Raw genomic sequence first — 56,914 nt, forward strand, 5'->3', positions numbered from 1 at the left:
TCCCCCTCCGACGGTCAGCTTTTCGTTCACATGCGAAATCGTGCCGCTGGCATTCAGTACCAGCTCGCCATCGCTGGTCAGGGTGCCGTTGCTCAGGGCAATGTCGCTCTGGCTGCTCAGTGAAAGATTACCGTTGGCCTTGTGAGCGCCCGTCAGCGCAAGTTCTTCACCTTTTGCCGATAACGTCCCGCTGGCAAGGCTGTTGTGAACGGTGAGTTTGCCGTTGGCGTCCAGGGTGATGTCGCCCTGGCGGGCATTCAGATCGCCGAGGTTCACCCCAACCCCTTTCTCGCTGGACACCAGGTGAATGCGATTGGCGTACATTCCGCCCAGCGCGCCGGTATCCACCGCCACCGTAGGCGCAGGGCCTTCACCCTGCTGCGCCTGCACGCTGCCATCACTGCCAACGCGGTTGGCCCCGGCAATGACCTTTAAATCCTTAGCATGAATGGCGGCGTTCACTTCGGTTGCACGGGAAATGATCGACAACGCATCGCTGCCGCTGGCGTCAATCCCCTGGCCCTCAATGGTGATACTGCCTTTTTTCACGTCCAGCGCCTGTAAATTGCCGCTGGCGTCAAAAACAGGTTTCCCGGTCGTCAGGGTAGCCTGTGGCGTGTTGATAAACCCGCAACCGTTACAGGTAATGCCGTACGGGTTGGCGACCATCACGTTTGCCGCCTTGCCCGCCACTTCCGTATAGCCCTGCAGCTGTGAACGGTTGCCGCCGATCACTTCGTTAATGATGCCTTTCGCTTCCTTGCCCGCTTTCAGGTTGGCGTTGCCGTTAATCAATCCGCCGAGCTGTGTTTGAGCAAGTTTGTCCGCGGCGTTATTGAGGATCAGCCCCTCTTTGCCCACGTTGTAATCCGTAAACTGGTTGTGTGAAATCCCGGCCTCGTTCGGCGTGGCAATATTGACTATCGGCACACCGTTCGCTGCATTATCCGTGGCGGTATTGCCCGTTGGCGTCAGCGTGGCGGCAACGGCGGGCAGCAACGGCTGCGTGGCGAGCAGGCCGCTCACCAGGTAGCTGAGCAGACGGTAGGTGAAGCGAACGGGAGGCTGATTCATGACGGTAATCCCTTAAAACGCGACGGCAACGCGGTAGTAAATACTGACGTGATCCGGCTCAAGCCAGTGCGGATAATCAAGTGGCAGCCCAACGGTGAACGAGGTCGATACCCAGCGGTTAGTGGTACTCAGCCCTGCGGCAGTGCCCCAGAGCGTGCCTGCGGCATAGGCATCAAGCCTGTTGGAATGCAGCCAGCCACCGTCGACGGCGGCTAATGCGCTGACCTGGCCGATGACCGGCAGCGTGAACAGCGTGTAGCTGAGTTCGTTTCGCCAGTACGCGCCATTGTCACCGGAAATGCTTTGCTCTTTGAACCCGCGCACCGAACTTTCGCCGCCGAGGGTCATGCGCTCGCTGCCATACAGGCGATCCGGCGACCACTGCCCATAGACGCTTGCCAGCCACCACAGGTTGTCGGCCACCGGGCGCTGAAAGCTGGCGTTCAGGCTCCATTTGCGGAACTGCGCTTTCGGTAAGTCACCGTTTTTACTGCCGTCGCGTTCGGCATCCAGCCACGGCATGCCGCGACTGAAGGTCGGGTTAAACGTCCCGACGCCCCCCCACATTTTCTGAGTGTGATTCAGGCCGAACAGCAGGCTGGTGAGTTTACGACTGCTGCTTTGCAGCAGGATATCGTCGAGGTAGTTATGGTTGATACGATGGCTTAATCCGAGGGAGACGCCCGTTTTGATATCCCCGTTGCGGAACAGTACCCGCGACAAATTCACGCGGTGTGTTTCGGTATCGCCACTCGAACGCCATAAGTAGCCGTTATGCTCGATGGTACTGAGATAGTTGTTCCAGCTGTAGCTGTAATCCAGCAGGCTGTAGCCATAAGGCACGCTGACGCCCGCCGCAAAATTTTGTGCATCTTTTGCGTTCGAAAACGCGCTGCTACGGCCGCCGTAAATAAACCATCTATCGGCAAGGCCCAACAGGTTATTGCCATTCAGCCCGGCGTTAATTTGCCCGACGCCCGTACTTTTCTGGCCGCTGTTGTCAACGCTGACGGAGCCCGACAGCGGGAATTCAGGGGCCGCCGTCAAATGCACTATCGACCATCCCTGCTTATCGCCCGGCAGTATTTCAATCTGAACCGGCGTGGTACGGGCGCGATTAATTTGCTCCATACCTTGTTCAATATCACGCAGGTTAAGGATCTTGCCTTCGAGCCCTGGAAACGTCATGTTCAGCTCGCGCCCGGACGCACCGTCCATGCGGATTTTCTCCAGCCGGCCTTCCAGAATCGCCAGATGCAGCTCACCCGAGCGTAAATCCTGCTCGGTCAGAAAAGCGCGGCTGGTGATATATCCCTGGCTGATATACCAGTCAGAAACCTGATTGGTGAGTTGATTGATGCGGGCGATATCCAGGCACTGATTCAGCCAGGGGGAGAGTAATTTCTGCTGCCTGCGGGCATCCATCAAAGTGGCGCCATCAAGGACGATGCGATTGACGGTAAAACACGGCCCGGATGACGATACAGGTTGTTCAGGCTGAGAGGAGCGAAGTGGCACTGCGCGCTCCAGTGATTCGCGCTGCTGCTGGTTCTGAAGGAGCAACTGCTGTTGCTGCTGTTCGATGCTGTTACGATCGGCAGGTGACAGCGGGGCTGCCCAAATGGGTTGACTAACTGCCAGTATGATCCCTGCCTGATATAACGCTTTCATCCCTTATCCTGTATATCGTTGTTATTATCGAAACAAATATGTTTAGTAATATTTATTTGCAATTTTGATTACTTTACAAGCGGAATAGAAATCTTTAAACAGCAACACTATGAATATGGGTAACTTTTTGCCTTTTACGTGACGTGAGTCTCGTTGATAAATTCACCGGGATCGCGTTTTTCAACGTCGCCAGAGGTGGACGAAGGCTTCAGCAGTCTGCACTGCGTCATCCGGCCGTAGCGTACTATTTCGACGCGGTGCATCGACAATCAATAGCGCCCCGAACGATGAAAACTTTACCGCTTGTGTCAATTATTCCATCACCCGCGAGAAAGCGCCTGGCCAGGCATTGATGACGGCTCCCTCACGACATCCGCGGCCAAAAGTCTCACAACCCTACCTCACGTATTGAATTTACGTGATATTCTAGCGACCGCTTTTTCGCATAACCGACCAAGCGAATCAGTTCGTTCGCCAACCCACAGCCTAGTGCCACAATGAATACGTATAATAAAAAAGTTCATGCTTACCGCTTTCCCGCCTTCCGCCGCCTTTTCACTGCCCGTTTGCTCACCGTTCTGGGCAACAGCATTGCGCCCATCGCGCTGGCGTTTGCCGTCCTCGATATGGGCGGTACCGTCTCGGAACTGGGGATTGTGGTGGCCTCGAGGTCTATCTTTAACGTTGTCTTTCTGCTGCTGGGCGGCGTGCTGGCTGACCGCTATTCGCGCAGTCGCGTGCTGGTTTACTCCTCGCTGACCGCCGCCGTGTCGCAGGCCATCGTGGCGTGGTCAGTGCTGGACGGCTCGGCTTCGGTGCTAAGCCTGGCGCTGCTCGGCGCGCTGAACGGCGCGGCGGCGGGTATCGCATTGCCCGCTTCATCCGCGCTGATCCCCCAGACGGTACCGGCACAAAACTTACGCGAGGCAAACGGTTTAATTCAGTTGGGTATCTACGGCGGTACGGTGATCGGAGCCTCGCTGGGCGGGATTCTGGCCAGCGCGATTGGCCCTGGATGGGGGCTGGCCGTTGATGCGCTGGGCTTTGCCGCTTCTGCGCCGCTCTATTTTTTGATTCGCGCCAGCGCGATTAAAACGAGCGAGGCGCAAAGCCATATTCTGCAGGACTTAAAAGAGGGCTGGAAAGAGTTCGCCAGCCGCCCGTGGGTGTGGGCTATCGTGGTTCAGTTTACGATAATCAATGCGGCATTCAGCGGGGTGGTGATGGTGCTGGGCCCGGCCATCGCTGACGCCTCGTTTGGGCGCACCCGCTGGGGGATTATCATTGCCGCCCAGAGCGTCGGCCTGATAGCGGGGACCAGCCTCGCCCTGCGCTGGCGCCCGCGTCGCGATCTGTTTATTGGCATGATACTGGTCGGGCTTTGTGCCGTACCCATTATGCTGCTCAGCCAGCAGGCCTCCGCATCGTGGCTGACCGGCGCCTTCTTCATCACCGGCGTGGCCTTCGGCCTGTTCGGCGTATCCTGGGCGCATTCGCTGCAAACGCATATCCCGGCGGAAAAACTCGCCCGAGTTTATGCCTACGACGCCGTCGGCTCCTTCGTGGCCATTCCGTTTGGTGAACTGGTTGCCGGGCCGCTGGCCATGCAGTATGGCAGCAGCCGGGTGCTGATGGTCGCCGCCGTTGCGGTGGTTGTCGCCACCGCAGCCGCCAGCCTGGTACCGGCTATCAGGCGGCTTGAGAACGCCGTGCGGGTGCAGCCACGCTGAGCTGATAAAACGGCACCCGCCGGGTGGTGGTGGTCAGCGTGTCGAACACGTCCGTTTCGCCGGTGGTAATGCGCATGCCGGTTTTGCGCAACCGCTGAATATCGGCAGCCATACGCTGGATCCCGAACCAGAACAGGCCGTCCAGCGCGGTCACGGTCAGCCCCTGCTCCAGCGCCAGGCGCAGACGCTCGCGCGGCTGTTTTATTTGCTGGGCGATTTCGCGATACGGCAGCTCACCGTGCCCCTGGGCATCGCTGCGGCGAATGCGGGTAGAGAGATGATACTGAAACGTATCCGGCACGTCGTTCAGCGCGCTTTTCAGGCTGTATACGCAGCCGAAACGCTTGCCGTTAAACACCGCGCTTTTCTGGCTCAGCGGCAACGCCTCGCGTACGCTGGCAATCAGTTGGGGGGCGCGAATCAGTAACAGGCGGAAAGGCAGCTCGAAGCTGGTGACATAATCGACGTTAAGCAGCGCAATACGCAGGCGCTCTTCGGCCCCCGCGCCGGTGGTACGGCATTCCTCCATCACATCGGCCCACTGCTGCGTCAGGCGCGCACTCTCTCTGGCTTCCGTAAAGCGGTATTTCTCAATCTGGTAGTCAATGCGCCCGCTCACCGTCGATACCCTTCTGGTTATGTGATTCAACGTTGCTCACTTTACCAGCGCGGCACGATCATCGGAAGCCCGTTCGGGGGGAATGATCAATCATTTCAATCGCCAGGCGGCGCGAAGACACGCGTCGCGCCCCGGAAAGCAGGCGCGACGGTTCAGACAGGCTTAACGGGATTCAGCATCCTGCTGTGCGGCGTTTTCCGCGTCTTCAATCTGGCGATACCAGCGCGGATGGTGTTTGCGCGCCCAGCGGCGGCTCACCTTCCCTTCGATCATCCCTTTAATCGATCCTTTCACCCAGAACGCCATATACATATGGATGAGGATCGCATGGATCAGAATAATCGCCGCCGTCGCGTGGATCAGCAGACTATAGCGCACAACCGGAATCGGGAAGTACGCGGCAAGATACGGCCGCCAGATAATCAGACCGGTCGTCAGCAGCACAAAAATCATGCTCATAATGGTCCAGAACATCATTTTCTGCCCGGCGTTGTACTTGCCGACGTAGGCAACCTTGTGTTCGTTACCTTTGAGGACTTCAACAATCCCTTTGACCCACGGAATGTCCTGCTTATCCAGGATGTTGTGATGGACGAAGCGCACAAACATAAACATCAGCGCCACAAAGATCGCCACGCCGAAGAAGGGGTGCAGAATACGCCCCATCTGCGGTGTCCCGAAGGTTTCCGTCAACCATTGCAGGGTCGGGAAAAACAACGCAATGCCTGAAAGCGACACCAGGAAAAAGCAGATCACCACGGTCCAGTGACAGGCACGATCGATAAATTTCGTACGCAGGATCATTTTGCTCTTATTCATGAGAGTCCTCCTCTTCGTCGTCATCGCTCTCTTTGTTCGGCCCTATGCCCACGTAGTGGTAGATAAGCCCGGCAAAGGTGGCGATAAACCCGGCGGCGGAAAGCGGCTTCAGAATGCCTTTCCACAGATTGACCGAGGTATCAATTTTCGGCTCCGTGGGCAGGTTGTGGTACAGCCCAGGCTGGTCGGCGTGATGCAGCACGTACATCACGTGCGTTCCACCAACGCCCTGAGGGTTGTACAGCCCGGCGTTGGCATAACCGCGCGATTTCAGCTCTTCAATGCGCGCGTCGGCCAGCGTCAACATTTCCGCCTTGGTGCCAAAGTGAATCGCACCGGTCGGGCAGGTTTTCACGCAGGCCGGCTCCTGGCCGACGCTGATGCGATCGACGCACAGCGTGCATTTATAGACGCGATTATCTTCCGGGTTAAGGCGCGGAATATTGAACGGGCAGCCGGCAATACAGTAGCCGCAGCCGATACAGTGTTCTGACTGAAAATCGACGATCCCGTTGGCGTACTGAATAATCGCGCCCGCCGATGGGCAGGCCTTCAGACAGCCGGGATCCGCGCAGTGCATACAGCCGTCTTTACGAATCAGCCACTCCAGCCGTCCGTTAACGGCGGTTTCGCTAAAACGCATCACCGTCCATGACTTGGCGCTCAGATCGGTAGGGTTATCGTACACCCCGACGCATTCTCCCACGCTATCGCGAATGTCGTTCCACTCGGCGCAGGCCACCTGGCACCCTTTGCAACCGATGCAGGTGGTGACGTCAATGAGCTTCGCCACCTCCTGTTTATAGTTGCGCGCCTGCGGCGGCGGCGTCATACCGTTGGTCGCCGAACGTTTGATAATATCCTGTGATTCCATAGACATAATTCGCCTCCTTACGCCTTCTCAACGTTAACTAAAAACGCCTTAAATTCCGGCGTCTGTGAGTTGGCGTCGCCGACCGACGGCGTCAGCGTATTGGCCAGGAACCCTTTGCGGGTCGTCCCCTCAAAGCCCCAGTGGCAGGGAATACCGATGGTCGGTACCGCTTTCCCGGCAACGGTCAGGGTTTGCAGGCGCGCGGTCACCACCGCTTTGGCTTTGATAAAGCCGCGCTGCGAAGAGACTTTGACCCAATCACCGGCCTTGATGCCCTTTTCCTGCGCCAGCTGTTCGCCAATCTCAACGAACTGCTGCGGCTGCGCGATGGCGTTCAAACGCGCGTGTTTGGTCCAGTGACGGAACAATTCGGTGATGGAATACGTGGTGCCAACGTACGGAAACGCCTGCGCGTTACCGAGCGTTTTTTTATCGCTTTCAAACAGACGCACCACCGGGCTATGCACCACATTCGGATGCAGCGGATTGGTACCAATCGGCGTTTCCATCGGCTCGTAGTGCTCCGGGAACGGTCCGTCTGCCAGCTTGTTGAGTGCAAACAGGTGCCCCATGCCATCCGGCAGCATAATGAATGGCCCGACCTTTTCTTCCGGCGCCGACGTCGGCGGGAAGTCCGGGACGTCCAGCCCCTGCCATTTTTTACCGTTCCACTGCATCAGCGGACGTTTTGCATCCCACGGTTTACCCTGCGCGTCGGCGGAGGCACGGTTATAGAGAATGCGACGATTGAGCGGCCAGGCCCATGACCAGTTGTTCACCGCACCGAGCCCCGATGGATCGGCGTTATCGCGGTTCGCCATCTGGTTGCCCTGCTCCGTCCAGCTCCCGGCGTAGATCCAGCACAGGCTGCTGGTCGAGCCGTCATCACGCAGATGGGCAAAGGTACTCAACTGCTGCCCGGCTTTCGCCAGCAGGTTGCCCTCTTTATCGTAGATATCTTTCAGCGCGCGACCGTTGCTTTCGCGGGCGATCTCTTCCGGCAGCGGATCGTGCGGATTAGCATAACGCCAGTCAATGGCCATCAGCGGCTCCGGCGCCACGCCGCCCTCTTCGCGATACAGCTCGCGCAGGCGCAGGAACAGATGCGCGAGAATTTTGCTATCGTGCAGCGCTTCGCCCGGCGGATTGGCGGCCGTGTAGTGCCATTGAAGCCAGCGTGATGAGTTAGCCACCGAGCCATTTTCTTCGGCAAAGCAGGCGGTCGGCAGACGGAACACTTCGGTCTGGATTTTACTGCTATCCACGTCGTTCATTTCGTCGTGGTTCTGCCAGAAGCTGGCGGTCTCGGTGGCAAGCGGGTCCATGACCACCATAAATTTCAACTTCGAGAATGCCTCGACGGCTTTGTTTTTATTCGGGAAAGATGCCAGCGCGTTGAAACCCTGTACCAGCAGCCCGTTAAACTGGCCGCCGACCATCATGTCGACCTGGCTGAGCACGTCGTACTTTTTATCCCACTTCGGCAGGTAGTCGTAGCCCCACTGGTTTTCCGCCGTGGCGGCATCACCGTAAAAGCCCTTCAGCAGGCTGACCATAAATGCCGGGGTGTTCTGCCAGAAGTTAACCTGGCCAGGCAGCGTCGTTTTCGGCGTAGCCTGCGCCAGCAACGCATCAAGGGTGGTCTGTTTTTCACTCGGCAGCGGCAGGTAGCCCGGCAGCGAGCCATCCAGCAGGCCAAGATCGGTGTAGCCCTGAACGTTTGAGTGGCCGCGCAGCGCGTTAATCCCGCCGCCCATCATGCCGATATTGCCCAACAGCAGTTGCACAATCGCCGCGGTGCGGATGATCTGCGCGCCGTTGGTGTGATGCGTCCAGCCCAGCGCGTAAAGAATTGACGCCGTTTTATTGACGGCTGCGGTTTCGGCCAGCGTCTGCGCCACGCGCAGAAATTCTTCGCGCGGCGTGCCGCAGACGGTTTCCACCATTTCCGGGGTGTAGCGACTGACGTGCGCTTTGAGCAAATTAAACACGCAGCGCGGATGGCTTAGCGTATCATCACGCTGTACCTGACCGTCGGCGTCGAGCGCATAGGCCCAACTGCTGCGATCGTACTGGCGGGTCGCTTCGTCATAACCGCTGAACAAACCATCATCAAAACGGTAGTCCTCGCGGACAATCAGGCTGGCGTTGGTGAATTCACGCACGTACTGATGCTGAATTTTATCGTGGCTTAACAGATAATTGACGATGCCGGACAGGAAAGCCACGTCGCTGCCTGGGCGCAGCGGCGCATACAGGTCGGCGACGGCCGCCGAGCGGTTAAAGCGCGGGTCAACCACCATCAGCTTCGCGCCGCGGCTTTTCTTCGCCTCAATGACCCACTTGAACCCCACCGGGTGCGCTTCTGCGGCGTTGCCGCCCATAATCAGAATCACATCGGCGTTGCGAATATCAATCCAGTTGTTGGTCATCGCACCGCGACCAAAGCTCGGCGCCAACGCGGAGACGGTCGGGCCATGGCACAGACGCGCCTGGTTCTCAACCGCCACCATGCCCAGGCCGCGCGCAAATTTATTGTCGATAATCCCGGTTTCGTTACTGGCCGCTGAGGAACACAGCATACTGGTTGTCGCCCAGCGGTTTACCGTCACGCCCGCCGCGTTTTTGACGACAAAGTTGGCGTCACGATCGTCTTTGAGTAAACGCGCGATGCGCGTAAACGCGTCGTCCCAGCTTATCCGCTGCCATTTATCGCTGCCCGGTGCACGGTACTCCGGATAGAGCAGCCGGTTGTCGCTGTTGATAAAATCGACCACGCCTGCGCCTTTGGGGCACAGCGAACCGCGGCTGACCGGATGATCCGCATCGCCTTCAACGTGGTAGATACTTTCGCTCACATTTTTAGCGTTATCGCCGAGGCTATACATAAGCATGCCGCAGCCAACGGAGCAGTAGGTACAGTTGTTACGCGTCTCTTTTGCTTTTAAGAGTTTGTATTGACGGGTTTCCGCCTGAACGGAAAATGAGGATAGAAAACCAAGAGAGGCGACAGTTGTCCCTGCCAGACCGCCCGCACACATTCGGAAGAATTGCCTCCGATTAAGCTCCATATAACCTCCAGCTTAAACTTAAGACTAGAAAAGGGGGCTCATTATCGGCCTATCCCGGCAAGATAACCACCAATCTATTGTGGTTATCTGTCAACTACCTACTAGCGGTTAGGCGCCACACGGTTTTCCCGATAAGCGAACGCCTGTTAAAAACAGCGTAAATCTGGGTTAAAACATAATATTTTCAATTCAATTAGCGCCTGAGCAGAAGGATCTCACATTTTTCCAGGGCTTGCCCTATCGCTGTTCCTCATCACGTACAATCCGCGCAATACATCAGACACTCACCTGACGTTATTCGAATACGATGCGTCAAATAGCGTTTCTTAGAAAGCTTAAAGGACATAATATGCTGGCAGGTGCCCCTTTCTCTGTTCTCGTGACTATTATTATCACCGGTATTCTACTCGCGCCGATCATGCTTTTTGCGACCTCCTGTCTCTATTTCCTTTGCCGACACTACAAGGGCAGCGCGCTCTATATTCTGAAAACCCTCGCAATAGGTCTATTGACCCTACCGGTCGCCCTGCTCATTTTAATGCTTGCCGTCGGTTACTTATTCCTGACTATCTACTTCAACGCTAAACAATGGGCCAAACGGCTTTATCGCCGCGTAACGCCAGCGCGCGCTGATAAAATCCCTGACGGCACAATCAGCGATGAGGACATCGGCGCCAGCACGATTATCATCCATCTTGTACACGGCACCTTCGAAACGGAAGCATCATGGACAAAGCCGGGATCCGCCATGAGACAGGCTATCGCAGACAAACTTCCGACGGCCAAATTCATGCGCTTTTGCTGGAGCGGCGCGAATACGCCGAAGGCCAGAACCCTGGCCGCGAAGGAGCTCGCGGCGAAAATTGAACGTTCTCCCAGCCAGCATCATTATATTATTGCTCACAGCCACGGCGGCAATATCGTTCGCGAAATGTCGCATACTTACCCGAATATCGCGGGTAAAGTCCGCGGCGCGTGTTTACTTTCCACCCCGTTCCTGTACAGAAAAACATTATCGCGCTCGGCAGGGAAACTACTGAGTACCAACGTCTTTGGCTTCACCTTTGCCGTCATGCTGCCAATCGCCGTCATCGCAGAAATAATAGGCATTACCGATTATATTTTTCTTGCGTTAGCGGTGCCGTTGGCTGCACTACTTGAAATAGGGCTGACCACTCGTTGCAGAAAGTCATATGCAAATGAGGCGGAAAGTGAAGCGGAAAATGACTCCGTGAATTATCGCCGGGTCGCTATATTTCACGCCATCGGCGATGAGGCCGATTCTGCATTAAGATTTGCCAGTTTTGCACACGAATCCTGCTTTGGCGTGCTAGCCCAATTAAACGCCGCCTCCAGGGAGGCGCATAAAAATCGCCATACGCCTTTTATTCTCAGCTACCTGATTTTCATTTTACTCAGCCTCTATAATGCTGCGGTTGGCCAGTTTGACTGGCTTGCCGTCTTTCTCATTGGCGCAATCAGCGTGGGGCTCACGCACCTCTATACGGTCATCAAGAAAAAGCAGGAGATGGCTAACATCCTTATAACGGCCGCACTGCCCATCAACATTTTTTCATTCTGGCTCGCGGCGGCCAAAGCGTTGGCCTACGGGGATTGGCGATTGATATTTTGCCCGGAAATGTTTGTCTCTTCCTCGGAAACACCGACGGGATCGCACGTAATAGAAAAACTGGCGCCCGCCAGCGACGCGGAGATGGTGCATTCCACGCATTCACATCCCGAAGCCGTATTAAATGTTGCGCATTGGCTGGCGGATTGCGTTACCCCTGTCCGCTGTCAGCATGAGATTGACTGCGATCGGTGTGGCGAAACGCTGCGTCATTCACGGTAATTGATCCGGGCACGGCGGGGTTCAGCGCAGAGTCGCCGCCGCGCCACCGTGCGCCTTTTAACAACAAATGCTATGATATCCCAACGTTTTTCGCAGCCCGACCGCCATGTTCAACATGCAAAACGACAAGGAATCCCGGCATGAAACCGAAGTCTGTCACGCTTTATGATGTCGCCGAGCGCGCCAACGTCTCTTATCAGACGGTCTCACGGGTCATCAATCAGGCCGCTCATGTCTCAGAGAGAACGCGGCTCAAGGTGGAAGCGGCGATGGATGCGCTGAACTATATTCCGAACCGTATGGCGCAGCAGCTGGCGGGCAAGCTGAGCCATACGCTGGGCTTTGCCACCAGCAACCTCGCGCTGCATGCGCCGTCGCAGATTGTCGCCGCCGCTAAATCGCGCGCCGGGGAACGGCAGTTTAACGTCGTGATTTCCATGACCGAACAGTCAGGAGCGGAAGCCAGCAAGGCCGCTGTCAGTCAACTGCTGTCACAGCGCGTTGATGGCATCCTGATCAATATTCCCATGGAAGACGATCGGGCACAGGAGATCGTGCGTCTGTGCGGCGCAATACCGGTGCTGTTTCTGGATATCTCGCCGTCCACCGACATGCATCACATCGTTTTCGACCCGCAGATGGGGGCGCGTCTTGGCGTTGAGCACCTGGTCGCATTAGGGCATCAGCATATTGCCCTGCTCACCGGCCCACTCAGCTCGGTATCAGCACGTCTTCGTTTTGAGGGCTGGCAGGCGTGTCTTGCCGCACACCAGCTTGCCCCAGCGGCGATCGTGCACGGTGACTGGAGCTCGCTGTCGGGTTATCAGCACGTGACCCGATTGCTTCACGACGGAATTGTCCCCAGCGCCATACTGGTCGGTAACGATCAGATGGCGCTAGGCGCGCTGCGGGCGCTGCATGAGTTCGGTCTGCCGGTACCGGGCGCCGTCTCGGTGGTGGGCTATGACGATACGGAGGATAGCGCCTGCTTTACGCCGCCGCTCACCACCATCAAGCAGGATTTTAAAACGTTGGGCAATATCGCCGTTGAGCGTTTGCTGGCGTTGATCGAAGGCCAGGACGCCGTCTCTGAACTGCTGCCGGTTAGCCTTATCGAACGGAAAACCACCGCGGCGCCGCAGACTGAGTCCCCCTCAGCGCAGCAGCTTGCTGACGCGTTATCCCGCCTCGCCCGCCAGGTCGCACGACTGAAATAGCCCGCTGCGCCATGGCGGAGCGCCGTGGCGAATATTTGTGAGTTTTATCACCCTCTCTCGCGCTCGGGCTGTACAAGTGCTGGCGCGCCTCGCATAGTAATCCTGATTGTGAGCGAATCACAAAAATACTCAAGGATACTGCAAAATGCGCCAGCAACCTCTCTCGTTAGCCGCCATCCTCGCCCGCCGCGACTGGGAAAACCCCGCCGTCACCCAGCTTAACGCGCTGGCCGCCCATCCACCGTTTGCCAGCTGGCGCCGCGCCGATGCGGCGCTGCACGATACCGCCTCGACGTCACAGCAAAGTCTGAACGGGCGCTGGCAATTCAGCTATTTTACGCGGCCAGAGTCGGTACCCGAGAGTTGGACTGAGTGCGAACTGCCTGAATCCGATGAGATTGTGGTTCCCTCCAACTGGCAAATGGCAGGCTACGATGCGCCGATTTACACCAACGTGACCTACCCGATCCCGGTCAATCCGCCCTTCGTGCCACAGGATAATCCCACCGGATGTTACTCGCTCACATTTCACGTCAATCCTGACTGGCTGAACAGCGGTCAAACGCGGGTCATTTTTGATGGCGTCAATTCCGCCTTCCATCTGTGGTGTAACGGCCAGTGGGTGGGCTATGCGCAGGACAGCCGACTGCCGTCTGAGTTTGACTTGAGCCGCCTGCTGGTTGCCGGTGAAAACCGCCTGGCGGTGATGGTGCTGCGCTGGAGCGATGGCAGCTATCTGGAAGACCAGGATATGTGGCGCATGAGCGGCATTTTCCGTGACGTCACGCTGCTGCATAAGCCGGATATGCGCCTGTGCGACGTCCAGCTGCTTCCCCATCTTAACGCCGATTTCAACCGCGCCACGCTGGAGGCGCAGGTCGTCGTCGAAGGCGATATCACCGACGATACGCGCATTGCCGTTCAGCTCTGGCAGGAAGGCCGCCTGGTGGCCGAATGCGAACAGGCGCTGGGGAGCGAGATTATTGACGAGCGCGGGTGCTACAACGATCGCACCACGCTGCGCCTGACGGTAGACAACCCGGCGTTGTGGAGTGCGGAAGTGCCGACGCTGTACCGGACCGTGGTCCTGCTCAAGCGCGGCACAACGCTGGTGGAAGCAGAGGCCTATGATACCGGCTTCAGAAAGGTTGAAATCAGCAACGGTCTGCTCAAGGTTAACGGCCAGCCGCTGCTGATTCGCGGCGTTAACCGTCACGAACATCATCCGGATAACGGCCAGGTTATGGATATGGAAACCATGCGCCGCGATATCCTGCTGATGAAGCAAAATAACTTTAACGCCGTGCGCTGCTCCCACTACCCTAACCACCCACAGTGGTATCGTTTGTGCGATATCTACGGGCTGTACGTGGTGGATGAGGCCAACATTGAAACGCACGGTATGGTGCCAATGAACCGGCTGACCGACGATCCGCGCTGGTTGCCGGCCATGAGCGAACGCGTCACGCGGATGGTGCAGCGCGATCGCAATCACCCCTCGATTATCATCTGGTCGCTGGGCAACGAATCCGGGCACGGCGCCAACCACGACGCGCTCTATCGCTGGATAAAATCCAACGACCCTAGCCGCCCGGTGCAGTACGAAGGCGGCGGCGCCAACAGCGCGGCGACCGATATTATCTGCCCGATGTACGCTCGCGTTGACCAGGATCAGCCCTTCCCGCAGGTGCCGAAATGGTCGATTAAAAAATGGATCGGTATGCCGGATGAAACCCGGCCGCTCATCCTTTGCGAATACGCTCATGCGATGGGCAACAGCCTCGGCGGTTTCCATAAATACTGGCAAGCTTTCCGCCAGTATCCACGCCTGCAGGGCGGGTTTATCTGGGATTGGGTCGATCAGTCGCTCAACAAGCGCGATGCCAATGGCCAGTGCTTCTCAGCCTACGGCGGGGATTTTGGCGATACGCCAAACGACCGCCAGTTTTGCATGAACGGCCTCGTGTTTGCCGATCGTACGCCACATCCGGCGCTGTACGAGGCGCGTCATGCGCAGCAGTTCTTCCAGTTCCAGTGGCTTGCTGATAACCAACTGACGATCGCCAGCGAGTATCTGTTCCGCGCGACCGATAACGAACGGCTGTTCTGGGCGCTAAAACAGGAGGGCGAAACCCTGGCTAGCGGCAGCGTCGCGCTGAATATTGCACCGCGTGGCCAGCAGACAATCACGCTGGCGCTGCCGGAAATCAGCCGCAGCGGCCCGCTCTGGCTGAACGTCGAGGTGCGCCAGACTGCCGCAACGCCATGGAGCGACGCGGGCCACGTTTGTGCCCATGCGCAGTGGCAGCTGCCGGGCCAATTGGAATACACGCCAGCCGCTGAACGCGGTAGCGTGCCGGTGCTGGCGCAAAGCGACAGCCACTACACCATCACGCATGGCGCTCAGCGTTGGCGCTTCGATCGCACCAGCGGTTTGCTGAGCCAGTGGGTCTGCGACGGTGAAAATGTGCTGTTATCGCCCTTACAGGATCAGTTCACCCGCGCGCCGCTGGACAACGATATTGGCGTCAGCGAAGTCACGCGTATCGATCCCAACGCCTGGGTCGAGCGCTGGAAAGCAGCCGGTCACTACGACATGACCTGCCGCCTGGCCCGGCTCCACGCCGATACGCTGGCGCGAGGCGTATTACTGCAGTCAGAGCATCACTGGCTGGCCCACGGCAGGCTGCTGTTTATCAGCCGCAAAAGCTATCTCATCGATGACCAGGGTGAGCTCCAGATAAACGTCGAGGTTGACGTGTCTCGCAGCACGCCTCCGCCCGCGCGGATTGGCCTGACCTGCCAGCTCGCGGAGATCGCAGCAGAAGTGAGCTGGCAGGGGCTGGGCCCGCACGAGAACTACCCTGACCGCTGCGCCAGCGCGCGCTACGATCTCTGGCAGCTTCCGCTGGCGGCGATGTATACCCCGTACGTTTTCCCCAGCGAAAACGGCCTGCGCTGCGGCACCACGCGTCTGACGTACGGTGCGAACAGTTGGCGCGGCGATTTCCAGTTTAACCTCAGCCGTTACGGCCAGGCGCAGCTGCGGGAGACCTCGCATCGCCACCTGCTGGTCGAAGAGGCCGGAAGCTGGCTGAACATCGACGGTTTCCATATGGGCGTCGGCGGCGATGACTCCTGGAGTCCAAGCGTGTCGGAGGAGTATTTGCTCCAGCGGCCGCACTATCAGTACAGCCTGCGCTGGGCCCGGCGCTAAACCACACCGCGGCGGCCCGTTGTGCCGCCGCATTTCCCCTCGCCAACGTCGATTTTCCGCGTGCGCCCGCTTCCGTCATATGATAATCGTATGTGTACGAACACATATAATTATCGCGCTTTATATCACGGGAATCATTAATGCTGATGAAAACAGCGGCGTCGTCCAATCACGAGGCCAGAGTACAGTTTCGCGCCGGGGTAGTGGCCTGCTTCCCTACCATTCCCGGCTACTGGAGTATTGGCTTTGCCGCTGGCGCCATCGGCACGCTGGCGGGCTTTACCACCCTGCAAACGGCGCTGCTGGCCAGTCTGTTGTACGCAGGTTCGGCGCAGTTTCTGTTCTATTCCCTGTGGGCCGCTGGCGCGGAGGTCGCCTCGGTGGTGGTCAGCGTCCTGCTGGTCAACTTACGCTATTTGCTGATGAGCTCGGCCATGAGCGTCTTCTTTCGCGAACACAGCACGCTGCAAAAAGTGGCCAGCGGCCTGCTGTTGACCGATGAAACCTTCGGCGTCGCCGTTCAGTACGGCGGCACGCACGGCAAAGTGCCGTTTGCATGGATGCTGGGGATTAACGTGGCCGCCTGGCTGAACTGGATCCTCGCCTGCATCGTCGGTGCCGGGCTTGCCTCGGCGCTGCCGCCTGCGCTGATGGAAGGGCTGAGCTTCAGTCTCGTGTCGATGTTTATCGGGCTGGTGCTCATGCTCTGGTTCGCCAGCCGCCGTCGGGGGCTGGAAACTGCCGCCATTGCGATTTCAGTGCTGATTACGCTGATGCTGTCAGGCCACGTCGATACCAGCGTGGTGGTGATCGTCGCGGCCTCGGTTTCCGCAACCCTCGCAACGCTGGGGCTACGCCTGTTCAGCAAAGGGGAGCACTAAGATGCAGCGTTCAATTCTGTTTGCCATTATCGCCTCCGCCGTGGTTACCGCACTCATGCGCACCGTCCCCATTCTGCTGCTCTCGCGATTCCGCATGCCGCCCGCGCTACAGCAGTGGCTCAGCTTTATCCCCGCCGCCATTATGTCGGCGATTATTGCCGCCGAGCTGGTGGGTAAACCCGCGTTGACCGCTGGCGGTATCAGCATCTCACTGCTGGCCGCAGCGGCAGCAACGCTGGTCGGTATCCTCAGCCGTAGCCTGTTCGCCACGGTCATTGCGGGCATGGTGGCCTTTACCGGGCTGAGCTATCTGCTCGCCTGATAGCCCCCAAACGGTGGCCGGTTTACTCGGCCACCGCGCCTTTCCCCCGCACGCCAGCCAACACGACCATCATCGCCGCCACCAGCAGTACGCCGCTGGCGGTGAAAACGCCGCTCGCGCCGTTCAGATCGAACACCAGCCCGCCGCCTGCCGCACCGGCGCTGATGGCCAACTGGATGGAGGCGACCAGCAGGCCCCCAGCGCTTTCCGCTTCATCCGGAACGGTGGTGGCAAGCCAGGTCGACCAGCCCACCGGGACCAGGCCAAACGCAAACCCCCACAGCGTCACCAGCAGGCCATCCAGCAGCGCCAGATGCCCGAAGGCCACCATCAGCAGCGCCAGCACCCCCATTGCAAACGGCACCAGCGCAAGCGTCAGGCGCAAGTTACGCGCCAGCAGGTGCCCGGCAATCGAGGTGCCAATCACGTTCGCCACGCCAAAACCGAGCAAGATCAGCGAAATGGTTTCTACGCTCACCCGGCCAACCGTTTCGAGGAACGGGCGCAGATAGGTGAAGAAAGCAAAATGGCCGCTGAAAATAAAGATGGTCGCCAGCAGCCCCCCGATCATCCCCGGTCGGCGCAGCACGGTAAGCAGCGTGCCGAGACTACCGCCGCTTTCCGGGCGCATGGACGGCAACACCCACAGCTGCCACAGCAGCGCCAGCACGCCGGGCACTACGCTGAGGATAAAGACATTACGCCAGCCAATCAGACTGCCGAGGTAGCTGCCGAGCGGAGCCGCGACGACGGTGGCAATCGACACGCCGGCGAAGATAATCGACAGCGCTTTCGGCACGTCGCTGGACGGGACCAGACGCAGGGTTGTGGCGGTCGACATCGCCCAGAAGCCGCCTATCGCTACCCCCAGCAGCAGCCGTCCGGCCAGCAGCACGTGCAGCGAAGGGGCAAACGCCACCAGCAGACTGGAGATAATCTGTAGCAGCGTGAAGAACATCAGCACCCAGCGGCGATCGATACTTTTTGTGGCACTGGTAATCAGCAGCCCGGTCACCAGTGCGACCAGCGCGGTAGCGGTCACCGTTTGCCCGGCAATGCCTTCACTTACGCCGAGGCTCGCCGCCATTGGCGTGAGCAGGCTCGCCGGTAAAAACTCCGCGGTAATCAAACCAAACACCCCCAGGGCGAGTGACCACACGGCACGCCAGGCGGGTTTTGCGGGGGCCAGGGTCCCGCTTTCTGCGACGCACGAATTCATCGGTTAATCTCCCGTTATAAAAATGTGATGGCTGTCGCAAAGCATAGAAAGTTCCGCCGGGACGATCTATGATGGATAATCTTCATTTTTTGATAATTCGTCCGGAGTTGCGACAATGTCACTGAATACCCCTGATATGATTAGCGAACTGCTGCGCGGTATGCGTCTCTCCGGCGTCAACTATCGTCGTTTTGAGGCCAGCGCGCCGTTTGGCGTCTCTTTCGGCGACGTTGCCGGCAAAGCCCAGTTCCATTTTGTCAGTCGGGGGCCCGCGATTCTGCAAATGCAGAGCGGTTCACGCTTTACCTTAAACAGCGGCGATGCGGTGTTTATTCCCAACGGCGAAGGCCATGCCCTGCTTTCTGACGATGCTGCCACCGTTACGCCCATCACCGATTACCCCAGTGAGCCGATCTGCAGCCAGGTCCACGATATCCACTGTCCGCATTGCCCTGAGGGTGAGAATGTCGTCATTTTTACCGGGTGTATGAATTTCGAACTCGGCGGCATGCAGCCGCTGGTGAAAGCCATGCCGGAAGTGATGATGGTCAGCAGCCTGATGTCTTCCCGGCCGGAAATACAGGCGCTGTTGTCCGCGATGGAGCGGGAATCGTTGAGTCGCCAGGTTGGGTTTGCCGGGATACTCGCCCGGCTAGCCGACGTCGTGGCCGCATTGATTGTGCGTGGGTGGGTCGAAGCCGGGTGCGGTAAAGCCAGCGGCTGGGTGCAGGTGCTGCGCGATCCGCGCCTGAGCCGGGCTATCTATGCCATGCATCAACAGCCCGGCCTCAACTGGAGCGTAGCCGATCTGGCGAAAGAGGCAGGCACTTCGCGTTCGGTATTCGCCGAGCGCTTTCTGTCCGCCACCGGCACGACGCCGGCAAAGTACCTTGGCGAACTGCGAATGCGACTGGCCGTTCAGTATATTGGCCAGGAACAGCAGGCGATCGAAACCGTCGCCCTGAAGCTCGGCTACGGCTCGGTGGCCGCGTTCAGCCGGGCATTTAAACGAGTGGTCGGCCATTCGCCGGGCGCGCTGCGCGAAGCTGAGCACGCGCCGCCGCAATAGCCATTATAAAGAGCGCTTACAGATACTGAATAACCACTTCTTGTAACTGCGGGTCACCCGGCAGCGTGCGATGGCTAACGGTACCGACGCTGCGCATCAACGGTGTATCTACCGAGGCGGTCAGCGCCACCTGCTGCACCCGATGTTCGCCGCTGCGATAACAAGCGATCTCCAGCCCCTCGCGTGCGGCCGTCACGCCGCAGCCGCCTTCAACAATCTGGCCGACAAAGTGAATTCTTCCCGACGATGCGCCCTTTTCCGCCTGCGCGATCCCCGCAAACGTCAGGCCTGCCAGCGCCAGGCAAAGCATACGTGCTGTTTTCATCTTCTAACCCCACATCCTGTGAGAAATCTTCGATATCGCGCGGTCACTCACGTCGATACCGCCGTCACCCCTTCCCCTCACCGTCCGCGGCGTTCAGGGGAATGATGTTCTCGACTATATCGCTGATAAATAGCGTCCGATATCCGTCATTCCTCGTATTCACCGCTCTATAGCGCACGCTTTCAGCCTTTATTTTCAGATTATCCTTAGCTCCAGAATAAGCGTATCCGCACTATTACGGCTTGCCTACCCAACGCATTATGTTAGTGTTAAATAATTGTTATAAATATCAGGAGGACGTATTCGTCAGACCTCTCTTTATTTCCGTTGTCGTGCTCGCGGAAATAATCTGCCGCCTCTGGCTTAACACACCAAAATAACAAGGTCACTATGATGCAAACACCCACGTTGCGCGCGCTGACGCTGGCCGCGCTGTTCACCTCACCGACGCTTTTTGCCGCCAGCCTTCCGGGTACCGGCATCACCGTTCACCCCGTGCAAAGCACCCTACCGGAAGAAACGTTTCAGACTGCGCTTATCAACCGCGCGCTGAAGCAGCTTGGCTATGACATTGCCCCGACGGAAGAAGTGGAATATAACGTCGCCTATACGGCAGTTGCCGCCGGAGATGCCACTTATATGGCCGTTAGCTGGCTGCCGATGCAGCAGAATATGTATGACGCCCGCGGCGGTGATGCCACGTTCTACCGTCAAGGCACGTATATCAGCAATGCTGCCCAGGGATATTTAATTGACAAAAAAACTGCCGATAAATACCACATTAGCGATATTTCCCAGCTCAAGGACCCGCAGCTGGCGAAATTATTTGATGCGGACGGTGACGGTAAAGCTGATTTAGCCGGCTGTAATCCAGGATGGGTGTGCGGTTCCGTGATTGATACGCAAATAAAGGCCTATGGTCTGAGCAATACGGTGACCCAGAATCAGGGAAACTACTCCGCGATTATTGCCGATACCCTTACGCGCTATAAAGCCGGTAAACCCGTACTGTATTATACCTGGACGCCCTATTGGGTAAGCGATGAGCTGAAGCCCGGGACCGACGTAGTGTGGTTAACCGTTCCGCGCTCCGCCAACCCGGGGCAATTCAAAGAACAAAATACCGCATTAGCCAACGGCAAGAATTATGGCTTCGCGGTTAACAATGAATACATCGTTGCCAACAAAGCGTGGGCGGCCAAAAACCCGGCGGCGGCAAAACTGTTCGCCGTCGCGAAGCTGCCGCTGGCCGACGTCAACGCGCAAAATCAGCGGATGCACCAGGGCGAATCTAGCGCGGCCGATATTCAGCGCCACGTCGACGGCTGGATTCACGCCCATCAGGCCACCTACGACGGCTGGATCGCGCAGGCTCTCGCCGCGCAGTAGCGAGCAAAGCAACGTCCCGGCGCGCGCAGCCCGCGCGCCGTCCTCGTTTACTCCATCACGCGCGCGCGTTTACCGCGCTGTTCTTCATCGCGCTGCGTGGCGGCCACCAGCACGAAGTCGAAGCTGACCTCGGTGTGCGGCACAGGAATATCGCGCGCCTGCGCCAGCTGGCCGTCGGTGATTTTCAGCGGATCGGCGATCAGCTCTTCGCGCGTGGCAAAGGCAAAATCATCCCACAGGTAGGCGTCGCCGTTGAGGTTAATCTGCGTGGTCAGGTGCTTGTATCCCGGCGCGGAAACAAAGAAGTGCACGTGCGCCGGGCGATTCCCATGACGGCCCAACTGGTTGAGCAGCTTCTGCGTTGGGCCATCCGGCGGGCAGCCGTAGCCGCACGGTACGATGCTGCGAACGGCATAGCGCCCCTCGGCGTCGGTTTCAACCCGCCGACGCAGGTGATATTCGCTTTGTGATTGATCGAAGAACGAATAGCCGCCGAGCGTATTGGCGTGCCAGATGTCCACGATCGCCCCCGCCACCGGCTGGCCGTCGTGACGGGTCACCCGCCCGTGCAGCCACATCGGCTCCCCCGCCTCGCTGCCGTCGTCCATTCGCGCAAATCCTTTGCTGAGCGGCGCGCCGGCCACGTACAGCGGCCCTTCAATCGTGCGCGGCGTGCCCACATCAAGACCCTCGGCCGCCTCTTTTTCGTCCGCGCGCATATCGAGGTAATGCTCCAGTCCCAACCCGGCGGCCAGCAGCGCGGCCTCTTTACGCTCGCCCAGCGCGTTGAGATAGTTCACCGCCAGCCAGAACTCTTCATCACTGATATCAAATTTCTTAATGGTCTGGCACAGGTCGCTCAGTACCTGATGCATAATGGCTTTAAAACGGTCGTTGCCGAGTTCGGCATTCAGGCCGCTGCTGATCGCCAGCAAAGACTCCAGTTCGCTCTGTTTTGCAGGATTAACGGACATTGCGTGTTCCTCTTTTTTTGTAGGGTAAGGTGTGTTGTTAGTGAATTGACGAGGGATGACGGCACAGCGGCTGCACGACGATCGTCATAAACGGATACAGCGGTAGCGCCGTTAACAGATCGTGCAGTTCCTGGTTATCCGCCACGTCAAAAATGCTGACGTTGGCGTACAGCCCGGCGACCCGCCAGATATGCAGCCACTTCCCCTCGCGCTGCAGGCGCTGGGAGTAAGCCTTTTCTTGCGCTTTGATCTCATCGACCTGCTCAGCGGGTAGCGACGGCGGAATATTGACGGTCATTTCAACTTTAAACAGCATGCGAATATCCTTTAATGTCGGGCGTAATAACGCAGTTTTTCTTCATCAATCTCGACGCCCAGGCCAGGCCCTTGCGGCAGGGTGACCTGCCCGTCGCTGAACGACAGCGGCTGCGTCACGACGTCGTCTTTCAGCAGCAGCGGGCCAAACATCTCGGTCCCCCACTGCAGGTTGACGGTCGACCAGGCGTGTAGCGACGCAACCGTGCCGAGCGTGCCTTCCAGCATGGTGCCGCCGTACAGCGCCACACCGGCGGCCTGCGCGATGTGCGCAAGCTTAAGCGCCTGCGCCGGGCCGCCGGCTTTGGCGATTTTTAAGGCGTAGGCACCGGTGAAGCCGCCGCTGGCCAACGCATAGCCATCGTGACCGGTCGCGACCGCCTCATCGGCAAGGACAGGCAGCGTAAAGCGCTGGCTCAGGGCAATCAGTCCGGCGCGGTCCCATAGCGGAATCGGCTGCTCGACCAGATCGATACCGCCGTCCTGAAGCTGACGCATTCCGTTAACGGCGGTAGTAAAATCCCACGCCTGATTGACGTCCACGCGAACGCTTACCGCATCGCCCAACGCCGCCTTAATCGCCAGCGCATGGGCGATATCGGTTTTCAGCGATCGGGCACCAATTTTCAGTTTGAAGGTATCGTGCCGCCCTTCCGCCAGCAGGCGTTTGCCCTCTTCGATATCTTTACCGGTATCGCCGCTGGCCAGCGTCCACAGCACCGGAAGACGTTCGCACAGCGCGCCGCCGAGCAGCGCGCTCACCGGCAGACCCAGTAGCTTCCCTTGCGCATCAAGAAACGCCGTTTCCAGTGCCGATTTGGCGAACGTATTGCCCTTTACGCTGGCGTTCATCTTCTCGGCCAGCGACGCCACGCCGCTAAACCGCTGCCCGCAGAGCAGCGGCGCCAGGTAAGTTTCCATCGCCGAGCGAATGGCCTCCGGGCTTTCCGCACCGTAGCTCAGGCCGCCAATGGTGGTGGCTTCGCCCCAGCCGACTACGCCCTCAGCGCACTGCATCCGCACCAGGGTTAGCGTCTGGCAGCCCATCGTCGCCATCGACAGCTTGTGCGGGCGAACGGTGGGAATGTCCACCAGCCAGCAGGTCAGTGATTCAATCGTTAACATCCGTGACTCCAGCATGAACAGGTTGTGATTTCGCCGCAGGCAGGCCGATCAGCGCCGCCCACGCCAGCAGCGCATAGCCCACCAGCAGCAGAGAGACCGGCCACGACGCATCGAAGGCCATCAGCAGCGCGACCGCCAGCATCGGGCCCAGCCCGCCTGAAAAGATCGACCCCACCTCATGGCCCAGCGCCAGTCCGGAATAGCGCACGCGCACCGGAAAAAGATCGCTCATGATGCACGGCTGGGTGCCAATCATCGCGCCGTGACAGACCGGCAGACCGAGGAACATGGCCAGCATAATTGCCGGGTAGCTGCCGGTGGAAAGCAGCCAGAAGAAGGGGAACGCCATCACCAGCAGACCGATAACACCGATGTAATAAACCGGCTTCAGGCCAATGCGATCCGACAGCGCGCCCCAGAATAAAATCGAGAAGAACTCTACCAGCATCGCCAGCGTCACGGCGCTGATGATCTCACCGGTGCCGATGCCGATGTGTTTGGCGTACACCACTGAAAAGGTAAAGAAAATATAGGAGGCGCCGTTTTCCGGCAGCCGCAGCGCAATGGCCTGCAGCAGCGCTTTAGGGTGCTCGCGCACGATAACCAGCAGCGGGATTTTTTCATGCCCATCTTCCGGTTTTGCCTGCACAAAAGCCCGGCTCTCACGGATGTTCTTGCGGATATAGATCCCCACCAGGAAGATGACGATGCTGAGTACAAACGGCACGCGCCAGCCCCAGCGCATAAAATCACTCTCCGGAAGCTGCTGCACCAGATAGAAGGCAAAGGCCGACAGCACGAAGCCGCCAGAGACGCCCATCTGGCTCCACGCGGTGTAAAAGCCACGGCGCGAGGCGGGCGCGTTCTCGCTCAGCATCAGCACTCCGCCGCCCCATTCGCCGCCGGAGGCCACGCCCTGTAAGAAACGCAGAATAATCAGCGCCAGCGGCGCCCAGATCCCCACCTGCGCGTAGGTCGGCAGCAGGCCAATCACAAAGGTGGTAGCCCCCATCAGCGTCAGGGTCATAATCAGGGTCATTTTGCGACTATAGCGATCGCCAATGTGACCAAAGACGATGCCGCCCAGCGGACGCGCCAGAAAGCCTACCGCAAACCCGGAAAACGCCAGCAGCGTGCCCTGTAGCGGATCGCCGCCGACCGGGAAAAAGAGCGGGCCGAACACCAGCGCCGCCGCGGTTCCATAGAGAAAGAAGTCATACCATTCCAGCGCGTTGCCCAATACGGATGCCATCACCAGTTTGCGCATTTGCTGGGCATCGCGCCGCACATCAGCGGTCGTGAGCGCAGTTTCAGAAACGACATTACTCATCCGGCGTTCCCCCTCTTGACGTTATGCCTCGTGTCCGACCGCGTGATAGCGACGGTTAAAATAGACCAGCCCGCGCGGCTGCTCGCTGCAGCGAATCGCCTGGACCCGACAGTAAAAGACCGAATGGCTGCCGACTTCATGGCAGTCATCAATCAGGCAGTCGAAGCTGGCGACCGCCGAACGGAGCACCGGTGCGCCGCTGGCTAACACCTGCCAGCTGTCATGGCAGAAACGCTCCTCGGAACGCAGGCTGGCGTTGGCAAAAATGCCGGACAGCGTCTGGTGTTCGCTGGAGAGCACGTTGACGCACAGCGCGCCGTTGCGCTTAAAGTGCGCGTGAGCAAACGAGTGACGATTCATACAGACCAGCAAAGTCGGCGGCTGGTCGGTGACGCTGCACACGGCAGAGGCGGTAAATCCAAACTTGCCCGCCGGGCCATCGGTGGTAATCACCGATACCGCGCTGCCGAGCTGCGCCATGGCGTTACGAAATTCGATTTGCAGAGACATAGCGAGATCCTCAAAGATCGATAATCAGACGGGCGCTTTTAGCGCGGGAACAGCACAGTAAAATCTGGTCGCCGTCGGCCTTTTCGTCGTCGGTCAGATAGTGGTCACGGTGGTCCGGTTCGCCTTCCAGCACGTCCGTCAGGCAGCTGCCGCAAATCCCCTGCTTACAGGAAACGCACACCTTCAGCCCCGCCAACGCCAGCGCTTCGACGATGGTTTGATGGCTCGCCACCTGCACGGTCATACCGCTGGCGGCGGCCACGACCTCAAACGGCTGGCCGCCGCTGTTGACCTCAGCGCTGAAGCACTCCTGATGAACCCGATCCGGTGCATAGCCCAGCGCCGCCGCCCGTTCGCTCACGGCATCCATCAGCCGCGCAGGGCCGCAGACGTAAACGTGCGTCCCCTCAGGCACGTCGCACAAAACCGCATTGAGGTGAATTCGCTGCTCGTCGCTGAAATGCATGTGAACCTGCGGCGCATAGGCCGCTGCCTCCAGATGTGCGGCAAACGCCGCCTCTGCGCGCGATTTGGCGCAGTAGTGCAGGCTGAATGAGCGCCCGGCGGCACGTAACTCCTCCGCCATTGCCAGCATCGGCGTAATACCGATACCGCCACCAATCAACAGGCTATGTGTGGCCTGCGCATCCAGGGCGAACAGATTACGCGGCTCGCTCACCCGGATGTCATCCCCTTCGCGCAAGGCGTGCGCCGCCAGCGACCCGCCCTGCGATTGGCGGTCTTTCAATATGCCAAGCTGGTAGCAATTGCGCTGCTGCGGATCGCCGCACAGCGAATAGGGGCGCACCAGTTCGTCACTCAAATGCACATCGATATGCGCCCCGGCACTGAACGCCGGTAACGTCCGGCCATCCGGGTGAGCCAGCGTCAAGAGCACAACCTCGCCGTGCAGCTCACGGTGAACAATCTGTAATGTCAGCATGACGTTCCCCCTTAACGCATAAACAGCCCGCCGTTAATGTCCCAGGTTGCCCCGGTGACAAACGACGCCTGTTGGTCTGCCAATAGCGCAACCGCGCGGGCAACAAATTCCGCCTCGCCGAGTGCACCAACCGGGATCATTTGCAGCAGCCCTGCCAGCTTTTCTTCCGGTACCAGCGCGTGAACTGCCGGTGAATCAATCGGCCCTGGCGCGATGGCGTTAACGGTGACGCCAGATTTGGCCAGCTCACGGGCGAAAATTTTGGTCAGCGTCAGGATGCCGCCTTTCGACGCCGCGTAGTGCGCCCCGGAAGCGGTGCCGCCGTTCTGCCCGGCCAGCGACGCCAGGTTGATAATCCGGCCATAGCCACGACGGGCAAAGTAGCGCCCCATCGTCTGACAGCCGACGAAAGTCCCGCGCAGGTTGGTGGTCATCACCCGGTCAAATTCGTCTACCGTGATGTCCATGACCGGGGTTGCCAGCGTCAGTGCAGCATTGTTCACCAGCACCTGAAGGCTGCCGAACCGCGCCTCGGTAGCGCTCAGCGCACGAGTAAAATCATCCGGTCGACAAATATCCAACCCCATCGCCAGCACACGGTCGCTGTCGAGCGTTTCTGCCGCCGCCTGCGCACGGGCCGCGTCGACGTCAGTCAATACCACCTGGAACCCCTGCTCCAGCAGGTGGCCAGCAATCACATTGCCCAGACCGGCGGCTGCGCCTGTGACTAATACGGTTTGCATCATGGACGGTTCCTCACAGGATGTAGCCGATGCTGTGCAGCACATCGTCGCTGTTGACCAGGCGAATCACCTTCTGCTGAATGCGCCATCCCTGCGCCTGCGGCACCAGATGCCAGGTGATATCGGCCGCATAGTGGCGGCTGTGCCCTTTACGGTGCTCCCACAGCGACTGCGCGCCGCGTACCACCACCTGATGTTCTCCCGCCTCCAGCAGACGGAAACGCGATAGCGTGCGCAGCGTGCGCGCACGTGGGGTCGTTGAAATCGACTCGCCGCTGTACAAGCGCTTCACTCGCCGGGCGCGCATATCATGGTCATCGCAGGCGTAATTGAGCGTGTTTTTAAAATCAGTCTCCTGCGGATCGATCGGCACCACGTAAAGGCCTTCCGGTAGCCAGAGATCCAGCCAGCCGTCGAATTCCCCCTGATCGAGAAGATCGCCTTCCAGATTGATCAGTGCGATGGCGTTAAACAGTACGGACTCCTCGGTTGTCATCTACGCGTTCTCCGTCATTAATTTTTTCCACTGCTGATAGGCCGCACGCATGCCGGTTTCGGCGCTGACGTCGCTACGCAGGCCGTCGTCAGTGCGGTACTCACCGGCCAGGCCACGGTTCAGCATGATCCACAGATCGTCACCGGCGGTGGCCCCGCGCTGCACGCGCTCCCAGGCCTCAGAGTCATCCGGTGTGCCGAAGCCCATCGGCCCCTGGAAGTGCTCGTGCAGGCGCAGCCGCGCCTGGTTGGCCATTTCCGGTCCACCGTCCATGGTGATCACCGCGTGGTGAATTTCGGTTTCGTTCACCGATACCGGCTGCAGGACGCGGAAAAAGGCCATTGAACAGGCAATGTTAGGGAAAATATTGAGGTTGAAACCGGAGCCACCGACCGCGCGTACGATGCGCCTGACCTGCGTCTCGTCATATTCAGCTCGCAGCGCATCGGCTAACTCAACAAAGCGCTCCGGAATCGGCGCATCCAGATTGGCCTCCAGATCCACCAGCTCCGGGATCATCACCATCACGCTGTGGCCGTTACCGAGATCCTCGACGTAGCCGCTGCCATCAACAAAGTTGAGCATCTCTTCGGTCTGCTTATCGACCGAGCTTAAAAATGAGCGATGAACCACCGGGAAGTGATAGCCGTCGGTGGTATTTTCCAGCTGAATTTTCCAGTTACCGGGAAAGCGGAAACGGTGCGCGGGGCCGGTTTTGATCGGGAAGCCCGCGCCCTGCTTCATAAACAGGTCCATCCACTTTTTCGCCGCGCCGAGGAAATCGTCCAGCGGTTCGATATGCTCGTTAAAAGTGGCGAAAATCATGCCGGCATACTGTTCGGTGCGCAGCGAAACCAGCCCTAGCTCGCCTTTTTCTAGCTGGTCGGCATAGCTTTCCGGATGCGGTACGCCGCGCAGGCTGCCATCGAGCGCGTAGCCCCAACCGTGGTAGGGGCAAACGAAGCTGTTCGTTTTACCGCTGCGATGCTCGCAGACGGTGGCCGCACGATGGCGGCAGCGGTTAAGCAACGTGTGCACGTTGCCTTTGCGGTCGCGAACCACGATCACCGGCTGCGTGCCGATCTCAGTGGTCTTAAAGCTGCCCGTCTCCGGGATTTCGCTGGCATGCGCGACCCAGACCCAGGTTTTGCTGAAAATGCGGTCCAGCTCCAGGCCAAACAGCGTTTCCGAGTTATACAGCGAGGTATGCACGCGGTCATGCTGGACCAGCGCGGCAATCTGTTCACGGCTCGGCGCGGCGGGTGCGGCGGCATCGATATTTTTTACCTTAATGAGGTGGTCACACTGCATGTCCATTCTCCTGCACGTCTGCGACGGTCTGATGTTGATCCGGCACGGGGAGTAAATCTTCGGCGTGCCAGTGCGTTACGGGGCGGCTAAACAGGTTGCGGGTGGTAAAATGACGCATCACCATCTCCCCCGCCTCGCGCCGAAAGGTGACGTTCAGCTCGGCGGCGTTAAGGTGCGCCCCGCCGGCGTTAAAGGCTGAGGTCTGCAGCATCAGCCAGCGGCCGTGCAAATCGCCGCTGGCCGTGATGCTGAGCGCCTCGGAGCACAGGAAATGTGCATTCATGGCGAAATGTGCTGGCTGACGGACATAGCCCGCCATCATGCCGACGATGGCTTCGCGCCCCTGATGACGCCCCAGGCGGGCGGCGTAAGGTTCGCCAACGCCTTCCCAGCAGGCGTCAACGCTGAACAGTGCGCCAATAGCGTGAACGGTGTCGGCATCATCCAGCCGATCGCAAAGATGCATATACTGGCTAATGCACACCCGCGCGGCCTGCTGATCTTCGAGCTGCTGTAGGCGCAGCGCATCCTGAGAAGTCATCACGCGCTCCGTTAACCCTGAATGATCAGTTCGCGCCCGACGCGGGCTTCAATTTTGCAGTACTTCCACAGCTTGCTGCCGCTGTCGCCCACCGGCGTCGTGCGGAACAAATTGCAGACCGCAGCGACGTTCTCCAGCGCCTGCGCATCGGCCAGCACATAGGTTGTCCACGGGGCGGTCGTTGACGGGCCAACCATCAGTTGGTCGTCATCCATATTGCCGATAACCGAAATTCCCGGCGTCTCTTCCATCCCTTTCATCATCACGCCGAAGGCGGCCCATACCTGCTTGGCTTCTGCCGCGCTGGCGTCAAAGAAGTTCTGGTTTACGCCGATACAAAACAGCACGCGTAATTTGTTGGATTGGCTCATTTGTTGCTCCTTAATTAACAATCACAGGTAACCCGGCAGCGGTTTACCGCCGAAAAAGACCGTGCCCGCATTGAGATACGAGAGGTCGCCCATAAAGGCATGTTGGGTAATCACCATCGTGTCGCGGACGTAGCGCTGTAGCGGGCTGGTCATGGCGACCCCGCCCATTCCGTTGAGTGCCAGCGCCTGGCGCGCCACGTCAGCCGCAACGCGCGTCACGTGGGTGGAAGAAAGCCGTAGCGCGTTGACCTGTTCGCAGCTGGGATCGTCCCCGGCGAGCAGGCGTTGCCAGACATCATCAATGGCGTCATAAAACCAGGCGCGAGCAGCGCGCAGATCGGCTTCACAGCGGGCAATCTGCATCTGCGCCTGCGGGCGGTCGGCCAGACGCGGCGCACCGGTCACCGACTGCTGGCGATGGGCGATGGCATAAATTTCATTAAGCGCGGCGCGGGCCACGCCGAGCGACACAACGGAGAGCACCTGCGTCGCCAGCGACAGCACCGGGTAGCGGTACAGCGGCCCTTCCAGATTCAGCGTGCCGCCGCGAATAAAGGTCCACGCGTCCGGAACAAACGCGTCGTCAACCAGCAGGTCGTGACTGCCGGTTCCGGCGAGGCCGACGGTATCCCACACCGGGTCTATCTGGACGCTGGCGCGCGGCAGCACCGCCATGCGCGGCAGAGGCTGTTCGCCGTCCGGCAGAATCCCCACTCCCAGCACCGACGCCCCCATACTGCCGCTGGCAAAACTCCAGCGTCCGCTGACCCGGTAACCGCCGTCGGCCTGACGCGCTTTCTGCGTCGGAAAAATGCCGCCCGCGAAGACCACGTCCGGGCCATCGCGATAGAGTTCCTGCAACGTTTCCACCGGCAGTGCGCCAAGGTAGAACGGGCTCATACCGAAACTGGCTACCCAGCCCGCCGAGCCGTCGGCGGTGGCTATCTGTTCAATCAATTCACAAAACTGCGCGGGCGTGCATTCGTCGCCGCCGTAGATTTTCGGCACCAGCGCCCGGTAAACGCCCACCTGTTTGAAGCGGGCAATGATGTCGTCAGAAATATGACGTTGATGCTCAAAATCGGCGCTGCGGGAAGCAACTTCGCTCAGCAGCGGGGCCAGCGTTTCATGGACGTGGACGGCAGACATAGCGTTCTCCGGATAGTAGTCGCGGCCGTTCGCAGGACGAACGCAGCCGCAATGAGTCGAACTCACTGAGTCATCAGGGATAGCAAAACAGGGTAGTGATTAGTGACGTCGTCGGGCCATCAGCCACTCGGCGGCCTGTACCAGCAGCCCCTCGTCGCCTTTACGAGCGACCAGCTGTAGGGCGATTGGACGGTCGCGCAACGCGCCCATAGGCAGCGTCAACGCCGGGTGACCGCTGAGATTAAACGGACGAACTAAGCGGGTAAGATTCACCACGCTCAGCGGATCGTGGGCTTCGGCAAGCGTGGGCGGCAGTTCTGGCAGCGTCGCCAGCGCCAGCAGCGGCGTTTCGGCCAACCGCGCATCCACTTCCGCGCGAAAGCGCTGGCGGACAGTTTCCGCATCCTGCAACGCCTGTGCGCTGACCGATTCCCCCGCGCGGATCCGGCTGGCAACATCGGCAGAAACCTGACCGCTTGCCAGCAGCGGGCCGAGCGCGCGCCAGTTCTCGTAGTTAATCAGGGTCAGCCCGGCGCGATGAGCATCGTCGAGCAGCGTCAGTTCGGCGCTGCGCGGGTGGACCGCCAGCCGGCAAAGACCGGCAAGCAGTTCGCCGTCAATGTCCGGCTGCGCGGCGGCGATAAAGGCGATGTCGGGTAACGCGGTCAGCGGCGCGCCAACGGTGACGTTAAGACGATTCAGCGCCTGGCGCAGCACGTCCGCTTCACGGGCAAAAAGGCCCACGCAGTCCAGCGAGCTCTCGGCGGGCATCACCCCCTGACGGCTCAACACGCCGTAACCGGGCTTCAGCCCGAGCACCCCGCAGCAGGCGGCGGGCATCCGTACCGATCCGCCGGTGTCGGTACCAAGGGCAAAATCCACCTCACCGGCGGCGACAACCGCCGCCGAGCCGCTGGACGAACCGCCGGGAATCAGCGCGGGGAAATGGGGATTCAGCGGCGTACCGCCCCAGGGGTTAATGCCGGTCACGCCGAACGCCAGCTCGTGTAGCGCGGTTTTTCCATCTAACACGCAGCCGCTGCGCAACAGCATGTCCACCACTCTGGCGTGCTGCCGGGCGACAGGCGCGTGGGCCAACGCCGGGCAACCGGCCTGGGTGCGGTGCCCCGCAACGTCCAGCGTATCTTTCACGGCAAAGCGCAGATCGCCTTTACCGAGGGTAAAACGTTCGACAAAACCCTTGCTCTCACAAACTGGCTGCATCATTGACACCTTGACCAGAAAAAATGAATCATATTCAGGCACGCCGTCATTGCGGCTTTTTTATCCTGATAAGCGTGTTTTCACTATGGAACATTTAGATGAATATTCAAGTAATATTTCACGTTATTTTTACTATGAAATAACAATGCATTAACCTTTTGATAATAAGGGTTACTTATGCAGTTTGATGAAATATAAAGCAATATTGGGCATTAGGGCGGGCGCTGCCGTCACGAAGCGATCGCGACGGCAGTGTGTAAATATTGTTTATTTACAGTTGGTTATAGATATTTTCTACGCAAGTCACAGTTTTGCGATCGCGAGGAGGAAGGGTCAGAGTTCGTTAAGATTATCCAGCACTTTCGCCAGTGACTGGTTCATTTTCTCCACCTGTCCAGGGCTCATGCCCTTAAAACCTTTATCGAATATTTTACCCACCAGCGGCATAGCTTCCGCCACTTTCTGCTGACCGGCTTCGGTTAGCATCACCATCGTTACCCGCGCATCGCTGGGGCTGCTGGCGGTAACCACCAGGCCGTCATCGCGCAGGCGGCCGACAATTTTGGTCACCGTGGGCATTTTAGCCAGCGCGTATTCGGCGATTTGCGAGATGCTCGCCTGGCCGTACTGGTGCGTGATCATCAGCACACGAAAGCGCGAGACGTCCAGCGCAACCTTCTTCAGGGCCAGTTCCACGGTTTGGGTGTAACGGGCGTACACGTTAACAATCCAGTAGAACGGAAACTCTTCACGATGAAACGCGGCGCCCGTCGCGCCCTCGCCCGCTGTTTTTTTTAGATTACTCATGCGTTTCCTTACCCCAACATGTCGCAGATTTTTCGATTATACCCTGTGTCTTTCCGCCCGTCCCAGCGCGGTTGCGCCGTGGGCCTCCCCTTGATGAATATTGACGCGACAGAGATCGCATTATGATTCACAAATGCCACACGCATAACAATTACGTATCATTTATTACACGCAAAATTGACACTTCCGGCGCGCGTTCTCTATACGTTAGCCAGCCTGTACGACCCATAATCATAATCACAATGTGGAGCTTTTCATGAACGATAGCCCTTCTCTGGAACCGACACCGTCTTCTGCGTCATCGCCGTTCAACGCGCGGCAGCAGGCGGTTATCAATAAGTTGTTCCGCCGCCTGATCGTGTTTTTGTTCGTGCTGTTTGTCTTTTCCTATCTCGACCGTATTAACATCGGTTTTGCCGGGCTGACCATGGGCAAAGACCTGGGGTTAACCAGCACAATGTTCGGGCTGGCCACCACGCTGTTTTATGTGATGTACGTGGTATGCGGGATCCCGAGTAACGTCATGCTGACGATCGTCGGCGCGCGCCGCTGGATAGCCATCCTGATGATTATCTGGGGGATTGCCTCCACCGCCACGCTGTTCGCGACCGGGCCTAACAGCCTGTACGCGCTACGAATGCTGGTGGGGATCGCCGAAGCCGGGTTTTTGCCCGGCCTGCTGTATTACCTGACCTATTGGTTCCCTGCCCATTATCGTGCCCGCGCCAATGCGCTGTTTATGATTGCCATGCCGGTCACCATGGCACTCGGTTCGCTGGCGTCCGGGTACATTCTCAATATGGACGGCCTGCTCAATCTGAAAGGCTGGCAGTGGTTGTTCCTGCTGGAGGGCTTCCCGTCCGTTCTGCTTGGTCTGGTGGTCTGGTTCTGGCTTGACGACAGCCCGGCGAAGGCGAAATGGCTGACCGACGACGATAAGGCCTGCCTGCACGAGATGCTTGAAGCCGACCGGCTTAACGCGCTGCAAACCCAAAGCGCCATCCAGGCGGCCTCTGTCGGGCAAAAAAGTGTGCTGCGCGAGCTGCTAACGCCAACCATTATTCTCTACACGCTGGCCTACTTTTGCCTGACCAATACGCTCAGCGCCCTCAGCGTCTGGACGCCGCTGATTCTGCGCAGCTTTAACGCCGAGAGCAGCAACGTCACCATCGGCCTGCTGAGCGCCATTCCTCAGGTCTGCACCATTGTCGGCATGATCTGGTGGAGCAAACGTTCCGATCGCCGCAACGAACGGAAGCTGCATACGCTGCTGCCGTATCTGTTTGCTGCGGCCGGCTGGGTGCTTACCGCCACCAGCGTCCATCCGTACTGGCAGTTTACCGGGATCGTCATGGCCTCGATGGGAGCCTTTGCGGCAATGGTTATCTTCTGGACGACGCCGGACCGCGCGCTGTCGCTGCGCGCCAGGGCACTCGGCATCGCAGTGATTAACGGCACCGGCATGACCGGCGCTGCGCTGGGGCCGCTGCTGATGGGCATAATGAAAGACGTGACCGGCAGCTTTAATGCCGGAATCTACATGGTTGCCGCCTTCCTGGTACTGGGCGCCGTCATTGTCGCCTTTATCCCGATGAAGGCGGCCCCACGCCAGACGGCGGGCGTCGGCGTAACCGCAGCATAAAAAGTAGGCCGGATAAGGCGTTTACGCCGCCATCCAGCAAAAGCTCGCAGGCTGCCGGATGGCGCTGCGCTTATCCGGCCTACAACATTCACGATCAGAAGGCGTAGCTTGCGCCCACCTGCACCGTACGATCGCGGCCAATCCAGCAGTTAGTGCTGTCATAGCAGGTCAGCGTTTCTTTGTTGGTGAGGTTCTGCGCGCTGGCTTTCAGCATCAGGCCTGCCAGGCTGCTGTCCACCGCAGACATATCGTAAGACAGCGACATATCGTACTGCGTTGTTCCGCCCAATTTACCGGCCTTGTTATCCGGAGAGATTTCCATCGGCCCGGTATAACGCGCCCCTGCGCCGATCGTCAGCCCACGAACCAGGCTCTGGTCGAAGGTATAGTCCCCCCACAGGTTGAAGGCATTTTCCGGCACCTGCGTCGGACGTTTGCCTGGGTAGGTCTCATCCTCGGTGTTGATGGCGTGGGTGTAAGCGTAGTTGGCGATCAGGTTAATATTGTCGGATGGCCGACTGATAACCGACAGCTCGGCCCCTTTGGATTCAATTTCTCCGGTCTGGCGGTACACCCAGCTCGGGTCTGCGCTCAGTACATTTTTCTGCCGGATGTTAAACACCGACGCGGTAAAGGTTGTGGCATAGTCTGCCAGCAGGTATTTCACGCCGCCCTCCACCTGCTTGCTGGTGGTCGGTTTCACCTGTTCAGCCGTCAGACCGTTGGCCGGTGATACCGGTTTGAAGCCCTCTGAGTAGTTGATAAAGGGCGACAGCCCGTTGTCAAACGCATACAGCATCCCCAGACGCTTGGTGACCCGATCCTGGGAGATCCACGCTTTCCCATCGTTATTCAGATAGTCGGTAGTCGCAGACTGGTAGTCGTCATAGCGCAGGCTGGCGAGAATATTCAGACCGCCCCAGGCCATCTGATCCTGCAGGTAGTAGCCCTTTTGGTTGTACGAAAGGCGATTTTTCTGCACGGTATAAAGCCCCAGCGCCGATTCATTCACCTGACCAAAATCCGGGGTACGCATATCGATACCCGGAGTGGTCGATGCATAGCGATAGTGATAATGCGAATTCAGCTTCTGATAATCAAATCCGGCCAGCAGGTGGTGCTGCCAGTCGCCAAGCGTCAGCGTCCGCGTCACCTGGTTATCGATATTGAAGCTGTGCAGATCTTCGTCCGTGGTATAGGCAAAGCGGTTCAGCTCATAAACCGGATTCCCGGTATTCCCGGTGGAATAGACGCTCTGCTGATGACTGTCGATATCAAAGTAACGCGCCTTCTGCGCGATTCCCCAGCCGCTATCAAACTGGTGTGCAAAGCTGTAGCCCACCATCCACTGGCGCTGTTTGAAGCCGTTCCAATCGTCACCGGCAAAATCGCGTTTATTGGCGTAGCTGGAGCGTAAATAGGACAGCGGCATCGGGTTAGATGGCGTCAGGCTCGGCGTATTTTGCACCAGCGCATCCAGCGTCAGGCGGGTTTTATCGCTCGGTTGCCAGGTCACGCTGGGGGCCAGCAGATAATCTTCATAGCGAGTGGTGTGCGCCTGGTCGTCACCCTCGGTCGCTTTCCCCAGCAGGCGATAGCTCCAGTCGCTGTCAGCAAGACGGCCGGTCGAGTCCAGATAACCCTCTTTAAGGTTGCGAGTACCGGTATTGAAACCCACTTCCGTGCGCGGCGTGGTCTGCGGCTTTTTCCCCTGTATGTTCACCAGCCCGCCTGGCGAACCGCTGCCGTAAAGCACAGAGGATGGCCCTTTAAGGATGTCGACGCTGTCAACCAGCAGCGGGTCAATCCGTGCTTTGGTATTCCCCGTGACGTTATAGGGCAACTGGAGTCCGTTATAGAATTCGTTATCGACGTTGAAGCCGCGAATCTTGTATTCGCTCATATAGGTCGTGCTGCCGCGTGACTCGGTCGCGACGCCGGGAGCATAACGCAAAATCTCATTCAGCGAAGTGGCGTGGCGCAGGCTTATTTCATGCTGGCTGAGGGTGTTGATCACCTGCGGCGTTTTACTTTCCGCAACCGCCGATTTGGTGGCGCTGTTGGTCCAGCCAGGCAGGTCGCTCCCCTCGCCGGAAGCGGTGACCACCATCGTGGTTTCATTTTTATCAGCATAGGCCTGCGGCGCAAGGGCGAGCGCGATCATTCCAGAAAGCGCGCAGAGACGAAAAACGGCGTGATTCATTATCGTTATGTCCAAACAAAACAAAGAACGATAATTATTATCATCCGCATTTGATATTCAACACTAAAATATGAAGGGATTTAGAAATGTGATTTGGATTGGATTTTTACGCCAGCAAGAAACGGCCCCTTGCGGGGCCGTCGGGGACATTATTCGCGGCGAATCAGGCGGAATACCGCCAGCACAACGATGGCGCCAACCACGGCAACCAGGAAGCTGTGCAGGTTAAAGCCAGTCACGCTACCACCAATACCGAATGTGGTAGCCAACCAGCCGCCCACAACCGCACCAACGATCCCAAGGATACAGGTGAGGATAAAGCCACCCCCATCACGCCCCGGCATAATCAGTTTGGCAATAACACCGGCAATCAGACCAAAAATAATCCAGGTAATAATACCCATTTTCCCACCTCTCCTGTTTCCATTAACAGCCATAAAAGCGCCGACATTCTGCGCCGCTAATGTTTCAAGTATAGGTAATTGTTCTTAAAAAACCTGGCCGGGCGATGATATTTTATGCGTATGGATACGAAAATTGACGTAGGCACTGTCTTCGGCCCGCGGTACCGCGCAAATCTGTTGAGATGTTAAATATTTTCATTTAGAGGCTGAAGTTCTGTTTACCGCCGCCGATACCCCTTTAAGAGCCTGCCCTTCAGGAGCCATTTCAGGTGAGTGAGCATAACGCACAGTTTCTTAAACAAAATCCATTAGCCGTATTAAATATTCTGCGCGATCTTCAGCAAGCTAATGCCGCGCTGCGCGTGAGCTGGTCTTCGCGCCAGTTTATCAGCCGTATTCTTGATGCCAGCCAGAACCGGCTGGTGATTGATTTTGGCAGCAGTGAAGAAGACAACGATGCCGCCAGAACGGCAAGAAATCTCAGCATGGTGGCCGAAACCAACGGTGCGAAAATAGAATTCACCGTCGCGCAAATGCAGGTGGAAAACTATCAGGGGCTGCCGGCCTTCAGCATGCCGACACCGCCCGCGCTGTGGTTTATTCAGCGGCGCGAGTTTTTCCGCATCCCTGCGCCGCTGTATCCCGCCTACTACGGCGTCGCAAAGCTGCCGGACAAAAGTCCGCTGCGTTTTCGTTTGTTCGATTTATCGCTTGGTGGCATGGGCGCGCTGCTGGATGCACCGCCGCCGGAAAGCCTGATGCCCGGTATGACGCTGAAAGAAGTCGAGCTGGATATGGGACCCTGGGGACGTTTTCGCTGCGATGCGCAGCTGCTGGCGATCAGTGAACGCAAGCTGGTGGACAGTAAAAATGAAACCATCGTGACGCCGCGTCTGAGCTTCCGTTTTCTGCATATGAACCCGGTGCTCGAACGCTCGCTCCAGCGGATTATTTTCTCACTGGAGCGAGAGGCCCGCGAACGGGCCAACAACGTCCGTTAACTACATGGCGTCCATCGCTTTCTGTACCTTCCAGATATAACGCGGTGCCTGCGGTGCCGGGTGGTTTTTCACGACGTGGTCAAAGAATTCATCCTTGTCCAGTTCGTTAATTTCGGCAATCGCCTTTTTCCTGTCCGATGAGAAGGTGCGCAGCAGCGCACCTGCGCCGTTGGCGTAAGACACCACCAGCGCATATTGCATCACTTCCGGGTCGTTAATTCCCGCCAGCGAACCGTGTTCCAGTATGCTCAAGTAGGCCGCGCCCATGGAAATATTGCGCTCCGGATTTTTCAGCTCGCTGGTCGACGGTTGGCCGCTCCAGCCCATATGACGATAAACATCCAGCCCGGAGGTGGACGCTTTAAGCTGCATCAGCCCTACCGCATTGGATTTACTGACCAACGTTGGGTTGCCGCCGGATTCCACGGCGATAATCGCGGTGATCAGACGCGGGCTGACGCCCCATGCCGCACCGGCTTTCTCGCTAATTGGCATCCACTGCATCGCTCGCTTCACCGGCACCTCAGGGTTCCAGGGTGGATTACGGTAATCCGATTTAGAGCTACATCCGGCGAGTAATACAATTAAAAAAGCAAACCATCTCAATTTCACGCATCTATCCTTTTAGCTGAACTTTGCTGCCGTTAATGACAACCATGGGCTCAGGCGGCATGATACTCGTTTCATACTCTGCAAGGAAATGCCATGTCTCAGTTTCATCTTATCGCCCCTTCCGGCTACTGTATTAACCAATCCGCCGCGCAGCGCGGGGTATCGCGATTAGAAGACGCTGGACATCAGGTGGTTCATCAGCAGGTCATCGCGCGGCGCGATCGTCGCTTCGCCGGTGATGAAAATGCGCGGCTGGCCGATATCAACAGCCTCGTTACGCTGGCGGGTAAAAACCGCATTGTGATGCCGGTACGCGGCGGCTACGGCGCCAGCCGTCTGCTGGACAACATCGACTGGCAGGGCTTAGCCAACCGCCAGAAACACGATCCGCTGCTGATCTGCGGGCACAGCGATTTTACGGCCATCCAGATGGGGCTGCTGGCCCACGGCAATGTGATCACCTTCAGCGGGCCGATGCTGGCAGGCAATTTCGGCGCAGAATCGCCAGAACCCTTCACCGAGACGCACTTCTGGCAGGCGTTAACCCGCCCGGAGTATTGCATCGAGTGGGCGGGCGATGGCCCGAACTGCGATACTCAGGGCACCCTGTGGGGCGGCAATCTGGCAATGATGACCTCACTTATCGGCACCCCGTGGCTGCCGGACATCCGTGACGGTATTCTGGTGCTGGAAGATATTAACGAACATCCGTTCCGCGTCGAGCGCATGCTGTTACAGCTACTCTATGCCGGGATCCTGCCGCGCCAGCGAGCGCTGGTGTTGGGCAGTTTTAGCGGCGCGACGCCGAATGATTACGATGCCGGCTACGATCTTAACGCGATGTACGACTATCTGCGTTCCAGGCTGTCGATCCCGGTCATTACCGGCCTCGATTTTGGCCACGAACCGCGCACGGTGACGCTGGCGCTGGGTGCCCATGCGCAGTTGACGCATTCACTCGGGCGTTCCACGCTCACCGTCAGCGGACACCCGGTATTAACTGAATAAAAAACAATAATCACCGCTTATTAATCCAATGTTTGCGCCCTAAATATGGTAACGTTTTGTGACCAGCAAGCACGTTTAGGGGAGTACGTGAACATTGGACGCCACGGCAGTTATTAGTCTCTTTATTTTGGGTTCTGTCTTAGTAACCTGCAGTATTCTCTTAAGCTCATTTTCTTCCCGCCTCGGCATCCCGATTCTGGTTATCTTTTTAGCCATCGGCATGCTTGCCGGCGTTGACGGTATTGGCGGTATCCCGTTCGATAACTACCCTTTCGCGTATATGGTCAGCAACCTGGCGCTGGCGGTGATCCTGCTGGACGGCGGGATGCGCACCCAGGCCAGCTCGTTTCGCGTGGCGCTGGGTCCGGCCCTGTCGCTGGCGACCGTAGGGGTGCTGATCACTTCAGGCCTGACCGGCATGATGGCGGCCTGGCTGTTTAATCTGGATTTGATGGAAGGGCTGCTGATTGGCGCCATCGTCGGTTCAACCGATGCAGCGGCTGTGTTCTCGCTACTCGGCGGCAAAGGATTGAACGAGCGCGTGGGCTCGACGCTGGAAATTGAGTCCGGCAGCAATGACCCGATGGCGGTATTCCTGACCATCACCCTGATTGCCATGATCCAACAGCATGAAAGCGGCCTGAGCTGGATGTTCCTTGTGCATATTATCCAGCAGTTCGGCCTGGGAATTGTGATTGGTCTGGGCGGCGGCTACCTGCTGCTGCAAATGATCAACCGTATTGCCCTGCCCGCCGGGCTGTATCCGCTGCTCGCACTCAGCGGCGGGATCATGATTTTTGCCGTCACCACCTCACTCGACGGCAGCGGTATTCTGGCGGTGTACCTGTGCGGCTTCCTGCTGGGCAACCGGCCGATTCGTAACCGCTTCGGCATTCTGCAAAACTTTGATGGTCTGGCATGGTTGGCGCAAATCGGCATGTTCCTGGTTCTGGGGCTGCTGGTGACGCCGTCGGACCTGCTGCCCATTGCCGTTCCGGCGCTGCTGTTGTCTATCTGGATGATTTTTGTTGCCCGCCCGCTGTCGGTGTTCGCCGGGCTGCTACCGTTCCGCGGTTTTAACCTGCGCGAACGCACGTTCATCAGTTGGGTTGGCCTGCGCGGCGCGGTACCGATTATTCTCGCCGTGTTTCCGATGATGGCCGGGCTGGAAAACGCGCGGCTGTTCTTTAACGTTGCCTTCTTCGTGGTGCTGGTCTCGCTGCTGCTGCAGGGCACATCGCTGTCGTGGGCGGCGAAAAAAGCCAAAGTGGTGGTCCCGCCGGTCGGCTGGCCTATTTCACGCGTTGGGCTGGATATTCATCCGGAAAATCCGTGGGAACAGTTTGTGTATCAGCTCAGCGCCGAAAAATGGTGCGTCGGCGCGGCGTTGCGCGACCTGCATATGCCGCCAGAAACGCGCATTGCCGCCCTGTTTCGCGATAACGTCCTGTTGCATCCGACCGGCAGCACCCGGCTGCGGGAAAATGACATTCTCTGCGTGATTGGCCGCGAACGCGATCTGCCGTCGCTGGGTAAAATGTTCAGCCAGTCGCCGCCGGTCGCGCTCGATCAAAGCTTCTTTGGCGACTTTATTCTCGAAGCTCAGGCGAAATTTGCCGACGTGGCGCTGATTTATGGCCTCGACGGCGGCGAAGCATTTCGCGACAACCAGCAGTCGCTGGGCGAAATTGTCGAGCATCTGCTCGGGGCTGCACCGGTCGTCGGTGACCAGGTTGAGTTTGCCGGAATGGTGTGGACCGTGGCAGAGAAGGAAGAAAATCAGGTGCTGAAGGTGGGCGTGCGGGTAGCCGAGGAAGAATCCGAGTAGTGTGTTGTGCCGGAGGGCGCTGCGCTTATCCGGCCTGTCGTAAATCTGTAGACCCGGTGAGCAAAGCGCCACCGGGCTACGTGGCAAATGGTTACACTGTCACAACAGGTACACGCGGTGCCAGCGCGCACATGAGCTCGTAACCAACGGTGCCCGCGCTGGCGGCCACGTCATCAATCTTAATCTCCTGCCCCCACAGTTCTACCGCAGTACCAATTCCCGCCTGCGGGCACGGGGTTAAATCCACCGCCAGCATATCCATTGAAATCGCGCCAACTGTTCCCGTGCGAATACCGTCCACCAGCACCGGTGTGCCGTTCGCCGCGATACGCGGGTAGCCGTCGGCATAGCCGCAGGCAACAATCCCGATACGCTGCTCGCGGCTCGCCCGATAGCGGCTGCCGTAGCCCACCGCATCGCCCGCCCTCAGGTTCTGCACGCCGATAATCTGGCTGCTCAACGTCATCACTGGCTTCAGGCCGGTGTTGGCAATATCCTGCCACTGGCCGGAAGGTGATGCTCCGTACAGTACAATGCCCGGCCGCACCCAGTCGAAATGGGTTTCCGGGTGCCACATTGTCGCCGCAGAGTTGGCAAGCGAGCGCGGGCAGTCCAGCCCTTCTGCCGCCTGTTCAATGAGACGCATCGGTGCGGCGACGCCGTCGGTATTCTCCGCTTGCGCAAAGTGCGACATCAGCGTTATCGCCCCGACGTTGCTCATGCCACGCAGCTGCTGCCAGAGGCTGTTCACCCGCTCAGGCGCGAAACCAAGGCGATTCATCCCACTGTTGATTTTCAGATAAACATCAATCGGCGCGTGCAGGCGCGCGTTTTGCAACGCTTTAATTTGCCAGTTGCTGTGCACGCTGGTGGTCAGCCGGTATTTATCAAACAACGGCAGTTCGTCGGCGTGGAAAAATCCTTCCAGCAACAGAATCGGCCCTTTCCAGCCGCGCTCGCGCAGCAAAATGGCTTCTTCAAGGTTGAGCATGGCAAAGCCGTCGGTTTCCCGTAGGGCGTTCCACACCCGGTCCAGACCGTGGCCGTAGGCGTTGGCCTTGACCACCGACCAGACGCGAGCGCCGGCAGCGGCACGACGGGCAATGGCTAAGTTCTCTTTCAGCGCCTGCAGATCGATGCTGGCGAGCACGGGACGTGACATGCGTTCTCCTTAGTGGTGCGCACCATGCAAGTGCTGTGGGCGAGCGGGTGTAAAGCCCGGCGAGTAGCGCGCAACGCTGAGATCATCATAGGGTATCGCTGGCATTCTGCCAGACATCAAATCGCTCAGCAGCTGCCCCGAGCCACAGGACATGGTCCAGCCCAGCGTGCCGTGTCCGGTATTCAGCCACAGGTTTTTAAACGCCGTTTTGCCCACAATCGGCGTACCGTCCGGGGTCATCGGGCGCAGCCCGGTCCAGAAGATGGCGTCTTCCACGCGTCCGCCGCGCGGGAACAGATCGCCGACCACCATCTCCAGCGTCTCGCGACGTGGTGCCAGGAGTTCGGTGTTAAAACCAACGATCTCCGCCATGCCGCCCACGCGGATGCGGTTATCAAAACGGGTAATGGCAATTTTGTAGGTTTCATCGAGGATGGTTGACACCGGCGCCCCGCGCTCTTCGACGATGGGAATAGTCAACGAGTAGCCTTTGAGCGGGTAAACCGGAATATCCACCAGCCCTTTCAGCATGGCGGTTGAATAAGAACCAAAGGCCATCACGTAGGCATCGGCTTTGACCAGTTCATCGCCGCACTTCACGCCGACGATACGCTCACCGTCTTTAATCAGGCTATCAACCGGGGTATTAAAGCGGAAGGTCACGCCCGCCTGTTCAGCCATTTTTGCCAGCCGTTGGGTAAACAGCTGGCAGTCGCCGGTTTCATCGTTTGGCAGACGCAGGCCGCCGGTGAGTTTATGCGCCACGTCGGCCAGCGCCGGTTCGACCTCAGCCAGACGAGATGCTTCCAGCAGCTGATACGGGACGCCAGCCTCTTCCAGCACGGCGATATCGCGGGTGGCGTTCTCATACTGTTGGGCGGTGCGGAACAGCTGCAGGGTGCCGCCCTGGCGACCTTCATAGGCAATACCGGTGGTTTCACGCAGGGTCTTCAGGCAGTCGCGGCTGTATTCCGCCAGCCGCACCATGCGACCTTTGTTTTCCATGTAGTGGCGCGTGTCGCAGTTACGCAGCATTTGCCACATCCACTTTAACTGAAAACCGGTGCCGTCGAGGCGAATGGCCAGCGGCGCATGGCGCTGGAACATCCATTTAATCGCCTTTAGCGGTACGCCCGGCGCAGCCCACGGTGCCGCATAGCCCGGCGAGATCTGCCCGGCGTTTGCCGCGCTGGTTTCCAGCGCTGGACCCGCTTCGCGGTCAATCACCGTCACCTGATGCCCCGCCTGACTTAAATACCAGGCGCTGGTCACGCCCACCACGCCACTTCCCAGTATGACAATGTGCATAGCCACTCCAGTCCAGAATGAGTAAAAGAACAATCTTCTAATTACAAATTGATAACCCAGATGAAAATATTATTCAACATATGCTTTTTTTATGGTGACTTACCTCACAGAGCGCCCATACAGCGGGCCAGCGGAGAAATTGACATCTCATGCTGCCCGTTATTTTTTGTCAGCATAAAATCCTGCAAAGAGGCAAAATTATCGCCAGTAAAATGAATAAATCATTAAGTTTAGAAAGGACGGTTGTTACAGAATTTCTGCGGTGTTCTATTCTTGAAGTGAGGCTCTCCGCACAGAGAGAGTCGCCAACAATGAGGGCGCGCTAATGGCTACAATTGACTCGATGAATAAGGATACCACTCGTCTGAGCGATGGACCCGACTGGACGTTTTCGCTGCTGGAAACCTACCTGGCGGAAATTGACCGGGTGGCCAAACTATACCGGCTGGACACCTATCCGCATCAGATTGAAGTCATTACCTCTGAGCAGATGATGGACGCCTACTCGAGCGTCGGCATGCCGATTAACTACCCGCACTGGTCGTTTGGCAAAAAATTTATTGAAACCGAGCGCCAGTATAAGCACGGACAGCAGGGGCTGGCCTACGAAATCGTCATTAACTCTAACCCGTGTATCGCCTATCTGATGGAAGAGAACACCATCACCATGCAGGCGTTGGTTATGGCGCATGCCTGCTATGGCCACAACTCCTTCTTCAAAAACAACTATCTGTTCCGCAGCTGGACCGACGCCAGTTCGATAGTTGACTACCTGCTGTTTGCGCGCAAATACATCACCGAGTGCGAAGAGCGCTACGGGGTGGACGAGGTTGAGCGGCTGCTCGACTCGTGCCACGCGCTGATGAACTACGGCGTTGACCGCTACAAACGACCGTCAAAAATTTCGTTGCAGGAAGAAAAAGCACGGCAGAAAAGTCGCGAAGAGTATCTGCAAAGCCAGGTGAACACCCTGTGGCGTACGCTGCCAAAACGCGATGAGGAAAAAGCCGTTGAGTCCGCGCGCCGCTACCCCTCGGAACCGCAGGAAAACCTGCTGTACTTTATGGAGAAAAATGCCCCGCTGCTGGAGCCGTGGCAGCGCGAGATCCTGCGCATTGTGCGCAAGGTCAGCCAGTATTTTTACCCGCAGAAACAAACGCAGGTGATGAACGAAGGCTGGGCGACGTTCTGGCACTACACCATCCTTAACCACCTGTACGATGAAGGTAAGGTGACCGAGCGCTTTATGCTGGAGTTCCTGCACAGCCATACCAACGTAGTCTTCCAGCCGCCTTACAATAGCCCGTGGTACAGCGGCATTAACCCCTACGCGCTCGGCTTTGCGATGTTCCAGGACATCAAGCGCATTTGCCAGAACCCGACCGAAGAGGATAAATACTGGTTCCCGGATATCGCCGGTTCCGACTGGCTGACGACCCTGCACTTTGCGATGCGAGATTTCAAGGATGAGAGCTTTATCAGCCAATTCCTGTCACCGAAAATCATGCGCGACTTCCGCCTGTTTACCGTGCTGGATGACGATCGTAATAACTATCTGGAAATTTCGGCCATTCACAATGAGGAAGGGTATCGGGAAATTCGCAACCAGCTGTCCTCCCAGTACAACCTCAGCAACCTGGAGCCCAACATTCAGGTATGGAACGTCGACCTGCGCGGTGACCGTTCGCTGACGCTGCGCTACGTGCCGCACAACCGTGCGCCGCTCGATAAAGGCCGTAAAGAGGTGCTGAAGCACGTGCATCGTCTGTGGGGGTTTGATGTGCATCTGGAGCAGCAGAACGCGGATGGTAGCGTGGAGCTGCTGGAGCGTTGCCCGCCGCGGCCAAACGCATTGTAGCCTCTATCGTAGCCCGGACGAGGCGCGAAGCGCTGACTCCGGGAAGGCTTTCCCTTTCTGTTGTAAGCCGGATAAGCAAAGCGCCATCCGGCCTACAGGGAACAAAATCAGCGCACTGACTAGCGACTATGGATAGCTAAATCACCCGGCAGCGTTTTCTGCATGCGGTGCCAGATCTCGCCGCTCTCGTGCCCATAGCGGCGCACCGTTTCGTACACCTTCTCATGCTCGCCCTTCTCGCACAGCTCAATCAGCTTATGGTAGAAGCCCAGCCCCAGCGCGCGCGCTTCCGGGCTGGAGAAATAGTGGCGACCCAGACGGGTATACAGCCCTTTCATCCCGTTAAGGATAAGCCCATAAATAGGGTTGCCGGAGGCAAAAGCCAGGCCGCGGAACACGCTATAGTCGAGCTCGGCAAAGGCGTCGGCATAATCTTCCACTTCACGCGTTTTTGCCAGCACTTCCAGCGCCTTATCAGGATGCTGACGGAAAGCAGTACGAATGTAGATGGTTGCAATATTGGTGCGAACGGACAGCAGATTATCAATCAGCTGCGGCACGCTGTCATGATCGAGGCGCGCCAGCGTCTCCAGAATATTGAGCCCGGACGTTTCCCAGAAGTTATTCACCTTCGTGGGCTTACCGTGCTGAATTGTTAACCAGCCGTCTCGCGCCAGGCGTTGCAACACTTCACGTAAGGTGGTGCGGGTTACCCCAATTAATTCAGAGAGTTCGCGTTCAGCCGGAAGAATTGATCCTGGAGGAAAACGGTTATTCCAGATACTTTCGACGATGTATTCTTCAGCGAAACCCGCCGGGCTTTGCGCCTTAATGACCATAGTAAAAATTCCATTACACAGCGTTGCAATTACACTCATCATACCAGAGCCAACATAGCGCAGATAGCGGGACAACCTAATTAAAAAGGGATCGCCGTTTCATTTTTCACATTTCTTTTTAAGGACGGAAACGGCCCTTCCAGGGGGAATTCTGGCAGTTGCGCGCATTTAGTGGTAAAAAATGTCATCTTTTCAGGAGGAAGACGATTGTCATGGACATCTCTTACGGTCGCGCCTTGTGGCGCAACTTTTTAGGCCAGTCGCCTGACTGGTACAAGCTATTACTGCTGATTTTCCTGGTCATTAACCCGCTGGTCTTTTTAATCAATCCGTTTGTCGCCGGATGGCTGCTGGTTGGTGAGTTTATTTTCACGCTGGCGATGGCGCTGAAGTGCTATCCGTTAATACCCGGCGGCCTGCTGGCCATTGAAGCGGTGTTTGTCGGCATGACCTCGGCCGAGCATGTGCGAAATGAAGTCGCAGCCAACCTGGAAGTACTGCTGCTGCTGATCTTTATGGTTGCCGGCATCTACTTTATGAAGCAGCTGCTGCTGTTTATCTTTACCCGCCTGCTGCTGAGCATCCGCAGCAAGCGGCTGCTGTCGCTCGCGTTCTGCATGGCGGCTGCATTTCTGTCGGCTTTCCTCGATGCGTTGACCGTTGTGGCGGTGATCATCAGCGTGGCGGTCGGTTTTTACAGTATCTACCATCGGGTCGCCTCTTCTCGCCCGGACGATGACGATCTGCTCGACGACAGCCATATCGATAAACACAACCGCGAAGTGCTGGAGCAGTTCCGCGCTTTCCTGCGCAGCCTGATGATGCATGCGGGCGTGGGTACTGCACTCGGCGGCGTCATGACCATGGTCGGCGAGCCGCAAAACCTGATTATCGCTAAGGTGGCCGGCTGGCACTTTGGCGAATTCTTCCTGCGTATGTCACCGGTCACCGTTCCGGTGTTTTTCTGCGGGCTAATCACCTGCCTGCTGCTGGAGAAATTTAAAGCCTTTGGCTACGGCGCGGAGCTGCCAGAGCCGGTACGGAAAATCCTCCATGATTTTGACGTGCGCAGCAGCCAGCAGCGCAGCCGTCAGGAAACCCTGCGCCTGGTCGTGCAGGGGATTATCGGCGTCTGGCTGGTGCTGGCGCTGGCGCTGCACCTGGCGGAAGTCGGCCTGATTGGTCTGTCGGTGATTATCTTTGCCACCTCGTTTACCGGCATTACCGACGAGCACGCCATCGGCAAAGCCTTCACCGAAGCGCTGCCGTTCACCGCGCTGTTGACAGTATTTTTCGCGGTCGTGGCGGTCATCATTGACCAGCATTTGTTTGCACCTATTATCGACTTTGTGCTGCAAGCCTCACCTCACGCTCAGCGGTCGCTGTTCTATCTGTTTAACGGCCTGCTATCGTCGATTTCGGATAACGTATTCGTGGGCACCGTTTATATTAATGAAGCCAAAACGGCACTGGATAACGGCGCAATCGACCTGCGCCAGTTTGAGCTGCTGGCTGTGGCAATTAATACCGGGACAAACCTGCCATCGGTGGCGACGCCAAACGGCCAGGCCGCGTTCCTGTTCCTGTTGACGTCAGCGCTGGCGCCGCTCATTCGCTTGTCCTATGGTCGAATGGTGTGGATGGCGCTGCCTTATACGCTGGTCCTGACGCTCGTGGGCCTGCTGTGCGTCGAGTTTACTCTCCAGCCCGTTATCGACTGGATGATGAATAAAGGAATGTTGGTGCTTCCCGCAATAACCCACTAATATAGCTGCGCTTCTCAATGCCCACGGTTTTCCGTGGGCATTGAACTGCCATTTACGAATAATTGCGTATAGCCAGATGGCAGGGCTAACGTTTTCGTTTACACTGCTTTTTCAAAGCACGTTCCAGGGAAATGATTATGTTGCGATATTTAAACCAGAGCTCACGTGGCCGCAGTGCCTGGTTATTGCTGGCGTTAACCGCTTTTGCGCTTGAGTTGGTGGCATTATGGTTTCAGCATGTGATGCTATTAAAACCATGCGTACTGTGCATTTATGAGCGCTGTGCGCTGTTCGGCGTCATGGGCGCCGGTCTGGTAGGGGCGATTGCGCCGAAAAGCCCGCTGCGCTACGTCGCGCTGCTGATTTGGCTGTATAGTGCCTTCCGCGGTCTGCAGTTGGCCTGGGAACACACCATGATTCAGCTGCACCCGTCGCCGTTTATGACCTGCGATTTTATGGCCCGCTTCCCAAGCTGGCTGCCGCTGGATAAATGGCTACCGCAGGTGTTTGTGGCATCCGGCGACTGCGCCGTGCGCCAGTGGGAGTTCTTATCGCTGGAGATGCCTCAGTGGCTGGTCGGTATTTTCGCCGCTTACCTGATCGTGGCGCTGCTGGTGCTGATTGCCCAGCCGTTTAAACCCAAAAGACGCGATCTTTTCGGCCGTTAATCCTGAACGCTGCCAGCAGCATCGCCTTTGCGGTTGGCAGCGTGTTTACCACATCCCCGTCAGTGATCCAATCCCGTAGCCAGCCGCTAAAAGTAGCCCCCAACCACAGAGATTAATCATCACTGCCAGCATTAAAAGTTTTATGGAATTACGCATGATTATCCCTCTACCAATACCGATAAGTTATCTATCGGCACGGAGAAGGAATGACGTAGCGTTTTTATTAGCAGAATAATAAAACAGAGGATTCGCGAATAAATCCGGCTTTAGTCAGCCCATTCCGGCTTATTTAAAATATGATCCTGCCAGTCGCGTACTTCCGATTCTTTGACCGCAATATGGCGCACCGAAATACGCTCACCGTGCATCGCGGCTTTTGAACCGGTCAGCAGCGGGTGCCACGCTGGCAGCCCCTTTCCTTCCGCCAGCAAACGATAGGCACAGGTCATCGGGAGCCATTCAAAGGTGGGCAGATTGTCACGCGTGAGCTTAATACAGTCAGGCTCATACTCGAAACGACGTTCGTAGTTACGGCACTGGCAGGTTTTGATATTCAGCTGTTTGCAGGCGACGTTGGTGAAATAGATTTCATCGGTGTCTTCATCCATCAGCTTGTGCAGGCAGCACTGCCCGCAGCCATCGCACAGCGACTCCCATTCGGCGTCGGTCATTTCATCAAGGGTTTTGCTCTGCCAGAAAGGTAATTCGCTCATCGGGATGTCCACATCAAAAATCAGGTTGCACCTTATAACCAGTCTGGCACAGGGATGCAAGTTTTGCCGCCTAAAACAGGCGGCAAGCAGCCGTTACAATACGCGGGTGGCCAGCGACAGGCCGTTAAACAGCACCTCGAGCTCATCGCCCGCGTGCAGCGGGCCAACGCCTTCCGGCGTACCGGTGAGCACCACATCGCCCGGTTTCAGGGTAAAGAAACGGCTCATATAGGCAATCAGCGGCACGATTTTGTGAATCATATCGGCCGTGCTGCCCTGCTGACGCACTTCGCCGTTAATCTTCAGGCCCAGCGATGAATTCTGCGGATCGCCGGCGAAGTCAGCGACAGGAATGAAACCCGAGATCGGGCACGCGTTATCAAACCCTTTGGCCTTTTCCCACGGCTGCCCCGCTTTTTTCATTTTACCCTGAAGATCACGCAGCGTAAGGTCCAGCGCGACGCCGTAGCCCGCAATGGCCTGCTGGACGTGCTCCGGCGTAGCCTGGCGTAAGGTTGCGCCAATCAGCACCGCGAGCTCAACCTCATGGTGTACCGACCCAAGGCCCTGCGGCAAAATCAGCGGCTGGCGCAAATCGCACAGCGATGTTTCCGGTTTAATAAAGAGAACCGGCTCTTCCGGCGTCGCGCTGCCCATTTCCTGAATGTGTTTGGCGTAGTTACTGCCCACGCAAACAACTTTGCTCACCGGGTAATCCAGCAGAGCACCCTGCCAGTTATGATGCTGATACATGCTTTTCCCTTACTTGTTCGTCAACCAAGGACACACATCGGCCGCAGGCGCAGATTATTCGCCCTTATTTTGTGACTCAGCCAGATGCTGCTTTAACAGATTTTCAGGCGGCGGCGGGATCTGTAAATAATACCCCTGCTCTTTTAACGCCTGTTTTACCTTTTCCAGATCGGCATTGATCAGTTTCTTACGCCCATCCAGCGGCAGCAGCATTGCCAGCTGCGGCTGGCCGAAGCCCTGCATCAGTTCTTCAGGCACGCGAGAGAAATCGTCTTTTTTTTCGACATACAAATAGGTTTGATCACGTTTAGAACTACGATAAATCACACAAAACATACTTTATACTCGGAATTAGGACTGTGGTTACTTGCTTGAATATATTAGTGACTATAACATGACTGATAGTCTTCGGAATATCGCTGCGCATGACGCGGCGGTAAATAGCAAATTGAGTAAGGCCAGGATGTCAAACACGCCCATCGAACTTAAAGGCAGTAGCTTCACCTTATCTGTGGTCCATTTGCATGATGCAAGACCCGAGGTTATTCGTCAGGCGTTAGAAGACAAAGTCGCCCAGGCTCCGGCTTTTTTCCGTCACGCCCCGGTCGTGGTCAACGTCAGCAACCTTGAAGAGTTTACCCAATGGCGCGCAATCCAACAGGCAATCATGTCCGTTGGCCTGCGCATCGTGGGCGTCAGCGGCTGCAAGAACCCGCAGTTTAAAGCGGCCATTGACCAATCGGGTCTCCCTTTATTGACTGAAGGTAAAGAAAAAATCGCCCGCGCGATGCCCGTGGAGCAGCCTAAACCGGCAGAACCCGAGCCAATTGTTAGTCCGATCACAAAAACGCGAATGATTGATACCCCGGTACGTTCCGGTCAGCGCATTTATGCACCAAACTGTGATTTGATTGTGACAAGCCACGTCAGCGCGGGCGCAGAGCTTATCGCCGACGGGAACATTCACGTATATGGCATGATGCGTGGACGCGTTCTGGCAGGCGCCGGCGGAGACCGGGAAGCACAAGTATTTTGTACCCACCTGGCAGCGGAGCTGGTCTCCATTGCCGGGGAATATTGGCTGAGCGATCAGATCCCAGCCGAATTTTATGGCAAAGCGGCGCGCATGCGCTTAGGCGACGGCGCTTTGACTATTCAACCGTTAAATTAATCCCTTTTTAACAAGGAATTTCTATGGCACGCATTATTGTTGTGACTTCAGGTAAAGGGGGCGTGGGTAAGACCACCTCCAGCGCGGCCATCGCGACTGGTTTGGCGCAGAAGGGAAAGAAAACGGTCGTTATCGATTTTGATATCGGTCTGCGTAACCTTGACCTGATTATGGGCTGCGAACGTCGCGTAGTTTATGATTTCGTTAACGTTATTCAGGGTGATGCCACGCTGAATCAGGCATTAATCAAAGATAAACGTACCGATAATCTTTATATCCTGCCGGCGTCCCAGACGCGCGATAAAGATGCGTTGACCCGCGAAGGCGTCGAGAAAGTGCTCGACGAGCTGAAAAAGATGGAGTTCGACTTCGTGGTCTGCGACTCCCCTGCCGGTATCGAAACCGGCGCGCTGATGGCGCTGTACTTCGCTGACGAAGCTATCATTACCACCAACCCGGAAGTGTCCTCGGTACGTGACTCCGACCGCATTCTGGGCATTCTGGCGTCGAAATCCCGCCGCGCCGAAAATGGTGAAGAACCGATTAAAGAACACCTGCTGCTGACGCGCTACAATCCAGGCCGCGTAAGCAAAGGCGATATGCTGAGCATGGAAGATGTGCTGGAAATTCTGCGCATCAAACTGGTTGGCGTCATTCCGGAAGATCAGTCCGTACTGCGTGCATCAAACCAGGGCGAACCGGTTATCCTGGATACCGTGTCTGATGCAGGCAAAGCCTACGCCGACACCGTGGATCGTCTGTTGGGAGAAGAACGTCCTTTCCGCTTCATTGAAGAAGAGAAGAAAGGTTTCCTCAAACGCCTGTTCGGAGGATAACTCATGGCATTACTCGACTTTTTTCTCTCACGGAAAAAGAATACCGCCAACATTGCTAAAGAACGTCTGCAAATCATTGTCGCGGAACGCCGCCGCAGCGATGCAGAACCGCACTATCTGCCGCAGTTAAGGAAGGATATTCTGGAAGTGATTTGCAGGTACGTGCAGATTGACCCAGAAATGGTCACGGTGCAGTTAGAGCAAAAAGACGGGGATATTTCGATTCTGGAACTCAACGTCACGCTACCGGAAGCAGAAGAGTCAAAATCCTGACTTTCGGCGGTGTAAAAAAAGGCGCTAGTGATAGCGCTTTTTTTGTGTCTGCCATTTGAGGATAAGGCGTCGTGGAGACCTGATAAGCGCAGCGCCATCAGGCATGCCCCGAGCAGGTTGCCGGATGGCGGTCGTTAGCGCGGGTATTCCGCCAGCAGTTTATCTAACGCGCCAGAAAGCAGCTCACCTCGCCAGCCGGAAATCATTTCCGGGGCGGTAGTGCGCGGCTTCAGCTGCCAATGCCAGTTAAGCAACTGGTTAATCTGCCGACGTGAGGCCAGCATCTCCGCGCTGACGTCGTTCGCCTGCCCGACTTCCTGCACCAGCGCTTTGATCTCTTTAAACGCTTTACGGTAGCCCGGCATATCCATCAGGTTGAGCAACGGCTCCGGCAGCGCATCATCAGGCAGCGCCTGTGCCTTAGCAACCATGCTAATCAGCGCCTTACCGTGGAAGCGAATTTCGCTCCCCGATAGCCCAAGGCTGTCGAGCTCGCCGAGGCTGCCCGGCATATAGCGCGCCACGCTCCACAAATGCTCTTCACGAACCACAAAGTTCACCGCCATGTCACGATCGCGAGCTTTGCGCAAACGCCATTCGGCCAGCAGCTGCAGGCAGGCAAGCTGGCGGGTACGCAGCTGCCAGGCGTTGGTGATATCACGCCATGCGTCGCACGGGTCGGTCACTTCCTGGCGGCGCTGCTGCATCAGTTGGCACTCATCAAGCGCCCAAGCCAGACGCCCCGCCTGTTCGGTTTCCGCCATCAGCTTATGGGCGATAGGCAGCAAATACCAGACGTCCGCCGCCGCGTAGTCACACTGACGCGACGTCAGCGGACGTGCCAGCCAGTCGGTGCGCGATTCGCTTTTATCGAGCTCAACGCCGGAGTACTCCGCCACCATTGCCGCAAAGCCCCAGGACATCGGGCGACCGCAGAACGCGGCAAGCACCTGGGTATCAATCAGCGGCTGCGGCATCGCACCGAAGACATTCATAAAGACTTCTAAATCTTCACTACCGGCATGCAGGAACTTAGTAATGTTGCGATCCTGCATAATCGCCTGCAGCGGCGACCAGTCGGTGATATTCAGAGGATCAATCAGCGCCGTGCGCTCACCGTCGAAAAGCTGAATCAGGCCCAGCTGCGGATAATAGGTGCGGGTGCGGACAAACTCGGTATCCAGCGCGACGGAGGAGGTCTGACGCACCGCATCGCACAGAGTGCGGAGCGCGTCGTTGGTGGTGATCATCTGATAGTTCAAATCTTACTCTCTTAGATTGCGCCAAAAAAAACGCCAGCGGAGCTGGCGTCTGGCATCGTAACGCGTAACTTATGCCTTATTGTCTACTTTGGCACGCGCTTCGTCACGTAATTCTCGTCGCAAAATTTTTCCGACGTTCGATTTTGGCAATTCCTCGCGGAATTCCACCAGCTTCGGTACTTTGTAGCCGGTCAGCTGGCGGCGGCAGAAGGTGATCAGCGCTTCTTCGGTCAGACTCGGGTCCTTTTTCACCACGAAAATTTTCACCGCTTCCCCACTGTTGCCTGACGGCACGCCGACCGCAGCCACCTCCAGAACGCCGGAGTGCTGCATCACCACGTCCTCAATTTCATTCGGGTAGACGTTAAATCCCGACACCAGAATCATATCTTTTTTACGGTCAACGATACGCAGGAAGCCTTCGTCATCCATCACCGCAATATCACCGGTATGCAGCCAGCCGTCTTTGATGATTTCAGCGGTTGCATCAGGACGCTGCCAGTAGCCTTCCATCACCTGCGGCCCCTTCACGCACAGTTCCCCCGGCTGGCCGGCGGGCACTTCGTTATCGTCATCATCCACCAGCTTCACGTCGGTAGACGGCACCGGCAGACCGATGCTGCCGCTGTGGTAATCGATATCGTGCGGGTTGACGCTCACCAGCGGCGCGCATTCGGTCAGGCCGTAGCCTTCCAGCAGATACTGGCCGGTCAGCTTCACCCAACGCTCGGCGACCGCGTGGTTTACCGGCATTCCGCCGCCGGCGGACAGATGCAGCGAGGAGAAGTCAAGCTGCTGGAACTCTTTGTTATTCAGCAGCGCATTGAACAGGGTGTTAACCCCGGTCATCGCGGTAAACGGATATTTCGCCAGCTCTTTCACCAGCCCGGGAATGTCGCGCGGGTTGGTGATGAGGATATTCTTGCCACCCAGCTCGATAAACAGCAGGCAGTTCATGGTCAGCGCGAAGATGTGATACAGCGGCAGCGCGGTGATCACCACCTCTTTGCCTTCATGCAGCAGCGGCCCGTAAGTGGCCTTTACCTGCTCGAGGTTAGCCAGCATGTTACGGTGCGTCAGCATCGCGCCCTTCGCCACGCCGGTGGTGCCGCCGGTATATTGCAGGAAAGCAATATCATCGGCCGTCACTTCGGGCTTAACATACTGCAGCCGGTAGCCCGCGTGCAGCGCGCGGCGAAACGAAATCGCGTCCGGCAGATGGTACTTCGGCACCAGGCGCTTAATGTACTTGACCACGAAGTTCACCAGCGTGCCCTTAGCGGTCGACAGCTGATCGCCCATTCGGGTCAGGATCACATGCTTCACCTGGGTATTCTCAACCACTTTTTCCAGCGTATGGGCAAAGTTGGAGACAATCACGATGGCCTGTGCGCCGCTGTCGTTCAGCTGATGCTCCAGCTCGCGCGGGGTATACAGCGGGTTAACGTTTACGACAATCATCCCGGCGCGCAGAATGCCAAACAGCGCCACCGGATATTGCAGCAGGTTCGGCATCATCAGCGCGACGCGATCGCCCTGTTTGAGGCCCAGCCCCTGCTGGAGGTAAGCGGCAAAGGCGCGGCTGCGCTCTTCGAGCTTACGGAAGGTCATGACTTCGCCCATATTCACGAAGCCAGGCTGGTCGGCGAAGCGCGTCGCCGAATGTTCAAACAGTTCCACCAGGGATTGATAACGGTCAGGATTGATCTCTGCCGGGACATCGGCAGGATAACGGTTGAGCCAAACCTTTTTCAAAGCATCACCTCTAAAATACGTATTCGTCGTCATCGCAACCCCAAACGGTAAACTTTCGTTAACATAATATTAACTCAGCGTACCAGTTTAAGAATTAATCGGAATTAAGGTTGCGAAGCGCGTCACTCTTTATTTTTTTTATATCCATTACAACGAAGAAACAGCGGACTAGCCGCTGTTTCTTTTTTGACGGTTTGACCGCAAAAATTATTCCGTTACGACGTTACGTACTTCAGCCGGGCCGGGGTTATACCAGCCCCAACCGCCGTAGCCGTAGTTCCAGGGGTGCGGGCCAAAGACCCACGGGTCGATAGGCTGCGGCGGCATCACCACCTGCTGGGTCACGCGCCAGCGTTTATAGCCGGTGACCTGAACGTGAAGGAAATTGTACTTTGTGGTGCCCACTTTGCCCTCAACGGTGCCGACAATCGGCCCGACGACCGTCACCAGCTGGCTGCGGAAATCCACCGGGTCGAGGAAACCGTTAACGTCGGCGTAAATACGCCCACGCGAGGCTTCGCCCAGAATAGGCCGCGCGCCGCTATCCAGCGGTACCGTGGCGATTTCCAGGCGGGTATGGCCCTGCTGATTTTCAATCCCCACCACCGTACCGCCAAAGCGGGACTCCTGCCCGACGTACAGCTGTGGTGCCGCCATCACCCGA

At 57.5% G+C, this 56,914-nt stretch carries 52 protein-coding genes (2 of these 52 cut by a window edge); 18 read left to right on the forward strand and 34 right to left on the reverse strand.

The window, feature by feature from the left end:
• Positions 1 to 1,074: the 5' portion of a hemagglutinin repeat-containing protein gene (locus tag H7R58_RS12985; protein WP_182934376.1), read on the reverse strand. It extends 8,646 nt beyond the left edge of the window; 1,074 of the gene's 9,720 nt are visible here — the first part of the coding sequence; it begins with the start codon at positions 1,072 to 1,074; its stop codon lies beyond the left edge, outside the window.
• 12 nt (positions 1,075 to 1,086) lie between these two features.
• On the reverse strand, positions 1,087 to 2,745 hold the full coding sequence (locus H7R58_RS12990) for a ShlB/FhaC/HecB family hemolysin secretion/activation protein (protein ID WP_182930454.1): 1,659 nt from the start codon (positions 2,743 to 2,745) through the stop codon (positions 1,087 to 1,089).
• Between the two features lie 497 nt (positions 2,746 to 3,242).
• Between H7R58_RS12990 and H7R58_RS12995 the strand changes: the two genes are divergently transcribed.
• Positions 3,243 to 4,475, forward strand: a complete 1,233-nt coding sequence (locus H7R58_RS12995; protein ID WP_182930453.1) for an MFS transporter — start codon at positions 3,243 to 3,245, stop codon at positions 4,473 to 4,475.
• Here the strand turns inward: H7R58_RS12995 and H7R58_RS13000 are convergent.
• The 4 genes from H7R58_RS13000 to fdnG form a co-directional block, all read right to left on the reverse strand.
• Entirely contained in the window at positions 4,435 to 5,094 is a 660-nt protein-coding gene (locus H7R58_RS13000) for an ECs1377 family protein (RefSeq protein WP_182930452.1), read from the reverse strand. The genes H7R58_RS12995 and H7R58_RS13000 overlap by 41 nt on opposite strands.
• A gap of 162 nt (positions 5,095 to 5,256) precedes the next feature.
• Positions 5,257 to 5,913: a formate dehydrogenase-N subunit gamma gene (gene fdnI, locus H7R58_RS13005; protein ID WP_182930451.1), complete on the reverse strand. Its 657-nt coding sequence runs from the start codon at positions 5,911 to 5,913 to the stop codon at positions 5,257 to 5,259.
• Positions 5,906 to 6,793 (reverse strand): formate dehydrogenase subunit beta, encoded by an 888-nt coding sequence (gene fdxH / locus H7R58_RS13010; RefSeq protein ID WP_106930250.1) that lies wholly within the window; start codon positions 6,791 to 6,793, stop codon positions 5,906 to 5,908. Before fdxH ends, fdnI begins: the two co-directional genes overlap by 8 nt.
• 11 nt (positions 6,794 to 6,804) lie before the next feature.
• Positions 6,805 to 9,858: a formate dehydrogenase-N subunit alpha gene (gene fdnG, locus H7R58_RS13015; RefSeq protein ID WP_106930253.1), complete on the reverse strand. Its 3,054-nt coding sequence runs from the start codon at positions 9,856 to 9,858 to the stop codon at positions 6,805 to 6,807.
• Between the two features lie 349 nt (positions 9,859 to 10,207).
• On the opposite strand from fdnG, the gene H7R58_RS13020 reads away from it, so the two are divergent.
• The 5 genes from H7R58_RS13020 to H7R58_RS13040 all read left to right on the forward strand — a co-directional run bounded on the left by H7R58_RS13020 (position 10,208) and on the right by H7R58_RS13040 (position 17,347).
• Positions 10,208 to 11,710 (forward strand): lipase family protein, encoded by a 1,503-nt coding sequence (locus H7R58_RS13020; RefSeq protein ID WP_182930450.1) that lies wholly within the window; start codon positions 10,208 to 10,210, stop codon positions 11,708 to 11,710.
• A gap of 140 nt (positions 11,711 to 11,850) precedes the next feature.
• Positions 11,851 to 12,927, forward strand: coding sequence for a LacI family DNA-binding transcriptional regulator (locus H7R58_RS13025; protein ID WP_106930258.1), 1,077 nt, complete (start codon positions 11,851 to 11,853; stop codon positions 12,925 to 12,927).
• A gap of 145 nt (positions 12,928 to 13,072) precedes the next feature.
• Complete coding sequence (locus H7R58_RS13030) at positions 13,073 to 16,144, forward strand: beta-galactosidase (protein ID WP_182934377.1); 3,072 nt, start codon at positions 13,073 to 13,075, stop codon at positions 16,142 to 16,144.
• Positions 16,145 to 16,284: 140 nt separating this feature from the next.
• Positions 16,285 to 17,025 (forward strand): AzlC family ABC transporter permease, encoded by a 741-nt coding sequence (locus tag H7R58_RS13035; protein WP_182930448.1) that lies wholly within the window; start codon positions 16,285 to 16,287, stop codon positions 17,023 to 17,025.
• A gap of 1 nt (position 17,026) precedes the next feature.
• A complete protein-coding gene (locus H7R58_RS13040; RefSeq protein WP_106930267.1) occupies positions 17,027 to 17,347 on the forward strand; it encodes an AzlD domain-containing protein in 321 nt (106 codons plus the stop codon).
• Between the two features lie 22 nt (positions 17,348 to 17,369).
• Here the strand turns inward: H7R58_RS13040 and H7R58_RS13045 are convergent, their stop codons facing one another.
• A complete protein-coding gene (locus H7R58_RS13045) occupies positions 17,370 to 18,566 on the reverse strand; it encodes an MFS transporter (protein WP_182930447.1) in 1,197 nt (398 codons plus the stop codon).
• 115 nt (positions 18,567 to 18,681) lie between these two features.
• On the opposite strand from H7R58_RS13045, the gene H7R58_RS13050 reads away from it, so the two are divergent.
• Positions 18,682 to 19,635: an AraC family transcriptional regulator gene (locus tag H7R58_RS13050; RefSeq protein ID WP_182930446.1), complete on the forward strand. Its 954-nt coding sequence runs from the start codon at positions 18,682 to 18,684 to the stop codon at positions 19,633 to 19,635.
• Between the two features lie 16 nt (positions 19,636 to 19,651).
• Here the strand turns inward: H7R58_RS13050 and H7R58_RS13055 are convergent, their stop codons facing one another.
• Entirely contained in the window at positions 19,652 to 19,960 is a 309-nt protein-coding gene (locus H7R58_RS13055) for a hypothetical protein (RefSeq protein ID WP_182930445.1), read from the reverse strand.
• 393 nt (positions 19,961 to 20,353) lie between these two features.
• On the opposite strand from H7R58_RS13055, the gene proX reads away from it, so the two are divergent.
• Positions 20,354 to 21,349 (forward strand): glycine betaine/L-proline ABC transporter substrate-binding protein ProX, encoded by a 996-nt coding sequence (proX, locus tag H7R58_RS13060; RefSeq protein ID WP_182930620.1) that lies wholly within the window; start codon positions 20,354 to 20,356, stop codon positions 21,347 to 21,349.
• 47 nt (positions 21,350 to 21,396) lie between these two features.
• Here proX and catA read toward each other — a convergent pair whose 3' ends face one another.
• The 14 genes from catA to H7R58_RS13130 all read right to left on the reverse strand — a co-directional run bounded on the left by catA (position 21,397) and on the right by H7R58_RS13130 (position 33,188).
• Entirely contained in the window at positions 21,397 to 22,323 is a 927-nt protein-coding gene (catA, locus tag H7R58_RS13065; RefSeq protein WP_182930444.1) for a catechol 1,2-dioxygenase, read from the reverse strand.
• Positions 22,324 to 22,360: 37 nt separating this feature from the next.
• The gene (gene catC, locus H7R58_RS13070; RefSeq protein ID WP_182930443.1) at positions 22,361 to 22,639 is read right to left on the reverse strand and encodes a muconolactone Delta-isomerase; all 279 of its coding nucleotides are present in this window, start codon (positions 22,637 to 22,639) and stop codon (positions 22,361 to 22,363) included.
• Positions 22,640 to 22,650: 11 nt separating this feature from the next.
• Positions 22,651 to 23,763, reverse strand: coding sequence for a muconate/chloromuconate family cycloisomerase (locus H7R58_RS13075; protein WP_106930282.1), 1,113 nt, complete (start codon positions 23,761 to 23,763; stop codon positions 22,651 to 22,653).
• Positions 23,750 to 25,093, reverse strand: a complete 1,344-nt coding sequence (locus H7R58_RS13080; RefSeq protein WP_227674199.1) for an MFS transporter — start codon at positions 25,091 to 25,093, stop codon at positions 23,750 to 23,752. The genes H7R58_RS13075 and H7R58_RS13080 overlap by 14 nt, the downstream gene beginning before the upstream one ends.
• Positions 25,094 to 25,114: 21 nt before the next feature.
• Positions 25,115 to 25,603, reverse strand: coding sequence for a flavin reductase (locus H7R58_RS13085; protein WP_106930286.1), 489 nt, complete (start codon positions 25,601 to 25,603; stop codon positions 25,115 to 25,117).
• Between the two features lie 10 nt (positions 25,604 to 25,613).
• Entirely contained in the window at positions 25,614 to 26,546 is a 933-nt protein-coding gene (locus H7R58_RS13090) for a PDR/VanB family oxidoreductase (RefSeq protein WP_182930442.1), read from the reverse strand.
• 11 nt (positions 26,547 to 26,557) lie between these two features.
• On the reverse strand, positions 26,558 to 27,292 hold the full coding sequence (locus H7R58_RS13095; protein WP_106930290.1) for an SDR family NAD(P)-dependent oxidoreductase: 735 nt from the start codon (positions 27,290 to 27,292) through the stop codon (positions 26,558 to 26,560).
• Positions 27,293 to 27,302: 10 nt separating this feature from the next.
• Entirely contained in the window at positions 27,303 to 27,785 is a 483-nt protein-coding gene (locus tag H7R58_RS13100) for an aromatic-ring-hydroxylating dioxygenase subunit beta (protein WP_106930292.1), read from the reverse strand.
• Positions 27,786 to 29,096, reverse strand: a complete 1,311-nt coding sequence (locus tag H7R58_RS13105) for an aromatic ring-hydroxylating oxygenase subunit alpha (RefSeq protein ID WP_197974857.1) — start codon at positions 29,094 to 29,096, stop codon at positions 27,786 to 27,788.
• Positions 29,086 to 29,637 carry a nuclear transport factor 2 family protein gene (locus H7R58_RS13110; RefSeq protein ID WP_106930296.1) on the reverse strand — a complete coding sequence of 184 codons (552 nt, stop codon included), beginning with the start codon at positions 29,635 to 29,637 and terminating at the stop codon, positions 29,086 to 29,088. The genes H7R58_RS13105 and H7R58_RS13110 overlap by 11 nt, the downstream gene beginning before the upstream one ends.
• Before the next feature lie 11 nt (positions 29,638 to 29,648).
• The gene (locus H7R58_RS13115) at positions 29,649 to 30,008 is read right to left on the reverse strand and encodes an IacB protein (protein WP_106930298.1); all 360 of its coding nucleotides are present in this window, start codon (positions 30,006 to 30,008) and stop codon (positions 29,649 to 29,651) included.
• 21 nt (positions 30,009 to 30,029) lie between these two features.
• Positions 30,030 to 31,157, reverse strand: a complete 1,128-nt coding sequence (locus H7R58_RS13120) for an acyl-CoA dehydrogenase family protein (protein ID WP_106930300.1) — start codon at positions 31,155 to 31,157, stop codon at positions 30,030 to 30,032.
• 99 nt (positions 31,158 to 31,256) lie between these two features.
• Positions 31,257 to 32,381 carry an amidase gene (locus H7R58_RS13125; protein WP_182930617.1) on the reverse strand — a complete coding sequence of 375 codons (1,125 nt, stop codon included), beginning with the start codon at positions 32,379 to 32,381 and terminating at the stop codon, positions 31,257 to 31,259.
• A 333-nt stretch (positions 32,382 to 32,714) separates the two neighbouring features.
• The gene (locus H7R58_RS13130; RefSeq protein ID WP_106930304.1) at positions 32,715 to 33,188 is read right to left on the reverse strand and encodes a MarR family winged helix-turn-helix transcriptional regulator; all 474 of its coding nucleotides are present in this window, start codon (positions 33,186 to 33,188) and stop codon (positions 32,715 to 32,717) included.
• A gap of 256 nt (positions 33,189 to 33,444) precedes the next feature.
• Between H7R58_RS13130 and hpaX the strand changes: the two genes are divergently transcribed.
• On the forward strand, positions 33,445 to 34,830 hold the full coding sequence (gene hpaX, locus H7R58_RS13135) for a 4-hydroxyphenylacetate permease (RefSeq protein WP_106930306.1): 1,386 nt from the start codon (positions 33,445 to 33,447) through the stop codon (positions 34,828 to 34,830).
• 94 nt (positions 34,831 to 34,924) lie between these two features.
• On the opposite strand, the gene H7R58_RS13140 is transcribed toward hpaX, so the two are convergent.
• Both H7R58_RS13140 and H7R58_RS13145 read right to left on the reverse strand, forming a co-directional pair.
• Positions 34,925 to 37,033: a TonB-dependent siderophore receptor gene (locus tag H7R58_RS13140; RefSeq protein WP_182930441.1), complete on the reverse strand. Its 2,109-nt coding sequence runs from the start codon at positions 37,031 to 37,033 to the stop codon at positions 34,925 to 34,927.
• Between the two features lie 149 nt (positions 37,034 to 37,182).
• Positions 37,183 to 37,437: a GlsB/YeaQ/YmgE family stress response membrane protein gene (locus H7R58_RS13145; RefSeq protein ID WP_106927628.1), complete on the reverse strand. Its 255-nt coding sequence runs from the start codon at positions 37,435 to 37,437 to the stop codon at positions 37,183 to 37,185.
• 269 nt (positions 37,438 to 37,706) lie between these two features.
• Between H7R58_RS13145 and ycgR the strand changes: the two genes are divergently transcribed.
• Complete coding sequence (gene ycgR / locus H7R58_RS13150; RefSeq protein WP_106927630.1) at positions 37,707 to 38,438, forward strand: flagellar brake protein YcgR; 732 nt, start codon at positions 37,707 to 37,709, stop codon at positions 38,436 to 38,438.
• On the opposite strand, the gene emtA is transcribed toward ycgR, so the two are convergent.
• Positions 38,439 to 39,050, reverse strand: coding sequence for a membrane-bound lytic murein transglycosylase EmtA (gene emtA, locus H7R58_RS13155; protein ID WP_106927632.1), 612 nt, complete (start codon positions 39,048 to 39,050; stop codon positions 38,439 to 38,441).
• A 93-nt stretch (positions 39,051 to 39,143) separates the two neighbouring features.
• Between emtA and ldcA the strand changes: the two genes are divergently transcribed.
• Positions 39,144 to 40,058, forward strand: coding sequence for a muramoyltetrapeptide carboxypeptidase (gene ldcA / locus H7R58_RS13160; RefSeq protein ID WP_182930440.1), 915 nt, complete (start codon positions 39,144 to 39,146; stop codon positions 40,056 to 40,058).
• A gap of 94 nt (positions 40,059 to 40,152) precedes the next feature.
• Positions 40,153 to 41,886: a potassium/proton antiporter gene (locus H7R58_RS13165; RefSeq protein WP_106927636.1), complete on the forward strand. Its 1,734-nt coding sequence runs from the start codon at positions 40,153 to 40,155 to the stop codon at positions 41,884 to 41,886.
• Between the two features lie 91 nt (positions 41,887 to 41,977).
• Here the strand turns inward: H7R58_RS13165 and dadX are convergent, their stop codons facing one another.
• Together dadX and H7R58_RS13175 are read right to left on the reverse strand one after the other, a co-directional pair.
• Positions 41,978 to 43,048, reverse strand: a complete 1,071-nt coding sequence (gene dadX / locus H7R58_RS13170; protein ID WP_106927638.1) for a catabolic alanine racemase DadX — start codon at positions 43,046 to 43,048, stop codon at positions 41,978 to 41,980.
• A gap of 9 nt (positions 43,049 to 43,057) precedes the next feature.
• Complete coding sequence (locus H7R58_RS13175; RefSeq protein ID WP_106927640.1) at positions 43,058 to 44,356, reverse strand: D-amino acid dehydrogenase; 1,299 nt, start codon at positions 44,354 to 44,356, stop codon at positions 43,058 to 43,060.
• 325 nt (positions 44,357 to 44,681) lie between these two features.
• On the opposite strand from H7R58_RS13175, the gene H7R58_RS13180 reads away from it, so the two are divergent.
• Positions 44,682 to 46,214, forward strand: coding sequence for a SpoVR family protein (locus H7R58_RS13180; RefSeq protein ID WP_106927642.1), 1,533 nt, complete (start codon positions 44,682 to 44,684; stop codon positions 46,212 to 46,214).
• Positions 46,215 to 46,333: 119 nt separating this feature from the next.
• Here the strand turns inward: H7R58_RS13180 and fadR are convergent, their stop codons facing one another.
• Positions 46,334 to 47,053, reverse strand: coding sequence for a fatty acid metabolism transcriptional regulator FadR (fadR, locus tag H7R58_RS13185; protein ID WP_106927644.1), 720 nt, complete (start codon positions 47,051 to 47,053; stop codon positions 46,334 to 46,336).
• Between the two features lie 212 nt (positions 47,054 to 47,265).
• Here fadR and nhaB point away from each other — a divergent pair, with 212 nt between their 5' ends.
• Together nhaB and dsbB are read left to right on the forward strand one after the other, a co-directional pair.
• Positions 47,266 to 48,819: a Na(+)/H(+) antiporter NhaB gene (gene nhaB / locus H7R58_RS13190; RefSeq protein ID WP_182930438.1), complete on the forward strand. Its 1,554-nt coding sequence runs from the start codon at positions 47,266 to 47,268 to the stop codon at positions 48,817 to 48,819.
• Between the two features lie 137 nt (positions 48,820 to 48,956).
• The gene (dsbB, locus tag H7R58_RS13195) at positions 48,957 to 49,487 is read left to right on the forward strand and encodes a disulfide bond formation protein DsbB (RefSeq protein ID WP_106927649.1); all 531 of its coding nucleotides are present in this window, start codon (positions 48,957 to 48,959) and stop codon (positions 49,485 to 49,487) included.
• Positions 49,488 to 49,753: 266 nt separating this feature from the next.
• Here the strand turns inward: dsbB and H7R58_RS13200 are convergent, their stop codons facing one another.
• The 3 genes from H7R58_RS13200 to H7R58_RS13210 all read right to left on the reverse strand — a co-directional run bounded on the left by H7R58_RS13200 (position 49,754) and on the right by H7R58_RS13210 (position 51,289).
• Positions 49,754 to 50,200 (reverse strand): YcgN family cysteine cluster protein, encoded by a 447-nt coding sequence (locus H7R58_RS13200; protein WP_106927658.1) that lies wholly within the window; start codon positions 50,198 to 50,200, stop codon positions 49,754 to 49,756.
• A 93-nt stretch (positions 50,201 to 50,293) separates the two neighbouring features.
• Positions 50,294 to 50,953 carry a fumarylacetoacetate hydrolase family protein gene (locus tag H7R58_RS13205; protein WP_182930437.1) on the reverse strand — a complete coding sequence of 220 codons (660 nt, stop codon included), beginning with the start codon at positions 50,951 to 50,953 and terminating at the stop codon, positions 50,294 to 50,296.
• Between the two features lie 54 nt (positions 50,954 to 51,007).
• A complete protein-coding gene (locus H7R58_RS13210) occupies positions 51,008 to 51,289 on the reverse strand; it encodes a YcgL domain-containing protein (RefSeq protein WP_106927662.1) in 282 nt (93 codons plus the stop codon).
• 127 nt (positions 51,290 to 51,416) lie between these two features.
• Between H7R58_RS13210 and minC the strand changes: the two genes are divergently transcribed.
• Genes minC through minE form a run of 3 tightly spaced genes read left to right on the forward strand, consistent with a single transcriptional unit; the run spans position 51,417 to position 53,233 of the window.
• The gene (minC, locus tag H7R58_RS13215; protein ID WP_106927664.1) at positions 51,417 to 52,124 is read left to right on the forward strand and encodes a septum site-determining protein MinC; all 708 of its coding nucleotides are present in this window, start codon (positions 51,417 to 51,419) and stop codon (positions 52,122 to 52,124) included.
• Between the two features lie 23 nt (positions 52,125 to 52,147).
• A complete protein-coding gene (gene minD / locus H7R58_RS13220) occupies positions 52,148 to 52,960 on the forward strand; it encodes a septum site-determining protein MinD (protein ID WP_106927666.1) in 813 nt (270 codons plus the stop codon).
• A 3-nt stretch (positions 52,961 to 52,963) separates the two neighbouring features.
• Positions 52,964 to 53,233, forward strand: a complete 270-nt coding sequence (minE, locus tag H7R58_RS13225; protein WP_035894584.1) for a cell division topological specificity factor MinE — start codon at positions 52,964 to 52,966, stop codon at positions 53,231 to 53,233.
• A 134-nt stretch (positions 53,234 to 53,367) separates the two neighbouring features.
• Here the strand turns inward: minE and rnd are convergent, their stop codons facing one another.
• From rnd to H7R58_RS13240, 3 genes are all read right to left on the reverse strand, one after another.
• Positions 53,368 to 54,483, reverse strand: coding sequence for a ribonuclease D (gene rnd / locus H7R58_RS13230; RefSeq protein WP_182930616.1), 1,116 nt, complete (start codon positions 54,481 to 54,483; stop codon positions 53,368 to 53,370).
• An 81-nt stretch (positions 54,484 to 54,564) separates the two neighbouring features.
• Positions 54,565 to 56,250 carry a long-chain-fatty-acid--CoA ligase FadD gene (gene fadD / locus H7R58_RS13235; protein WP_182930436.1) on the reverse strand — a complete coding sequence of 562 codons (1,686 nt, stop codon included), beginning with the start codon at positions 56,248 to 56,250 and terminating at the stop codon, positions 54,565 to 54,567.
• A gap of 207 nt (positions 56,251 to 56,457) precedes the next feature.
• Positions 56,458 to 56,914 carry the 3' portion of a Slp family lipoprotein gene (locus H7R58_RS13240; RefSeq protein ID WP_106927905.1) on the reverse strand. It continues 125 nt past the right edge of the window, so 457 of the gene's 582 nt are visible here — the last part of the coding sequence; its start codon lies off the right edge, out of view; the stop codon is at positions 56,458 to 56,460.

It is taken from the genome of Klebsiella sp. WP4-W18-ESBL-05, assembly GCF_014169075.1.
Classification (GTDB): Bacteria; Pseudomonadota; Gammaproteobacteria; order Enterobacterales; family Enterobacteriaceae; genus Kluyvera; species Kluyvera ascorbata_B.

What these genes read in the sequence shown, in the direction of transcription:
- H7R58_RS12990 (WP_182930454.1), bottom strand. Translation starts at nt 2,745, where the DNA reads ATGAAAGCGTTATATCAGGCAGGGATCATACTGGCAGTTAGTCAACCC.
- H7R58_RS12995 (WP_182930453.1), top strand. Translation starts at nt 3,243, where the DNA reads ATGAATACGTATAATAAAAAAGTTCATGCTTACCGCTTTCCCGCCTTC.
- fdnI (WP_182930451.1), bottom strand. Translation starts at nt 5,913, where the DNA reads ATGAATAAGAGCAAAATGATCCTGCGTACGAAATTTATCGATCGTGCC.
- fdxH (WP_106930250.1), bottom strand. Translation starts at nt 6,793, where the DNA reads ATGTCTATGGAATCACAGGATATTATCAAACGTTCGGCGACCAACGGT.
- fdnG (WP_106930253.1), bottom strand. Translation starts at nt 9,858, where the DNA reads ATGGAGCTTAATCGGAGGCAATTCTTCCGAATGTGTGCGGGCGGTCTG.
- H7R58_RS13020 (WP_182930450.1), top strand. Translation starts at nt 10,208, where the DNA reads ATGCTGGCAGGTGCCCCTTTCTCTGTTCTCGTGACTATTATTATCACC.
- H7R58_RS13025 (WP_106930258.1), top strand. Translation starts at nt 11,851, where the DNA reads ATGAAACCGAAGTCTGTCACGCTTTATGATGTCGCCGAGCGCGCCAAC.
- H7R58_RS13030 (WP_182934377.1), top strand. Translation starts at nt 13,073, where the DNA reads ATGCGCCAGCAACCTCTCTCGTTAGCCGCCATCCTCGCCCGCCGCGAC.
- H7R58_RS13035 (WP_182930448.1), top strand. Translation starts at nt 16,285, where the DNA reads ATGCTGATGAAAACAGCGGCGTCGTCCAATCACGAGGCCAGAGTACAG.
- H7R58_RS13040 (WP_106930267.1), top strand. Translation starts at nt 17,027, where the DNA reads ATGCAGCGTTCAATTCTGTTTGCCATTATCGCCTCCGCCGTGGTTACC.
- H7R58_RS13045 (WP_182930447.1), bottom strand. Translation starts at nt 18,566, where the DNA reads ATGAATTCGTGCGTCGCAGAAAGCGGGACCCTGGCCCCCGCAAAACCC.
- H7R58_RS13050 (WP_182930446.1), top strand. Translation starts at nt 18,682, where the DNA reads ATGTCACTGAATACCCCTGATATGATTAGCGAACTGCTGCGCGGTATG.
- H7R58_RS13055 (WP_182930445.1), bottom strand. Translation starts at nt 19,960, where the DNA reads ATGAAAACAGCACGTATGCTTTGCCTGGCGCTGGCAGGCCTGACGTTT.
- proX (WP_182930620.1), top strand. Translation starts at nt 20,354, where the DNA reads ATGCAAACACCCACGTTGCGCGCGCTGACGCTGGCCGCGCTGTTCACC.
- catA (WP_182930444.1), bottom strand. Translation starts at nt 22,323, where the DNA reads ATGTCCGTTAATCCTGCAAAACAGAGCGAACTGGAGTCTTTGCTGGCG.
- catC (WP_182930443.1), bottom strand. Translation starts at nt 22,639, where the DNA reads ATGCTGTTTAAAGTTGAAATGACCGTCAATATTCCGCCGTCGCTACCC.
- H7R58_RS13075 (WP_106930282.1), bottom strand. Translation starts at nt 23,763, where the DNA reads ATGTTAACGATTGAATCACTGACCTGCTGGCTGGTGGACATTCCCACC.
- H7R58_RS13080 (WP_227674199.1), bottom strand. Translation starts at nt 25,093, where the DNA reads ATGAGTAATGTCGTTTCTGAAACTGCGCTCACGACCGCTGATGTGCGG.
- H7R58_RS13085 (WP_106930286.1), bottom strand. Translation starts at nt 25,603, where the DNA reads ATGTCTCTGCAAATCGAATTTCGTAACGCCATGGCGCAGCTCGGCAGC.
- H7R58_RS13090 (WP_182930442.1), bottom strand. Translation starts at nt 26,546, where the DNA reads ATGCTGACATTACAGATTGTTCACCGTGAGCTGCACGGCGAGGTTGTG.
- H7R58_RS13095 (WP_106930290.1), bottom strand. Translation starts at nt 27,292, where the DNA reads ATGATGCAAACCGTATTAGTCACAGGCGCAGCCGCCGGTCTGGGCAAT.
- H7R58_RS13100 (WP_106930292.1), bottom strand. Translation starts at nt 27,785, where the DNA reads ATGACAACCGAGGAGTCCGTACTGTTTAACGCCATCGCACTGATCAAT.
- H7R58_RS13105 (WP_197974857.1), bottom strand. Translation starts at nt 29,096, where the DNA reads ATGCAGTGTGACCACCTCATTAAGGTAAAAAATATCGATGCCGCCGCA.
- H7R58_RS13110 (WP_106930296.1), bottom strand. Translation starts at nt 29,637, where the DNA reads ATGACTTCTCAGGATGCGCTGCGCCTACAGCAGCTCGAAGATCAGCAG.
- H7R58_RS13115 (WP_106930298.1), bottom strand. Translation starts at nt 30,008, where the DNA reads ATGAGCCAATCCAACAAATTACGCGTGCTGTTTTGTATCGGCGTAAAC.
- H7R58_RS13120 (WP_106930300.1), bottom strand. Translation starts at nt 31,157, where the DNA reads ATGTCTGCCGTCCACGTCCATGAAACGCTGGCCCCGCTGCTGAGCGAA.
- H7R58_RS13125 (WP_182930617.1), bottom strand. Translation starts at nt 32,381, where the DNA reads ATGCAGCCAGTTTGTGAGAGCAAGGGTTTTGTCGAACGTTTTACCCTC.
- H7R58_RS13130 (WP_106930304.1), bottom strand. Translation starts at nt 33,188, where the DNA reads ATGAGTAATCTAAAAAAAACAGCGGGCGAGGGCGCGACGGGCGCCGCG.
- hpaX (WP_106930306.1), top strand. Translation starts at nt 33,445, where the DNA reads ATGAACGATAGCCCTTCTCTGGAACCGACACCGTCTTCTGCGTCATCG.
- H7R58_RS13140 (WP_182930441.1), bottom strand. Translation starts at nt 37,033, where the DNA reads ATGAATCACGCCGTTTTTCGTCTCTGCGCGCTTTCTGGAATGATCGCG.
- H7R58_RS13145 (WP_106927628.1), bottom strand. Translation starts at nt 37,437, where the DNA reads ATGGGTATTATTACCTGGATTATTTTTGGTCTGATTGCCGGTGTTATT.
- ldcA (WP_182930440.1), top strand. Translation starts at nt 39,144, where the DNA reads ATGTCTCAGTTTCATCTTATCGCCCCTTCCGGCTACTGTATTAACCAA.
- dadX (WP_106927638.1), bottom strand. Translation starts at nt 43,048, where the DNA reads ATGTCACGTCCCGTGCTCGCCAGCATCGATCTGCAGGCGCTGAAAGAG.
- H7R58_RS13175 (WP_106927640.1), bottom strand. Translation starts at nt 44,356, where the DNA reads ATGCACATTGTCATACTGGGAAGTGGCGTGGTGGGCGTGACCAGCGCC.
- H7R58_RS13180 (WP_106927642.1), top strand. Translation starts at nt 44,682, where the DNA reads ATGGCTACAATTGACTCGATGAATAAGGATACCACTCGTCTGAGCGAT.
- fadR (WP_106927644.1), bottom strand. Translation starts at nt 47,053, where the DNA reads ATGGTCATTAAGGCGCAAAGCCCGGCGGGTTTCGCTGAAGAATACATC.
- nhaB (WP_182930438.1), top strand. Translation starts at nt 47,266, where the DNA reads ATGGACATCTCTTACGGTCGCGCCTTGTGGCGCAACTTTTTAGGCCAG.
- dsbB (WP_106927649.1), top strand. Translation starts at nt 48,957, where the DNA reads ATGTTGCGATATTTAAACCAGAGCTCACGTGGCCGCAGTGCCTGGTTA.
- H7R58_RS13200 (WP_106927658.1), bottom strand. Translation starts at nt 50,200, where the DNA reads ATGAGCGAATTACCTTTCTGGCAGAGCAAAACCCTTGATGAAATGACC.
- H7R58_RS13205 (WP_182930437.1), bottom strand. Translation starts at nt 50,953, where the DNA reads ATGTATCAGCATCATAACTGGCAGGGTGCTCTGCTGGATTACCCGGTG.
- H7R58_RS13210 (WP_106927662.1), bottom strand. Translation starts at nt 51,289, where the DNA reads ATGTTTTGTGTGATTTATCGTAGTTCTAAACGTGATCAAACCTATTTG.
- minC (WP_106927664.1), top strand. Translation starts at nt 51,417, where the DNA reads ATGTCAAACACGCCCATCGAACTTAAAGGCAGTAGCTTCACCTTATCT.
- minD (WP_106927666.1), top strand. Translation starts at nt 52,148, where the DNA reads ATGGCACGCATTATTGTTGTGACTTCAGGTAAAGGGGGCGTGGGTAAG.
- minE (WP_035894584.1), top strand. Translation starts at nt 52,964, where the DNA reads ATGGCATTACTCGACTTTTTTCTCTCACGGAAAAAGAATACCGCCAAC.
- rnd (WP_182930616.1), bottom strand. Translation starts at nt 54,483, where the DNA reads ATGATCACCACCAACGACGCGCTCCGCACTCTGTGCGATGCGGTGCGT.